Source organism: Lysinibacillus xylanilyticus, from assembly GCF_001708185.1.
In the GTDB taxonomy this organism is placed as follows: Bacteria; Bacillota; Bacilli; order Bacillales_A; family Planococcaceae; genus Lysinibacillus; species Lysinibacillus xylanilyticus_A.
On record NZ_MDDN01000002.1, the window covers coordinates 57,672 to 115,342 of the forward strand.

At 37.6% G+C, this 57,671-nt stretch carries 56 protein-coding genes (1 of these 56 only partly in view); 21 read left to right on the plus strand and 35 right to left on the minus strand.

What is annotated here, in order from left to right:
- The first annotated feature begins 468 nt into the window (after positions 1–468).
- Positions 469–1,269 carry a pyrroline-5-carboxylate reductase gene (gene proC / locus BFJ97_RS05000; protein ID WP_068983561.1) on the plus strand — a complete coding sequence of 267 codons (801 nt, stop codon included), beginning with the start codon at positions 469–471 and terminating at the stop codon, positions 1,267–1,269.
- 64 nt (positions 1,270–1,333) lie between these two features.
- Here proC and BFJ97_RS05005 read toward each other — a convergent pair whose 3' ends face one another.
- From BFJ97_RS05005 to BFJ97_RS05020, 4 genes are all read right to left on the minus strand, one after another.
- Positions 1,334–1,987, minus strand: a complete 654-nt coding sequence (locus BFJ97_RS05005) for an alpha/beta hydrolase (protein ID WP_068983562.1) — start codon at positions 1,985–1,987, stop codon at positions 1,334–1,336.
- A gap of 141 nt (positions 1,988–2,128) precedes the next feature.
- Positions 2,129–2,683: a hypothetical protein gene (locus BFJ97_RS05010; protein WP_068983563.1), complete on the minus strand. Its 555-nt coding sequence runs from the start codon at positions 2,681–2,683 to the stop codon at positions 2,129–2,131.
- 272 nt (positions 2,684–2,955) lie between these two features.
- Entirely contained in the window at positions 2,956–3,657 is a 702-nt protein-coding gene (locus BFJ97_RS05015) for a tetratricopeptide repeat protein (RefSeq protein ID WP_068983564.1), read from the minus strand.
- Positions 3,658–3,834: 177 nt separating this feature from the next.
- On the minus strand, positions 3,835–4,308 hold the full coding sequence (locus BFJ97_RS05020; RefSeq protein ID WP_068983565.1) for a thioredoxin family protein: 474 nt from the start codon (positions 4,306–4,308) through the stop codon (positions 3,835–3,837).
- A 197-nt stretch (positions 4,309–4,505) separates the two neighbouring features.
- Here BFJ97_RS05020 and BFJ97_RS05025 point away from each other — a divergent pair, with 197 nt between their 5' ends.
- Together BFJ97_RS05025 and BFJ97_RS05030 are read left to right on the plus strand one after the other, a co-directional pair.
- Positions 4,506–6,815 carry a YhgE/Pip domain-containing protein gene (locus BFJ97_RS05025; RefSeq protein WP_068983566.1) on the plus strand — a complete coding sequence of 770 codons (2,310 nt, stop codon included), beginning with the start codon at positions 4,506–4,508 and terminating at the stop codon, positions 6,813–6,815.
- Positions 6,816–6,895: 80 nt separating this feature from the next.
- Positions 6,896–7,405: a PCYCGC motif-containing (lipo)protein gene (locus BFJ97_RS05030; protein ID WP_068983567.1), complete on the plus strand. Its 510-nt coding sequence runs from the start codon at positions 6,896–6,898 to the stop codon at positions 7,403–7,405.
- Positions 7,406–7,438: 33 nt separating this feature from the next.
- Here the strand turns inward: BFJ97_RS05030 and BFJ97_RS05035 are convergent, their stop codons facing one another.
- Positions 7,439–7,975, minus strand: coding sequence for a hydrolase (locus tag BFJ97_RS05035; RefSeq protein ID WP_068983568.1), 537 nt, complete (start codon positions 7,973–7,975; stop codon positions 7,439–7,441).
- Between the two features lie 1,024 nt (positions 7,976–8,999).
- Here BFJ97_RS05035 and serC point away from each other — a divergent pair.
- Entirely contained in the window at positions 9,000–10,088 is a 1,089-nt protein-coding gene (gene serC, locus BFJ97_RS05040; RefSeq protein WP_068983569.1) for a 3-phosphoserine/phosphohydroxythreonine transaminase, read from the plus strand.
- Positions 10,089–10,164: 76 nt separating this feature from the next.
- On the opposite strand, the gene BFJ97_RS05045 is transcribed toward serC, so the two are convergent.
- The 3 genes from BFJ97_RS05045 to BFJ97_RS05055 are packed head-to-tail and all read right to left on the minus strand — an operon-like array spanning position 10,165 to position 12,208.
- On the minus strand, positions 10,165–10,587 hold the full coding sequence (locus BFJ97_RS05045; protein WP_068983570.1) for a Fur family transcriptional regulator: 423 nt from the start codon (positions 10,585–10,587) through the stop codon (positions 10,165–10,167).
- Positions 10,584–11,447 (minus strand): metal ABC transporter permease, encoded by an 864-nt coding sequence (locus BFJ97_RS05050; protein WP_068983571.1) that lies wholly within the window; start codon positions 11,445–11,447, stop codon positions 10,584–10,586. Before BFJ97_RS05050 ends, BFJ97_RS05045 begins: the two co-directional genes overlap by 4 nt.
- Positions 11,448–11,461: 14 nt before the next feature.
- Complete coding sequence (locus BFJ97_RS05055) at positions 11,462–12,208, minus strand: metal ABC transporter ATP-binding protein (RefSeq protein WP_068983572.1); 747 nt, start codon at positions 12,206–12,208, stop codon at positions 11,462–11,464.
- A 308-nt stretch (positions 12,209–12,516) separates the two neighbouring features.
- On the opposite strand from BFJ97_RS05055, the gene BFJ97_RS05060 reads away from it, so the two are divergent.
- The gene (locus BFJ97_RS05060) at positions 12,517–12,753 is read left to right on the plus strand and encodes a Nif11 family protein (protein WP_068983573.1); all 237 of its coding nucleotides are present in this window, start codon (positions 12,517–12,519) and stop codon (positions 12,751–12,753) included.
- A 56-nt stretch (positions 12,754–12,809) separates the two neighbouring features.
- On the opposite strand, the gene BFJ97_RS05065 is transcribed toward BFJ97_RS05060, so the two are convergent.
- Both BFJ97_RS05065 and BFJ97_RS05070 read right to left on the minus strand, forming a co-directional pair.
- Positions 12,810–13,703, minus strand: a complete 894-nt coding sequence (locus tag BFJ97_RS05065) for a deoxyribonuclease IV (protein ID WP_068983574.1) — start codon at positions 13,701–13,703, stop codon at positions 12,810–12,812.
- 12 nt (positions 13,704–13,715) lie between these two features.
- On the minus strand, positions 13,716–15,017 hold the full coding sequence (locus BFJ97_RS05070) for a DEAD/DEAH box helicase (protein WP_068983575.1): 1,302 nt from the start codon (positions 15,015–15,017) through the stop codon (positions 13,716–13,718).
- A gap of 291 nt (positions 15,018–15,308) precedes the next feature.
- Here BFJ97_RS05070 and BFJ97_RS05075 point away from each other — a divergent pair, with 291 nt between their 5' ends.
- Positions 15,309–16,364, plus strand: coding sequence for a 2,3-butanediol dehydrogenase (locus BFJ97_RS05075; protein ID WP_068983576.1), 1,056 nt, complete (start codon positions 15,309–15,311; stop codon positions 16,362–16,364).
- Between the two features lie 111 nt (positions 16,365–16,475).
- Here BFJ97_RS05075 and kdpC read toward each other — a convergent pair whose 3' ends face one another.
- The 3 genes from kdpC to kdpA all read right to left on the minus strand — a co-directional run bounded on the left by kdpC (position 16,476) and on the right by kdpA (position 21,287).
- Entirely contained in the window at positions 16,476–17,126 is a 651-nt protein-coding gene (kdpC, locus tag BFJ97_RS05080) for a potassium-transporting ATPase subunit KdpC (RefSeq protein ID WP_068983577.1), read from the minus strand.
- An 11-nt stretch (positions 17,127–17,137) separates the two neighbouring features.
- The gene (kdpB, locus tag BFJ97_RS05085) at positions 17,138–19,201 is read right to left on the minus strand and encodes a potassium-transporting ATPase subunit KdpB (protein ID WP_068983578.1); all 2,064 of its coding nucleotides are present in this window, start codon (positions 19,199–19,201) and stop codon (positions 17,138–17,140) included.
- A 382-nt stretch (positions 19,202–19,583) separates the two neighbouring features.
- Entirely contained in the window at positions 19,584–21,287 is a 1,704-nt protein-coding gene (gene kdpA / locus BFJ97_RS05090) for a potassium-transporting ATPase subunit KdpA (RefSeq protein WP_068983579.1), read from the minus strand.
- 374 nt (positions 21,288–21,661) lie between these two features.
- Here kdpA and BFJ97_RS05095 point away from each other — a divergent pair, with 374 nt between their 5' ends.
- From BFJ97_RS05095 to BFJ97_RS05125, 8 genes are all read left to right on the plus strand, one after another.
- A complete protein-coding gene (locus BFJ97_RS05095) occupies positions 21,662–24,379 on the plus strand; it encodes a sensor histidine kinase (RefSeq protein ID WP_068983580.1) in 2,718 nt (905 codons plus the stop codon).
- 93 nt (positions 24,380–24,472) lie between these two features.
- Positions 24,473–24,610 (plus strand): hypothetical protein, encoded by a 138-nt coding sequence (locus BFJ97_RS24525; protein WP_175401685.1) that lies wholly within the window; start codon positions 24,473–24,475, stop codon positions 24,608–24,610.
- Positions 24,607–25,311: a response regulator transcription factor gene (locus BFJ97_RS05105; RefSeq protein ID WP_068983582.1), complete on the plus strand. Its 705-nt coding sequence runs from the start codon at positions 24,607–24,609 to the stop codon at positions 25,309–25,311. The genes BFJ97_RS24525 and BFJ97_RS05105 overlap by 4 nt, the downstream gene beginning before the upstream one ends.
- A 151-nt stretch (positions 25,312–25,462) precedes the next feature.
- Positions 25,463–25,690, plus strand: coding sequence for a FeoA family protein (locus BFJ97_RS05110; RefSeq protein WP_068983583.1), 228 nt, complete (start codon positions 25,463–25,465; stop codon positions 25,688–25,690).
- The gene (gene feoB, locus BFJ97_RS05115) at positions 25,687–27,666 is read left to right on the plus strand and encodes a ferrous iron transport protein B (RefSeq protein WP_068983584.1); all 1,980 of its coding nucleotides are present in this window, start codon (positions 25,687–25,689) and stop codon (positions 27,664–27,666) included. Before BFJ97_RS05110 ends, feoB begins: the two co-directional genes overlap by 4 nt.
- A 10-nt stretch (positions 27,667–27,676) precedes the next feature.
- On the plus strand, positions 27,677–27,856 hold the full coding sequence (locus tag BFJ97_RS23435; protein ID WP_083226914.1) for a FeoB-associated Cys-rich membrane protein: 180 nt from the start codon (positions 27,677–27,679) through the stop codon (positions 27,854–27,856).
- A 278-nt stretch (positions 27,857–28,134) separates the two neighbouring features.
- The gene (gene vrrA / locus BFJ97_RS05120; protein ID WP_068983585.1) at positions 28,135–28,674 is read left to right on the plus strand and encodes a VrrA/YqfQ family protein; all 540 of its coding nucleotides are present in this window, start codon (positions 28,135–28,137) and stop codon (positions 28,672–28,674) included.
- 73 nt (positions 28,675–28,747) lie between these two features.
- A complete protein-coding gene (locus BFJ97_RS05125) occupies positions 28,748–29,716 on the plus strand; it encodes a 4-hydroxy-3-methylbut-2-enyl diphosphate reductase (protein WP_068983586.1) in 969 nt (322 codons plus the stop codon).
- A gap of 44 nt (positions 29,717–29,760) precedes the next feature.
- Here the strand turns inward: BFJ97_RS05125 and BFJ97_RS05130 are convergent, their stop codons facing one another.
- Both BFJ97_RS05130 and BFJ97_RS05135 read right to left on the minus strand, forming a co-directional pair.
- On the minus strand, positions 29,761–30,462 hold the full coding sequence (locus BFJ97_RS05130) for a response regulator (RefSeq protein ID WP_083226915.1): 702 nt from the start codon (positions 30,460–30,462) through the stop codon (positions 29,761–29,763).
- Positions 30,463–30,744: 282 nt separating this feature from the next.
- Entirely contained in the window at positions 30,745–32,328 is a 1,584-nt protein-coding gene (locus BFJ97_RS05135; RefSeq protein WP_068984059.1) for an ATP-binding protein, read from the minus strand.
- Between the two features lie 112 nt (positions 32,329–32,440).
- On the opposite strand from BFJ97_RS05135, the gene BFJ97_RS05140 reads away from it, so the two are divergent.
- The 5 genes from BFJ97_RS05140 (at position 32,441) to BFJ97_RS05160 (ending at position 36,515) form a co-directional block, all read left to right on the plus strand.
- Positions 32,441–33,490 (plus strand): TRAP transporter substrate-binding protein, encoded by a 1,050-nt coding sequence (locus BFJ97_RS05140; RefSeq protein ID WP_068983587.1) that lies wholly within the window; start codon positions 32,441–32,443, stop codon positions 33,488–33,490.
- A gap of 404 nt (positions 33,491–33,894) precedes the next feature.
- A complete protein-coding gene (locus tag BFJ97_RS05145; protein WP_068983588.1) occupies positions 33,895–35,157 on the plus strand; it encodes a dicarboxylate/amino acid:cation symporter in 1,263 nt (420 codons plus the stop codon).
- A 122-nt stretch (positions 35,158–35,279) separates the two neighbouring features.
- Positions 35,280–35,819, plus strand: a complete 540-nt coding sequence (locus tag BFJ97_RS05150; RefSeq protein ID WP_068983589.1) for a tubby C-terminal domain-like protein — start codon at positions 35,280–35,282, stop codon at positions 35,817–35,819.
- Positions 35,820–35,834: 15 nt separating this feature from the next.
- Entirely contained in the window at positions 35,835–36,095 is a 261-nt protein-coding gene (locus tag BFJ97_RS05155) for a hypothetical protein (RefSeq protein ID WP_068983590.1), read from the plus strand.
- A gap of 240 nt (positions 36,096–36,335) precedes the next feature.
- Entirely contained in the window at positions 36,336–36,515 is a 180-nt protein-coding gene (locus tag BFJ97_RS05160; RefSeq protein ID WP_049663817.1) for a hypothetical protein, read from the plus strand.
- A gap of 68 nt (positions 36,516–36,583) precedes the next feature.
- Here the strand turns inward: BFJ97_RS05160 and BFJ97_RS05165 are convergent, their stop codons facing one another.
- From BFJ97_RS05165 to BFJ97_RS05225, 14 genes are all read right to left on the minus strand, one after another.
- Complete coding sequence (locus BFJ97_RS05165) at positions 36,584–37,477, minus strand: PhzF family phenazine biosynthesis isomerase (protein WP_068983591.1); 894 nt, start codon at positions 37,475–37,477, stop codon at positions 36,584–36,586.
- A 39-nt stretch (positions 37,478–37,516) separates the two neighbouring features.
- Complete coding sequence (gene lepB / locus BFJ97_RS05170) at positions 37,517–38,083, minus strand: signal peptidase I (RefSeq protein WP_068983592.1); 567 nt, start codon at positions 38,081–38,083, stop codon at positions 37,517–37,519.
- Between the two features lie 221 nt (positions 38,084–38,304).
- Entirely contained in the window at positions 38,305–38,838 is a 534-nt protein-coding gene (locus BFJ97_RS05175) for an NADPH-dependent FMN reductase (RefSeq protein WP_068983593.1), read from the minus strand.
- Positions 38,839–39,178: 340 nt separating this feature from the next.
- A complete protein-coding gene (locus BFJ97_RS05180) occupies positions 39,179–39,427 on the minus strand; it encodes a DUF2164 domain-containing protein (RefSeq protein WP_068983594.1) in 249 nt (82 codons plus the stop codon).
- A gap of 161 nt (positions 39,428–39,588) precedes the next feature.
- Complete coding sequence (locus BFJ97_RS24530) at positions 39,589–39,732, minus strand: hypothetical protein (protein WP_175401686.1); 144 nt, start codon at positions 39,730–39,732, stop codon at positions 39,589–39,591.
- Between the two features lie 513 nt (positions 39,733–40,245).
- Entirely contained in the window at positions 40,246–40,470 is a 225-nt protein-coding gene (locus BFJ97_RS05185; RefSeq protein ID WP_068983595.1) for a hypothetical protein, read from the minus strand.
- Positions 40,471–40,485: 15 nt separating this feature from the next.
- A complete protein-coding gene (locus BFJ97_RS05190; RefSeq protein WP_068983596.1) occupies positions 40,486–41,607 on the minus strand; it encodes a Nif3-like dinuclear metal center hexameric protein in 1,122 nt (373 codons plus the stop codon).
- A 1-nt stretch (position 41,608) separates the two neighbouring features.
- On the minus strand, positions 41,609–42,301 hold the full coding sequence (locus BFJ97_RS05195; RefSeq protein ID WP_068983597.1) for a tRNA (adenine(22)-N(1))-methyltransferase: 693 nt from the start codon (positions 42,299–42,301) through the stop codon (positions 41,609–41,611).
- 231 nt (positions 42,302–42,532) lie between these two features.
- Positions 42,533–42,883 carry a c-type cytochrome gene (locus BFJ97_RS05200; RefSeq protein ID WP_068983598.1) on the minus strand — a complete coding sequence of 117 codons (351 nt, stop codon included), beginning with the start codon at positions 42,881–42,883 and terminating at the stop codon, positions 42,533–42,535.
- Between the two features lie 476 nt (positions 42,884–43,359).
- Complete coding sequence (locus tag BFJ97_RS05205) at positions 43,360–43,923, minus strand: hypothetical protein (RefSeq protein ID WP_068983599.1); 564 nt, start codon at positions 43,921–43,923, stop codon at positions 43,360–43,362.
- A 285-nt stretch (positions 43,924–44,208) separates the two neighbouring features.
- Complete coding sequence (gene rpoD, locus BFJ97_RS05210) at positions 44,209–45,336, minus strand: RNA polymerase sigma factor RpoD (RefSeq protein ID WP_068983600.1); 1,128 nt, start codon at positions 45,334–45,336, stop codon at positions 44,209–44,211.
- A 32-nt stretch (positions 45,337–45,368) separates the two neighbouring features.
- Positions 45,369–47,189 carry a DNA primase gene (gene dnaG, locus BFJ97_RS05215; RefSeq protein ID WP_068983601.1) on the minus strand — a complete coding sequence of 607 codons (1,821 nt, stop codon included), beginning with the start codon at positions 47,187–47,189 and terminating at the stop codon, positions 45,369–45,371.
- 218 nt (positions 47,190–47,407) lie between these two features.
- Positions 47,408–48,220, minus strand: a complete 813-nt coding sequence (locus BFJ97_RS05220) for a pyruvate, water dikinase regulatory protein (protein ID WP_068983602.1) — start codon at positions 48,218–48,220, stop codon at positions 47,408–47,410.
- A gap of 19 nt (positions 48,221–48,239) precedes the next feature.
- Positions 48,240–48,872: a helix-turn-helix transcriptional regulator gene (locus BFJ97_RS05225; protein WP_068983603.1), complete on the minus strand. Its 633-nt coding sequence runs from the start codon at positions 48,870–48,872 to the stop codon at positions 48,240–48,242.
- Between the two features lie 465 nt (positions 48,873–49,337).
- On the opposite strand from BFJ97_RS05225, the gene BFJ97_RS05230 reads away from it, so the two are divergent.
- The gene (locus tag BFJ97_RS05230) at positions 49,338–50,723 is read left to right on the plus strand and encodes a glycine--tRNA ligase (protein ID WP_068983604.1); all 1,386 of its coding nucleotides are present in this window, start codon (positions 49,338–49,340) and stop codon (positions 50,721–50,723) included.
- A 543-nt stretch (positions 50,724–51,266) separates the two neighbouring features.
- The gene (locus BFJ97_RS05235) at positions 51,267–52,679 is read left to right on the plus strand and encodes an S-layer homology domain-containing protein (RefSeq protein WP_068983605.1); all 1,413 of its coding nucleotides are present in this window, start codon (positions 51,267–51,269) and stop codon (positions 52,677–52,679) included.
- A 23-nt stretch (positions 52,680–52,702) separates the two neighbouring features.
- Here the strand turns inward: BFJ97_RS05235 and recO are convergent, their stop codons facing one another.
- The 6 genes from recO to BFJ97_RS05265 form a co-directional block, all read right to left on the minus strand.
- Positions 52,703–53,497, minus strand: coding sequence for a DNA repair protein RecO (gene recO, locus BFJ97_RS05240; RefSeq protein WP_068983606.1), 795 nt, complete (start codon positions 53,495–53,497; stop codon positions 52,703–52,705).
- A 131-nt stretch (positions 53,498–53,628) separates the two neighbouring features.
- The gene (gene era / locus BFJ97_RS05245; protein ID WP_068983607.1) at positions 53,629–54,546 is read right to left on the minus strand and encodes a GTPase Era; all 918 of its coding nucleotides are present in this window, start codon (positions 54,544–54,546) and stop codon (positions 53,629–53,631) included.
- The gene (locus tag BFJ97_RS05250; protein ID WP_083226917.1) at positions 54,533–54,946 is read right to left on the minus strand and encodes a cytidine deaminase; all 414 of its coding nucleotides are present in this window, start codon (positions 54,944–54,946) and stop codon (positions 54,533–54,535) included. Before BFJ97_RS05250 ends, era begins: the two co-directional genes overlap by 14 nt.
- Before the next feature lie 333 nt (positions 54,947–55,279).
- Complete coding sequence (locus BFJ97_RS05255; RefSeq protein WP_068983608.1) at positions 55,280–55,630, minus strand: diacylglycerol kinase family protein; 351 nt, start codon at positions 55,628–55,630, stop codon at positions 55,280–55,282.
- A complete protein-coding gene (gene ybeY, locus BFJ97_RS05260; RefSeq protein ID WP_068983609.1) occupies positions 55,631–56,104 on the minus strand; it encodes an rRNA maturation RNase YbeY in 474 nt (157 codons plus the stop codon).
- An 8-nt stretch (positions 56,105–56,112) separates the two neighbouring features.
- On the minus strand, positions 56,113–57,671 hold the 3' portion of the coding sequence (locus BFJ97_RS05265) for an HD family phosphohydrolase (RefSeq protein WP_068983610.1). The gene runs 562 nt beyond the window's last position; 1,559 of the gene's 2,121 nt are visible here — the last part of the coding sequence; its start codon lies off the right edge, out of view; the stop codon is at positions 56,113–56,115.

Consider the following 57,671-nt stretch of genomic DNA (forward strand, 5'->3'; position numbering starts at 1 on the left):
CGCCGGAGGCTTTGGGCCAACGTGATGTTGGTCACTCAGTCGTTGCCACAGGACGTGGCGTTCTTAGACTGAGTTCCTCTATTTCAGTGGGTGTTTGAACACCCGCTGAAAGAAGTTAAACGTATCAAATTTTAATTTTACCTCTTTTAGATAGAGTCTGTCTCTATGTTCACATAAAGTACATGATTTTCTTTTCTGATGTATAAAAATCAATTACGCTTTGGTGTATTTACCACTTTCGTTTGAAGACCCACTGCATGGGAGGTACAATTGCATTCATCTCACCAATTGGTCTTCTACTGAATGAAAATAAAGATACACGTCCCATTCACAACATCTTCTATGATACCACCGACTGACGTGAATTTGAACCTAATTAGCTTGATTCTTAGCATATTACTATTCAAGTAAAACAATCTACTCTATACTAATGTGTATGTTTTAACTTTATGAAGGAGTGTCTACCACGTGAAATACGGATTTATCGGCCTTGGAAATATGACTACAGCTATTATTAAAGGAATGTGCAAAAGCGGAGATTTTGATTCCACTTTTATTTATGGCTATAATCGTACCAAAGCAAAAACAACAAAATTAGCAACCTCTTTCGGTATTCAAGCCGCAAGCTCTATTGAAGATATTATGTCAAATTGTGACGTCATTATCCTTGGTGTTAAACCCCAAATGTTACCTGATGTTTTACCTGAGGTGAAAAAGCATTTACAAGACAACCATGTCATTGTATCCATTGCTGCTGGTAAAAATATTACATACTTCCAAGGTTATCTATCTGAAGTTACCCCTATTATTCGTGTAATGCCAAATATCAATGCGCTTATCGGTGCCTCTACAAGCTGCTATACAACAAGTGAGCAAGTATCAGATATACAGCTTCAACATGTCATTTCACTGTTTGAAACAGTTGGAACAATTATCGAGATCCCTGAACACCTATTTTCGATATTTACAACGATTGGTGGTGCTTCACCAGCATTTACTTATATGTATATTGACGCTTTAGCACGTGCTGCTGTACGTGAAGGGATGCCAAAAAGCATGGCTCTTGATATTGCAGCAAATGCAGTACTCGGTAGTGCAAAAATGATTTTACAATCACAGGAACACCCATGGGCACTTGTAGACCAGGTATGTTCACCAGGCGGGACAACAATTCAAGGTGTATCCTCATTACAAAGTAATCATTTTGAAACAACCATTCACGATGCAGTAGCTGCCGTGACTGACAAGGATCGCAGCTTATCGAAATAGCTCTTAATTGATCTACTAAAGAATAAAAGTGAAACCGAGACATCCTACATGCCTCGGTTTCACTTTATTGAATATTATCTTGTAATTCCTGCGCTAAAAATGCAGTTAGATCACGTAAATTTTCTGGTGTAACACCGTGGCCATCTGGATACTGTTTAAATGTCACAGTAGCACCAAATTGCTCAAAGATTTCTTTACTTTCAGCGCCCCATTGCGACGGGATAATATAATCATAATCACCATGAGAAATAAATGCATGTAAATGATTAACTGGTCGAATTGCATATTCCTCTGTAACGAATTTTGGCGTGTAGCCACTTAACGCTACAATTCCCGTAATTAAATTCCCCATTGCAAAAGCAAGTGATTGTGCCAAAACAGCTCCTTGACTGAATCCAAGCACGTACACTTTATGTAGATCAACTTGATATTCTTCAATTGCCTCTAATATAAATCGTTGTAATGCCACTAACACTTTATCAAAAATTTCACGGTCTGGGTTTCCGACCTCTTGGATCGTGAAAAAAGCATAGCCCGGCTTTTGCGTAATAGGTCCACGTAAACTAAAAATATGGCATTGTTCTTTAAAATCCTGTACTAATTGTGGTAAATCATCTTCATTACTACCCATTCCATGCAATAAAAAGATTGCCGGGTATTTTTTATTCGGGTCCATATTCGTAGGTTGTGTATGTTTAAATGTAAATGGTGTATTCATTGAAAAAATTCCTTTCTGATGTCCTTACTATCTCCTTATTATACTGCATAAGGTAATTAGACAAGAACAGGATTGCCTCATTATCATTTTAATAAATGACATGCAAAATTTTAGTTATGAGTATAAATACTGCCCTACCGATTAAAGTTTAACTTTATTAATAATCCCATCGGTGTGATACGCAATATAGCCGTTAATAATACGAATTGTTTCTTGTGGATCTGCGTTAAAAAGTACTTTTGATTGCTCAGGTGTTGAGACAAGCACTGTTAATAAATCTATGCGCATTGAATGTCCAGCAGAGCTATAAGCATAATCGTAGACAATATCTTCCTCTGTCATACCTTCTGTCTCATATTGCTTATGGAACAATTCTTTAGCGGCATCCATTTGTTCCGCTACCTGCTGACGAATACGCATTTGATGCATCAAAAGCTCTTCTTCTAACACAGTAGTCTTTAACCACTCTTTCTTGTCGAGCATTCCCAAAAATTCTTTTTCCCAAACTTGCTCATTTTCAGTAAAATACAACATATTGACCATCAGCCTATCCCAAAAATCAATTTGTGTTGCTGCCGATTTACGGTATATTGCAATTGTCTCTTTAAAGTGCTCCTCAACTTTCGTAATATTCATATTGCGCACTAAATGATTACAGACATCTTCAATAAATTTATTTGCCACTTCTTGTGCCATCCAAAAACCCGTCCTTTATCTTACAAATCATTTCCCCACTATCATACCATGATTGGAGAATATAAAGAAACGGGCAACGTATACCGCCTTCCATGTAGGCTGTTGAAATAGTTTTCATCATTGACATAGCTTCAGAAACAAAAAGGAACATCTTCGCCATATAAATGAAACGAAGATGTTCTCGATTGTCACTTTATTCATTTCGCCTTGGCATAATTGTAGCTGTCGCTTCGCTTTCGCTACAGATAAACAATACGTCCGGAGGCTTTATCTTATGAAAACACATAGCTATCCATATTATCTATTGTATTTTGAATAGCATCCTTTAATGATCGCTGATGCTCGCCGCAAACAGCCAGCGCCTGCTCTAATGTCATCGCTGCATTTGCCATAAACGGCGCCATCTGTAAATCCTTCGCTAATTGAATCAGAACAAGTGCTTTATTCCATAGCCAACGCGCATTTTTTGCATCTAAATTAATCGCTTGCTCCAAGTAGCCTAGGGCGTCGAATGGCATCCAACCGAAGCGGTGCATCGTTTGCCCTGTAATCCCCCAGTATAAAGCTTTATTAGGGTTTTCTTTTACAGCTTGTTTAAAACAATGGACACTCTCATTGTAGTGATGTGCAAACAAAAACAGTTCACCCTGCGTAAAGAATGATTGTGCCTTTTCATTTGGAGTACCTGTTTTCGCTACATCCTCTAGCTCCTTAATACGCTGAGAAAACTGTGCTTCATCTTTTATCGCACGAATTTCCACGACGACATCCGATTCAGGATAGCTTTCATCTGTTCGTTCTTCATGCTGAGTTTCCACAAACAACGTAGCCTTTGGATAGCTAGCAAAATCATACTCTTCCAATAATTTAATATATTGATCAGCTAACGCTTTCTCGCTGTCATCTGTAACTTGCTTAGCTACCTCATAGCATTTCATTAGCTCGCCATTATAAAAATAATCATCCATTGTCATTCAATATTCCTCCAATGTACAGCTCGTCAGTATATTCAGTATACACTACAAAAATCAATTTCGCCTTGGGCTAATTACCTTAAGATTTCGAATTGTTCTCAGGTATGTACAAGCATTTACTGAATGAAGATAAAAAAAGACTGCTCAAAATAACTTTTGAGACAGTCGTAGCCTTCCTTATTTTTTTAATACTTCTAAATAAGCACGTAACTCTTCTTCTGGTAATGCACCGACAAAGCGGTCAACCTCTTTACCATCTTCAAAGTGAATGAATGTTGGCGTCGCTTTAAAATTGTATTGATCAAATAAATCCCCGTATTCATAAGTGTTTAATTGAACAATATCAACACCCAGCTCCTTAGCAATCGGCATTAATACTGGTGTGAAGGCTTGACAATGTACACATGTCGGACTGAAGAAATAAGCATTGACATCTTCACCAGCTTTTATTTTTTTCTCAAGTTCTTCAGGTAACATTATGTTTTGGTAATTTTCATCATCTAATTGATCAATTGTTTCTTGTTTTAGTACTTTGTCGCCATAAGGATTCTTTGCACTTGTTAACTTACTTTCGTTCGATACTTTTGTTAGCATAACAATTGCTATAAATAACACAACAATAACTGACCCAATAATTAGTAGTTTTTTCACTAGAATGTGTTCCTCCTTTTCTACACTAAAAAATCCTAGTTTTAGTGTATTCGCGATTGATTATAAAGTTTTTTTAAACCCTAGTAAACTAATTTGTCTTTTAAAAATAAGTTTTTCTACAATCCAAACATAATTCCGCCCATTTTTGGGACCATAAATAGTACAAAGCTTAATATAAAGGTGGAGTGGTTAATAATATGAAACACACTATCCAACAAGTTTTTCAAATATATAAAAGTGATATCCATAATATCTTAACAAACTGGGTAGTTGCTGTCATTATTGGTGGACTTATCTTTTTACCTTCTCTTTATGCGTGGCTCAATATTTATGCCTCTATGGATCCTTATGCCCATACAGCCAATATGAAAATTGCTATTGTCAACGAAGACACAGGAGCGAATGTTAGAGGAGAAGATATACATGTCGGTAACGATGTAATCGCTAATTTAAGCACAAATACAAGCTTTTCTTGGCAATTTACAACTCGTGAAAAAGCCATGGATCGTTTAAAAAACGGTGACTATTTTGCGGTTATCGTAATCCCTAGTGACTTTTCACAAAAACTAACCTCCATACTGTCAAATCAGCCTACTAAAGCGCATATCGATTATTATGTAAATGAAAAAATAAATGCAGTCTCACCCAAAATTACAATTAAAGGTGCTAGTGGCCTAACTCAACAAGTTTCTAGTGAATTTATCTCAACTGTCAATGGAACACTTTTCGCTATTTTTAATACGATCGGTGTTGAGATGGAACGGGAAATTCCAAACTTAAGAACGTTTGAAAATTATATTTTTACAATTGAACAACATCTTCCTGGTATTGAGACCTTTTTAGCACAAACCGCTAAAGGTGGCAAAGAAGCTGAGACATTACTGAACCACACGATGACCCAAGTTCCTGAGGTTGAAAAATTAACGAATGAAGGTCTTACAACTATTCAACAAGGTTTAAAATTGATTAATGAAGCTGACACACTGTTCACCGAGCTATCCCCTATCATTAAAAAGGATTTAGAAGCTGTCCAAAATATTGCGCAACGATTTACAGAGCTAGTAGGGAAGCTAGAAAATGCTAATGTGGATACAGCAACCATTGCCCAAACAAAGGATGCGATTAAGAAACAGCTGGATGCATCTCACGAAAAAATAAATTCTAGCATACAAACACTTGAAGCACTGCAAAAATTAACACAAGCTGATGCTTCAACTCGTAAACAGCTTGAAAACAAAGTACAAAACATCCTGACAGCACTACAGCAAAGCAATTCTGAAGAGGTTAAAACTTTACTTAATAAAAAAATCATTGAACAACTTGAAGCTATACGCGGAGATTTACAGGCAAATCCTAGTTTAACTGATTATTCATTAAGCTCTCTAACAGCATTAAATCAGCTAAATACGTTACTAACTGACGTCTCAAATAAAGTTCAGCAGTTAAATAATATTGATGGAGAAAAGATCAAAAAAGATCTCGCTGATGTTCAAAGTGTTGCGCAAAATGCTTCGAACAATCTGAATCAATTCCTTACTCATTATAACGATCATCTAGAACCACAAATTCGCACGACCCTGACTTCTGCGAAAAATACATTAACAAATGCATCATCCATGTTAACGGATGTAAAAAGTTTTCTTCCTCAAGTATCAGATCGTTTAACAAATGCAAAAAATACGTTAGCGACAGCTAATAAAACAATTGCTACAGTACAATCGAATTTCCCTGCTTTAAGTACAAAAATTAAGAATTTAGCGGAGAAGCTAAGAACATTAGAAAGCGAAGCAGATATTTCTGAAATTGTTCAATTATTGAAAAACGATGTCAATGCCGAGCGGGATTTCTTTGAGGAGCCTATTAAGCTTCAGGAACATAGGATGTTTCCGATTGCTAATTACGGAACAGCTATGACACCATTTTACACTGTACTTTCCATCTGGGTTGGCTGTTTATTATTAATTTCACTTTTATCTGTTGATATTCACGATAATCATCAATACAGTATTCGAGAAATATACTTTGGACGTTTATTAACATTTGCGACTTTTTCATTTATCCAAACGCTCATTATTACAATAGGAGATATCGTTCTTTTAGATGGATCCATTAGTGCGCCTTATTACTTTATACCATTTGGGCTATTGATTAGCTTAGTGTTTGTTACAGTTGTCTATACACTAGTTTCGGTATTCGGAAATGTTGGGAAAGCGTTAGCCATTGTCATGTTAGTGTTACAAATTGCAGGTTCTGGCGGCACATATCCAGTAGAATTATTACCAAAGTTTTTCCAAATAATAAACCCATTTTTACCTTTTACTTATGCAATTGAAATGATGCGAGAGGCTGTTGGTGGTATTATTTGGTCCAAGGTATTGGTGGATCTCGCCTTTTTATCTTGCTTCTGGCTCATTTTTATTCTATTTGGTTTCTTCATGAAAAAATTATTGAGTGAGAAAATGGAACTTTTAATGAACAAAACACGTGGATTAGATATTTTTCATTGATTTTCACCTGCGCTTCCTGTCAATGTTTAAGCGAACGATGGTATAATGGCAGTATTGTAAACATGTGGGAGGCGCTTTTATTGAAAAAACTACTATCTATTTTTGCTATATCGTTATTAGTGTTAAGTGCTTGTGGTGAGGAGAAAAAAGTTGCTGAAAAAAATCAAAACGAAACGCCAAAAGAAGCTTCACACGAAGAACATGCACATGCTACTGGAGATATTCAGGAGGAAACTGCATCTGCAGAAGTGCTACCATCCTTTTTAAATAATCAAACTGAAAATATTCGCTTAGTGTATCAAATTGCTGGTCAGTCTACAGAAATTCTAGAATGGATGCCATGCTATTGTGGATGTGGCGATTCAGTTGGACATAAAAGCAATCTAAACTGCTTTATTCAAGAAAAACGCGAGGATGGAACAATTGTCTGGGATGATCACGGTACGCGTTGTAACGTTTGCCTAGAAATCGCTGTACAGTCTGCAAAAATGCATAAAGATGGCATGAGTCTCAAAGAAATTCGTCAAACAATTGATGACACATATAAAGAAGGCTACGCAAAACCAACACCGACGGACATGCCTGCTTAATAAAAAAACTCATCGTTATGATGAGTTTTTTTATTATTTAACTAGCTGTAGCACCGTTTTAAAATGTGGATGATCAGCACGTTGTAGTAGCTCATATAAAATCATTTCTGTGCTTGTGGGTAAAATTCCAAGTGCCTTCATCTTCTCTAGCCCTAACTCTTTATTGGCCTTTGTACGAGAGGACACGGCATCTACAACAACTTCGACCTCAAACCCTTGCTCTTTTAGCTGTCTTGCTGTTTGGTAGACACAAATATGTGTTTCGATCCCTGTCACGATAAATTGAGTACGACCACTTGCCTTCAATGCATCGACAAATTCTTGCTCCTGGCAAGCACTGAATGCCATTTTAGCAATAGCTTGCCCTTGAAGATGCTGAGCAATATTTAATGCAGTCCCACCTAAACGACTAGGATTTTGTTCAAGCCATAAAATAGGTACTTCCAATGCCTTCATAGCTTGTACCAGCTTTGACACATTGTCAATCACCGCTTCACTTTCATCAACAATTGTCGCTAACTTACCTTGTACATCAACGACAACTAAACACGCTTCCTCTATTGTAAACATTTAAAACACCCCTTACTTCATTTTCACAGTTCATTATACCGAAAGATACTTGGTTTATGGAGAAAGTTAAAAAAATTTCCGTCCATCCTATATTAACGGCAAATATCATCAATATTACACCTTAACCTCCATCGAACCAGTGCATATAACGGTAATATGGGCAACTTAGGCATATCTAAACAAGATGCTTAATATCATGCACTTCTATGGGCTCTTGTTGTCATAGAAGAATTTCACTAAATGAAGGCTAAAACAATTACCATAAAACTTCTTTTTTCAAACCCGAACATTTTATAACACCAATGATTAACCAATGCGCAAATCACGAAATATAATCTCATATATGCACATCTAAATTTTCATTTGTTCGTATTTAAAGAAAAATACTTTTAAGAATTTATCTCAATTGTGTACATTTTGTTGCAAGCCTGTCGCAATTTTGCTCGAATAGTGAGAATTTTATTTTTTCTCTTGAAAATTGAGTTATAATCCAGTAAAGTGCTTTTATCCCGCTTTAACGGTCAGTACAATACTTTACATTGTATATGAAAGAGATGACTTTGAACTGACCGTAAAAGCCCGATTGGTTCAACTAACAACCAGCAGAGGATGAAAACCCCTGCTGATTGAAGTTTCACTTTATCCCGCTTTAACGGTCAGTACTATGCTCTACATTTATATGAAATAGATGACTTTGAACTGACCGTAAAAGCCCGATTGGTTCAACTAACAACCAGCAGAGGATGAAAACCCCTGCTGATTGAAGTTTCACTTTATCCCGCTTTAACGGTCAGTACAATACTTTACATTGTATATGAAATAGATGACTTTGAACTGACCGTAAAAGCCCGATTGGTTCAACTAACAACCAGCAGAGGATGAAAACCCCTGCTGATTGAAGTTTCACTTTATCTCGCTTTAACGGTCAGTACAATACTTTACATTGTATATGAAATAGATGACTTTGAACTGACCTTAAAAGCCCGAAATTCACCTTATTAAACAACACAAGGAGTGTACCACATTGACACAACGTGCATACAATTTTAACGCAGGCCCATCTGCACTACCAGTAGAAGTATTAGAAAAAGCCCAACAGCAATTAGTAAACTTCCGTGAGTCAGGTATGTCAATTATGGAAATGAGCCATCGTAGCGCCATTTTCGATGAAGTACATAATGAGGCAATTGCTTTATTGAAAAAGCTTTATGCTATCCCAGAAAACTATGAAGTCCTTTTCCTACAAGGTGGAGCTAGTCTTCAATTTACGATGATTCCAATGAACTTCCTACAGGCCGATCAAAAGGCAAGCTATGTTTTATCAGGCTCATGGTCTGAAAAAGCATTCAAAGAAGCGAAATTTTTTGGTATGCCTGTTGAAGCTGCTAGCACAAAGGAAAATCAATATCGCAATATCCCAGCTTTAGCAGACATTCAATTCAATGCGGATGATGCATATGTGCATATCACTTCAAACAATACAATTTACGGCACACAATGGACGGAATTCCCTGAAACAGGAAATGTACCGTTAGTTGCAGATATGTCTAGTGATATTCTTTCTAAGCCAGTTGATGTAAGTAAATTTGGTCTAATCTATGCAGGGGCTCAAAAAAATCTTGGTCCTTCTGGTGTAACAGTAGTTATTATTCGCAAAGATTTGCTAGAAAAAGCGAATAAAAATATTCCAACAATGCTGAAATACACAACGCATGCTGACAGCAACTCTTTATACAATACACCACCAACTTTTGGCATCTATATGCTAGGTGAAGTATTAAAATGGGTTGAATCTAAAGGTGGCGTTGCTGAAATTGCGAAGCATAATGAGTTAAAAGCGAAAGTAATTTATGATGCCATTGACAATAGCAATGGATTCTATAAAGGTCATGCAACACCTGAAAGCCGTTCTTTAATGAACATTACTTTCCGTGTTGCTGATGAAGAGCTTGAAAAACAATTCCTTGCTGAAGCAAAAGCAGCAGGATTTGTTGGACTAAATGGACACCGTTCTGTAGGTGGCTGCCGTGCTTCTACTTATAATGCTGTCCCATTAGAAGCTTGTGAAGCATTACGTGACTTTATGGTAGCTTTCCAACAAAAACACCAATAATCATAAACGACGAATAAATACTATAAATTTAAAGGGGTAGCGCCAAGTGATGTTTCACTTGGCGCTACCCCTTTTTTTACACAGTTTCATGCTTACAATCCGGACACTTACCATAGATCTCAAATTTATGATTTTCAATTTCGTAGTTTGGTAGTTTCTCTCCAAGCATTTCCATAGGACAAAGATTTAACTCCTTGACATTGCCACAATCCAAACAAATAAAATGGTGGTGATGATGTTCAGACTCACAATGCATGCGGAAATTTCGCTCCCCAGATAGCTCAGTTTCTTCCAGTATTCCAAGCTTCACAAATGTTGCTAAGTTACGATAAATTGTATCAAAACTCATACCTGGAAAATCTTTTTTTAAAACATCCAATAAGTCACGAGCTGTTAGATATTTATCTGTTGCTGCAAACATATCTAATATTAACTCCCGCTTATCTGTTTTTTTATAGCCGTTCTCTTTTAAAATTTCCCACGCTCTAGAAACATTCACTGTGCTACCTCCTCTTGTTTTGCAGCCATCTTAAATACTACTTTCTTCGCTAGAATAACTAGTAACAAAATGAAGATGGAAGTGACAACAATTGTACCACCAGGCGCTAGATCCAAATAAAAAGCACTGACAAGGCCGATTAACACAGCTGCTTCCCCAAAGACAATCGAGTAGATGATCGTTTGCTTAAAGCCCTTTGCTAAACGCATTGCAGCAGCCACTGGTAATGTCATAAGTGATGACACAAGCAAAATACCGACTATGCGCATACTTGCAGCAATAACTAGTGCTGTCACAATCATAAATAACAGATGAATCCAACGAGCAGGTAGACCACTAGCTTTTGCATATTCCTCGTCAAAAGATAAAACAAAAAGCTCCTTAAAAAATAACAACAAAAAGATAATAACAACGACAGCGATTCCCACCACTACCCATAAATCCTGACGTGAAACAGCTGATACTGAACCAAATAAATAGCTCATTAAATCTGTGCTAAAGCCACTGGCAAGGGAGATGAAAATAGCACTAATCCCTATCCCACCTGACATAATAATAGGAATGGCAAGCTCCTCATAGTGCTTATATAAACGTCTTAGTCGCTCAATTAAAATTGAACCGCTAACAGAGGCAAGTATACCGAGATAAATTGGATTTAGCATAGCCAAGGCTGGAACAGATTGACTGAGATATAAGCTTCCTGCTATACCTGCAAGTGTCACATGTGACAAGGCATCTGCAATAAGCGACAGCCTGCGAACAACAATAAAAACACCTAGCAGCGGTGCCAATATGCCAATTAATATCCCCGAGAAAAAGGCATTTTGTAAAAATTCATAGTTAAAAATTGCTTCAATCATTGAGCCTTCTCCTTCTAGTGAATCTTTCTCACAGAATGACCATACCAAGCTTCAAGCGCATCCTGAGAAATTGTATCAAATTCATTTTTGTAACCATGGAAGTGGATAGTTTGATTTAAACATGCTACATGGCTGATACGGTTCGACACTGTATCGACATCATGAGTGACAAGAATCATTGTAATTCCCTGTTCCCGATTCAATTTGACCAGCATATCATAAAATGACTGTACATTCTCATGATCAATGCCGACAGTTGGTTCATCTAATATTAGTAGTCTCGGTTCGCTAACTAAGGCTCGTGCAATAAAGACACGCTGCTGTTGCCCACCGGATAATTCACCAATATTACGATTCATAAAAGCTTCCATTCCAACAGCTTTTAATGCTTCTAGTACTTTTTCTTTTGCATCTCGTCCAGGTCTTTTAAATAGCCCTAATTTTTTTGTTAATCCGCTTTTTACTACCTCTTGGACGGTTGCTGGAAATCCTGAATTGAAGGCATTGGATTTTTGTGACACATATCCTATCCATTCACGATGCTTAAAAGTTGCACTTGGTTCACCAAATAACTTTATTTCTCCAGTCATTGGTTTTAATAATCCTAAAATAATTTTTAATAATGTCGATTTCCCAGAACCATTTGGACCGAGAAGTGCTAAAAAATCTCCCTCTTCTACACGGAAAGAGATATTTTTTAATACTTGTGTATAGTCATATTGAAATGACAAGTTTTCAATATCAATAAGTGATTTTTTCATGCATGACCGCTTCTTTCTAATTCAAAATCATTACGATTTACAAATTGTAAGTATAAATGAAATCACTGTTTTTGTAAAGGAAATTAGTTTACTAATAGGCTGTCTCATGTTGTCGAAAAAAGTTTAAATACATTTAGATGTCACTTTTCGCTTTAACAAAGACTTTTTTACTTGAATCACGCTCAAATTACGTTGTAATAGGCATTGATTCTAAAACTTTTAAAGTAAGGGTTTTCAGAGTTGGCACGTCGTTCACAAGAAGGATTTCGTTTCAAAGAAACTAAAAAACTTTAAAAGGGGGATTGGCTTTGAGTATTCAATTTTTACAGCAATTAGCACAAAGTAGTGATAAAGAAGTCGTTGCCATTGCTCGTGCTGAAGGGTTTGAAATTACAACTTCTGAAGTAAAAAAACTACGACCTTATTTGGAGCAATTCTCATTTACTTGGCTCTTTTTAGGTATTCCGAAAGATATACTTGTAGAGGTTGAAGCTGTTTTAGGTAGAAAGCGTTCTAGACAGCTGATCGCACTATTTACAAAATAATAGAAAATAGCCCGAAAATCAGGACTTATGCTAGCTGATTTCGGGCTATTTATTTTCTATCCTCTTAGAGCATCGATTAACTCAGGTTTAAACTCTCCACTACGTAACATCTCAATTTCATGTTTATATGGAGCCGATTTTGATTTGGCATCACTATTTAATGCGACAAAAGGTGTTTCTAAGATTTTAGGAATCTCTTTTAATTGTGGGTGATGTACAACATAATTTAATGCGTCAAAGCCAATATGACCAAAGCCAATATTTTCGTGACGGTCTTTTCCAGCACCGCGAACATTTTTTGAATCATTAATATGCAAGACTTTAATACGATCTACACCTATTAATTTATCAAACTCATTTAATACGCCATCAAAATCCTCGACAATATTGTAACCGGCGTCATGTGTATGGCAAGTATCAAAGCACACTGACAGACGCTCATTATGTGTCACACCATCAATAATTTTGGCAAGCTCTTCAAAGGAACGACCACATTCAGTTCCCTTCCCTGCCATCGTTTCTAATGCGATTTGTACAGGATAATCCTGTGCTAATACTTCATTTAAGCCCTCAATAATTTTAGCAATCCCTGCATCAGCACCAGCGCCTACATGGGCACCAGGATGCAACACAATCTGTGTAGCTTCCAAAGCAGCTGTACGTTCAATCTCAGTCTGTAAGAAATCTACACCAAGACGGAAAGTTTCAGGCTTTTCTGTGTTTGCAATATTGATAATGTATGGAGCATGTACAACAATATTTGTCATGCCATGCTCTTTCATGTGTAGTAAACCGTTCATAATATTAAGGTCAGCAATTGCCTTACGACGAGTATTTTGAGGTGCTCCTGTATAAATCATAAAGGTATTTGCCCCATATGAAAGAGCTTCTTTACTTGACCCGAGGAGCATTTCTTTTCCACTCATTGAAACATGTGATCCAAGTAGCATTTGAATACCTCCTTATTTTTTCCCGCGAGCTTTTATGCGACGTTCACGTTTTTTAATTTTTTCCATTTCCCATTTCATATTACGTTTGTAGCCTGGTTTTACTTTTTTCGGCTTACGTACTAATGCTTTAGCTTTCGCATCGATTTCATTTTCTTGCTTCACACGATTTTTACGTGCATGGCGCTCTTTTAGTTCAGACCATTCGCCATCTTTTACATCTTTTTGAACAAATGGAATGCCCATTTTTTCAACACGTACTACTGCATCCTCATCTGATGGCTCAAACAACGTGATAGCCGTTCCTTTATTCCCTGCACGTGCTGTACGTCCCACACGATGAATAAAGAACTCTAAGTCCTCTGGAATTTCGTAGTTAATGACATGTGAAATTCCTTGAATATCGATACCACGTGCTGCAAGGTCTGTTGCAACGATATATTGATAGTCCAATTCTCGAATTTGCTTCATCATCTTCTTACGATCACGCGGACTTAAGTCACCATGAATTTGACCACAGCGAATCCCATTTTCATTTAAGTAGCCAGCAACGTGCTCTGCTGTTTTACGTGTGTTAGTGAAAATTACCGCTAAAAATGGATTGATTCCTTCAATAACTTCCAACAAACGTTTGTTACGAGATTTAGAACGCACTGGGACAAGCACAAAGTCAATTCCTTCTGCGACCGGGCGTTTATCGTTCATATGGATATGAACAGGTGCTTCCATATATTTTTTCAAGAAAGGCTGAAGCTTTTCTGGAATTGTCGCTGAGAATACAAACATTTCCAGGTTATCTGGCATTTGAGAAGCAAAGCCGTCAATCTCCTCTATAAAGCCCATATCGAATGCTAAATCTGCCTCGTCGACAACTAACATTGGCGCCGTATGCACAAATAACGCTTGCTCTGAAACGAGATCACGAATACGTCCTGGCGTTCCAACAACAATTTGTGGTTGCGTTTTTAACTTATCAATGGAGCGTTGTTTGTCCGTACCCCCAATAAATAGTTTCGCTTGAATAGTTGTTCCTTCTATTAATTGATTTAACGCATCAAAAATCTGTTGAGCAAGCTCACGTGTAGGTGACGTAATAACAGCTTGTACTTCCTGCTTGTCGGGATTAATGCGTTGCACAATCGGAATTAAAAAACTATGTGTTTTTCCCGTCCCTGTATGTGCTTGTCCGATTGCACTCTTCCCTTTTAGTATTAGCGGAATAATTTCCTTTTGAATCGGCGTTGGTTCTGTGAAGCCAAGTTCTGCAATTGCGTCCTGCAAAAATGGCTGAAAATTATAATCAGTATATTTTGACATAATTCGTTCCTCCTAACATCTTTCCCATTGTATCATGATTCAACTTTTAGGTATATTAACGTCCTATTATCTTAAGCATGAACATTATTTTCTACTTTAATCATAGCTGTAGAGAAGCCCTTATCAAAGTTACTCGAAATGCTGTTAATATGCAATAAAAAAAGCACTGAACTGCTGTTGAAAAAAGCTAAGAATTAGTATATTTTATGTCAATTTATTGATAACTAATGATTTGAAGAATTACCATATGCTACGATAAAAATGTAAGATATTAGAGGAGGTTGACTTATCATGAAAGCAGCAAGATGGTATAAAGCAAAAGACATCCGAGTAGAAAACATTGAAGAACCAGTAATTGCATCTGGAAAAGTAAAGATCAAAGTACATTGGACAGGAATTTGTGGAAGTGATTTACATGAATACGCAGCTGGCCCAATCTTCATTCCAGTGGAACAACCTCACTATGTAAGTAAAGATATTGCGCCAATTGTTATGGGACATGAGTTCTCTGGTGAAGTAGTAGAAGTTGGTGAAGGTGTTACAAAAGTACAAGTTGGTGATCCCGTAGTTGTAGAACCTATTCTTGCATGTGGCGAATGTGCTGCTTGTAAAAAAGGTAAATATAATATTTGTAAGCATCTAGGTTTCCACGGTCTTTCTGGCGGGGGCGGAGGATTCTCTGAATATACAATGGTAGATGAAAAAATGGTACATAAAATGCCAGAAGGGCTTTCCTATGAACAAGGTGCACTAGTTGAACCAGCAGCAGTAGCATTACATTCAGTTCGTCAAAGTAAATTAAAAGCTGGTGATAAAGCAGCAGTCTTTGGTACAGGTCCAATCGGTCTTCTTGTGATCGAAGCATTGCGTGCTGCTGGAGCAGCTGAAATATACGCAGTAGAACTTTCAGCAGAGCGTGCTGCCAAGGCTTTAGAGTTAGGCGCAACAGCAGTTATTAATCCTAAAGATGAGGATGCAGTAGCCCGCCTTCATGAATTAACTAATGGTGGTGTAGATGTTGCATTTGAAGTAACAGGTGTCCCTGTAGTATTACAACAAGCAATTGATTCCACAACATTCGAAGGTGAAACAATTATCGTTTCCATTTGGGAATCTGCGGCTTCCATTCAGCCTAACAATATCGTTCTAACAGAGCGTTCTGTTAAAGGTATTATTGCTTATCGCGATATTTTCCCATCAGTTATGGAATTAATGAAACAAGGTTACTTCCCTGCTGAAAAACTTGTGACGAAACGAATTGCTCTTGATGAAGTCGTAACAGAAGGCTTCGAAGCCCTAATGAAAGAGCGAAACCATATTAAAATCCTTGTAAATTCACAAGCATAAAATAGAGTCAGGTAGAGAAAATAAAGAAACTTTTCTCTACCTGTTTTTGCATATCACCATAACGCGGGGTTGATTTTCGTTCCGACTGGGCGACTCCACTCCAAGCAACTTTTAGTGATGAGCCTCATTTCCCTTCATTTTTTTCATAATATCTAGATTGGCCATTAGGAAGTTCACCTTATTTTCTCCAAAAACCCCAAATGACCGTTTTTCCGTATTTGCCTCTATAATTTTTTCAATCTCTTCCTCAGATAGCCCACTTGCTTGGGCAATACGTTCAACTTGTATTTGTGCAGCTTTTACACTGATATGGGGATCTAACCCTGAACCTGAAGCAGTCATTAAATCAGCAGGTATGTCTTGTCGTTTTACGGTTGGGTTTGCTAGTAAAAACTTCTCGATATCTGCTTCTATTCGCTTCTTCAATTCTGGATTAGATGGTGCATAGTTAAAAGTTCCAGAGCTAACGCCGCTATAATTCACCTGGCCATTTTCATCTGATATCGTATCCTCTTCCGTATAAACATTGTAATTGACGGATGAAACACGTCCCCAGAAGTACTCAGGTGCTGTAAAAGCTTGACCTATTAATTCTGAGCCAACAACTTCACCGTCCATTTCGATTAAACTGCCATTTGCTTTATGAGGAAATAACCCTTGCGCTAATGCAGTCACAGCAAACGGGTATATAAAACCACATAGAACGAACATCGTCATTGTGATCAATAATGCTTGCTTTGAGTTCTCAAAAATTTTTCGCATGTATCTTCCTCCTATAACCCAAACGTATGGAATAGTGGTCCAACTAGTAAATCAATCAACTTAATGCCAATAAAAGGAGCTATAATTCCGCCTACGCCATAAACAAGTAAGTTTCTATTTAATAATTTTGCAGCACTCATCGGCTTATATTTTACGCCTTTCATTGCAATTGGAATTAACAATGGAATGATGACCGCATTAAAAATTAAGGCAGAAATAATCGCACTTGAAGGTGAATTGAGATTCATAATGTTTAGTGCGCTCATCTCAGGTACAGCGACCATTAGCATAGCTGGGATAATGGCAAAATACTTTGCAATATCATTGGCAATACTGAAGGTCGTTAGTGCACCCCGAGTCATTAGCAATTGTTTCCCAATCTCTACAACTTCAATAATTTTAGTTGGATTTGAATCTAAATCGACCATGTTAGCAGCTTCCTTCGCTGCATTCGTACCTGAATTCATAGCAAGCCCTACATTTGCCTGTGCCAGTGCTGGCGCATCATTCGTTCCATCACCAGTCATAGCTACCACTTTCCCTTGTGCCTGCTCATCTTTAATGACTTGAATTTTGTCTTCCGGCTTACTTTCTGCAATAAAGCTATCCACTCCAGCTTCCTTTGCGATAGATGCTGCAGTAAGTGGGTTATCTCCTGTACACATGATCGTTTTAATGCCCATTGCACGAAGTTGTTCAAAGCGTTCCTTAAGTCCGGCCTTTACAACATCCTTTAAGTAAATAACACCTAAAATTTTATCGTTTAACGTTACTACAAGCGGTGTCCCACCAACAGAAGATACTTGATGAATCAGCTGTTCTAAATTTGCAGGAATGTTATAACCTGCTTTCATACTTTCATTTTTTATCGTATCATAGGCTCCTTTTCGAATTTTTGTGCCATCCTTCATATCCAACCCGCTCATTCGTGTCTGTGCAGTAAATGGAATATGTTCACTTGACTTGATAATATTTTCTTCACCGTCTGTTTTTACTCCTAATTCGCAAGCAAGTGACAAAATAGACTTTCCTTCAGGTGTATCATCTGTTAAGGAACTAAGCCATGCAGCTCGGATTAAATCTTTACTTTCCACACCTGTTACTGGCAGAAATTCGGCAGCCATACGATTTCCATAAGTAATCGTTCCTGTTTTATCTAAGATTAATGTATCCACGTCTCCACATGCCTCTACAGCTCTTCCAGACATTGCAATAACATTAAACTGTGTAACCCTATCCATTCCTGCAATTCCAATCGCCGACAATAATCCACCAATCGTTGTAGGAATTAAACAAACTGTCAGGGCAATTAATGTTGCGATAGAAATCGGCACATTTAAATAAGCCGTCATTGGATAGAGTGTCACAACAACTAATAAGAAAATAATTGTTAAACTTACTAAAAGTGTATTGAGCGCTACTTCATTTGGCGTTTTTTTACGACTAGCTCCTTCGATGAGCGATATCATTTTATCTAAAAATGATTCACCAGGCATCGAGGTAATTTCGATCATCAGCCAATCACTCGTAACTGTCGTGCCACCTGTAACTGATGAAAAATCACCACCCCGCTCCTTTATAACTGGTGCGGATTCACCAGTGATTGCCGATTCATCTACAGTAGCAATTCCATCAATGACTTCTCCATCATTTGGAATAACCTCTCCTGCCTGAACTAAAACGATATCGCCCTTTTTTAACTCATGTGCCTGTTTAACTATTTCAGAGCCATCACTAAGCAGAACACGAGCCTGTGTCACTGTTTTCGTCTTTTTTAACGTTTGAACCTGTGCCTTCCCTCGCCCCTCAGCAATCGACTCTGCAAAATTAGCAAATAGAATGGTAACAAAAAGAATAACGGCGACGATCGCATTATACAATCGGTCATGTTCTCCTACTTCGTTACCAAATATATTCGGAAAAAGGGTTAATAACAGGACAAACATAAACCCTATCTCTACTACAAACATAACTGGATTTTTCACCATATATACTGGACTAAACTTCTTTAAAGCGTCTATCATCGAGCTTTTAAACATTTTGCCCGTAATAAAACTTTTTCTTGCAGTTTCCATAAGTGTCTCTCCTTACTAAAATCAATTTCGCCTTGGCGTAATTGCCGCTGACGCTTCGCTTTCGCGCAGAATACATTTGTAGCTGTCGCTGCGTTTTCGCTACAGATAAACAATGCGTCCGGATTTTGAATTGTGCCCAGGCCTGTACGAGGGCCGACACGATGTCAGTCATTTCGGTAATGCCACAGGACGTGGCATTTTTACCGATGCAGGTCAGTTAGCCGTTTTCGCAGGATGCGAAGGTTTTAGGCTAACATCCTTTCATTCATTCCTTTCAAAATCCGTGACATCCGCCGGAGGCTCTTCATTCAATAGGTATTTGGATACCCACTAAAAAGGAATCACATCCGCATTCACCTCATCACATTAAAAGGTGGGCGTCTTAAGCTGAATGAAAATAAAGTTGTAAGTGCTCTGTGATTGGTCCAAGAGCTAATGCTGGTAAAAATGTAAGAGCACCAATCATTAAAACAATCGCAACAAGTAACAATGTAAAAACAGTATTATCCGTTTTCAATGTTCCCACCGAATCGCTGTAAAACATTTTTTTAGCAAGTAGAGACGCTATAGCTAGTTGAATAATAATCGTCAAATAACGTCCAAAGAACATGGCAAGCCCTGTCGTTACATTCCAAAATGTTGAATTGTCAGCTAACCCTTCAAAACCCGAGCCGTTGTTAGCAGAGGCAGATGCAAATTCATATAAAACCTGCGATAAACCATGTGCACCCGGATTCGTTATGCCCGCTACCCCTGCTGTTGTTGCAACTGCAAGTGCTGAAAATAGTAGAATAATAGCAGGATGAATCAAAATACAAAGAGCGATCAGTTTCATTTCCTTCTCTTCAATTTTCTTGCCTAAAAACTGAGGTGTTCGACCAATCATTAAACAGGCGATGAATATCGTTAGCAACACATACATCATCATGTTCATTAGGCCGACTCCCTTGCCTCCAAACACAACATTTAGCATCATATTAAACATCGGTACAAGACCACCAAGCGGCGTCAATGTATCGTGCATATTGTTAACAGATCCCGTTGTAAAAGCAGTAGTCACTGTTGTAAATAGTGCTGATTGTGCTACCCCAAAGCGCATCTCTTTTCCTTCCATACTGCCAAGCTCCTGCGAAATTCCGAGCTCACTAATAATTGGATTACCCGCTTTCTCCGCTACATACACAGTTACAAGTCCAACTAGGAACAGCATACTCATTGCCGCAAAAATGGATAGCCCTTGTTTCCCAAATATAGTTTTCTTTTTTCTATATGCGACCATTAAACTAAATGCAACTACACAAGCACCTGGTAATAACATCATAGATAGCATTTCCACAATATTAGAAATGACCGTTGGATTTTCAAATGGTGTCGTTGAATTCGCTCCATTAAAACCACCACCATTAGTACCTATATGCTTGATGGATTCAAGAGAAGCTACAGGTCCAAGGGCAATATCTTGTAATTTACCTTCTATTGTTTGGACAGTTTTATTCGCACTAAAGGTTTGCGGAGAACCTTGTGCTACTAAAATCATGGCAACAACAATAGATAAAGGCATTAACACACGTGTAATAACACGAACGAAATCCACAAAGAAATTCCCTATAGTGTCAGTTTTAGCAACTAGACGACGGCAGAACGCCATACAAGCTGCATAACCAGTAGCTGCAGATGTAAACATCATAAAGATAATGACTAGCATTTGTGATAAATAACTGAGTCCTGATTCGCCACTATAATGTTGAAGATTCGTATTCGTCATAAATGAAATAATGGTATTAAATGAAAGTGTTGATTCCATATTGTCAATATCGTTTGGGTTTAAAAACAGCATCGCTTGAATGCGTAAAAGAACGTATCCAATAAACACCATAAAGGCGTTCGACAAAATTAACGAAAGCACATACTGTTTACCCGTCATATCGCCTTGTTTAATGCCGCATAATTTATAAATAACAGCATCAAATCTATCCATAATTGGATCAAGCCATGTTTTTTGGTGCATTGTCACCCGAAATAGATAGTGCCCAGTTAAAATCACGAGCGGTAAATAAATGATTAATACAATGGCGATTTGCCACATACTGTAGTACCTCCTACAAGCCTATTAATAGTTTTCAGGATATAGTAATGCATGCCCTAGATAACCGAAAAGGAACACAAGTACAATCCCCATAAAGATCCACATTTTCATTCCTCCTTACTTCTCTTCCACTAGCATGAAGCACCAAGCGGTTAACGCATAAAGACATGCAAAGCTTATAATTAGTAAGCCAATCATATAAAAGTCCATCAATCGAAACACCCCTCCTCCAATTAGGATGCTCTCATCATACTGACTTTCAAATTAATGTAGTGTTAGGAAATCACTTTTTCCATTAAGAAACTATAAAGAGCGAAAATCTTAATACTTTCTTAATGGCAGATAACGCTATAATACAAATGAGGTGAAAGAGGATGGAAAATGCACGTCCAACTCCAGAGACGTTTTTAGCGAGGCTTCAGCAAGAGGAACAACTCGTAGGAAAGCTCAAAATTTTTCTTGGTTATGCTGCTGGAGTCGGTAAAACTTATGCCATGCTGGATGCAGCACATCAGGCAAAAAAACTAGGTAAAGATGTGGTAATTGGTTATGTAGAGCCACATCCTCGTCCAGAGACGTTAGCTCTACTCGAAGGGCTTGAGCAAATCCCTACGAAAAAAATAAATTACAAAGGGAAAACTTTTCAGGAATTAGATATTGATGCGGTACTGCAGCGCAAGCCGGAAATTGTCCTTATTGATGAATTGGCACACACTAATGTTCCAACGATGCGGCACAAGAAACGTTTTGGAGATGTAGAGGAATTACTTGCAAAGGGTATTCATGTCTATACAACTGTAAATATTCAACATATTGAAAGTCTTCATGATTTAGTAGAAGAAATAACTGGCATTAAGGTACGAGAACGTATTCCAGATTATTTAATTGATCAAGCGGCACAAATAAAGATTGTCGATATTGAACCAGACGAGTTAATCCAACGCCTACAAGAAGGCAAAATCTATGTAAAACAACAAGTAGAAAAAGCACTGCAATCTTTTTTTCGCAAACAAAATTTAGTATCCCTGCGAGAAATTGCACTACGGAGAGCTGCAGATACGATAAACTATAAGCAGTTAAACAGCAACGAATCTTCAAAACATCATGTACAAATCGAAGAGCATTTACTTGTTGGTATTAGTAGTTCTCCTACGAATGCCAAAGTTATTCGAACTACCGCAAGACTTGCACAAGCATTACATGGCAAATTTACAGCTCTTTACGTACAAAACGTACAGGAGCATGATCGAAATAACGCAAATTCAGAACGACTTCAGCAGCATATAAAGCTTGTTGAACAGCTAGGTGGGCATGTCGTAATAGTTCAAGAAGACGATGTAGCCGCTGCCCTTGCCAACTATGCACAAATTAGTGGCGTCACTAAATTAGTCATCGGTAGAACGAGCATGAGAAAAAAATGGTGGCGACCAAGCTCAAAAATCAGCGATCGACTCAACGAATTTGTACCGAATTTAGCCATACACATAGTGCCAGATCAAGAAAATGAACAATTCTACTTTCCTAATGTAAAAAATAAGCTGTCATTTGAATGGCTTGATTTATTTAAAATGGTCATCGTGTTTGGCATAGTTTCAATTGTCGGGCTCTCTTTCTACACAATTGGTGTAAGTGAATCGAACATCATTACGATCTATATTTTAGGCGTTTTAATTCTTGCCATTTGGTCATCAGGGTGGATGATGAGCATCATTAGCTCCACCATAGCAGTACTCCTGTTTAATTATTTATTTACAGAACCACGTTTTTCTTTTGAAGCCTATCATCGCGACTATCCGATGACCTTTATGATCATGTTTCTTTCAGGAGTAATTACAAGTAGCTTAACAAAAAAAATAAAGGAGCAAACCATTGTAGCAGTTCGTAAATCTTATCGAATGGAGGTGCTCCTTGATACAAATCGTAGGCTTCAACATGCCAAATCTATAGAAGAAATTATTACTGAAGGCATGTCACAAATCGTTAAGTTAGTAGAAAAACCAGTACAATTCTTTGAAATTGAAAATAATTTAATTGTGAAAACTACTTTTTTCCGTGCAGAGGGCATGACTAGCCTTGAAAATAATAAGATTGCATCCCTTTTTGACAATCCAAATGAGCATGGTGTAGTAAGTTGGGTCATAAATAATAAACATGTAGCAGGAGTGTCCACTGATATATTTCCTGAAGTGAACGCCTACTATTTACCAGTTATATCTAACGGGAGTGTTAAGGGCGTGATTGGCATTGCACTGTCAAAGCAATCACTATTACCTGCATTTGAGCGTAATATTCTGCATGCCATTATCAATGATTTTTCATTCGCACTTGATAAGTGGTATTTACAGAAACTCAATGAAGAAGTGGCCAGAGAAGCCGAACTGGAACAGATGCGAGCTAACCTTTTACGTGCAATCTCTCATGATTTAAGAACACCGCTTACTGCTATTTCCGGAAATGCAGATATATTACTGACCAACGCATCGCAAATTCGGGATGATGAAAAAAATAAAATATATGAGGATATTTATAAAAATTCTAAATGGCTTGTACAAATGGTAGAAAACTTACTTGCCGTTTCTAAGTTAGAAGATGGACACCTTGCTTTAGAGATGCAATTAGAGCTTGTAGAGGATATTATTCAAGAGGCATTAACCCATGTCGTTCGTCTAAACAATACACACACAATATCCTATCATATTGAACCAGAATTTTTATTCGCTTTAATGGATGCACGACTTATTATTCAAGTACTGATTAATATGATCGATAATGCACTGACTTACACACCATCAGGTAGTGCTATTACTATAATGGTTAAAGAAGCTGATGGCTTAGCACAATTTAGCATTTCTGATGATGGACCTGGTATCGATGATGCAATCAAATGCAATCTTTTCGAGCCATTTACAACCGGAAAAGTACAACGTAGCGATAGTCGAAGAGGCCTAGGATTAGGCTTAGCGCTCTGTCAAACTATTTTAAAATTACATGACAGTGAAATAACTGTTTCAGACAATAAACCTAAAGGAACGATTTTTAACTTTTCACTGAAAAAAAGTCCATTACCAAAAGTGAGGGATGACATTTATTAAAAATATGTCGTGTATATAAGTTGATTGGAGTGGAGAATGGGCGACTCCTTGGGGATCAGCGTCACAGATGAGACCCTGGAGCGAGCAACGCGAGTGAAGCGGCTCATCGGACGCCCCCAGGAAGCTCTGCTCTGCGCGAAAGCGAAGCGTCAGCGGCAAAGCGCCCAGTCGGAACGGAAATCAACCTCACGTTATGGTGATGCGTCAAAAAGGAGAAATGACATTCGATGAATAAACGAATTCTAGTAGTAGAAGATGACGTAGCCATTGGCAATCTAATTAAAATGACATTAGCTACGCAACAATATGAATTCGAAATTGTAAGAGATGGTAACAGCGCACTACAAAAGGCTCTTGCCATGAAACCAGATGTTTTTATATTGGATTTAGGACTACCTGACATAGACGGTGTAGAGCTAATAACGAAAATTAGAAGCTGGACTCAAACACCGATTATCGTTGTTAGTGCACGTGGAGAAGAACACGATAAAATCAATGCATTAGATGCTGGCGCGGACGATTATGTCACAAAGCCTTTCAGTGTTGAAGAACTATTAGCCCGTATTCGAGTAGCCTTAAGAAGATTGACGTATGAGCATCAGCTAGAAAATGAACCCTCTGTCTTTGTCAATGGTCATTTACAAATAAACTATTTGGCAAATACGGTGTTTGTGAATGAAAAAGAAGTTCATTTGACACCTATTGAGTATAAGCTATTGGTTATTTTATCAAAGCATGTCGGTAAAGTTTTAACGCATAACTTTATTTTAAAGGAAATTTGGCACAACGTACTTCAGTCGGATGTTCCAAGTCTTAGAGTTTTCATGGCCACGCTTCGAAAGAAAATAGAGGACAATCCAGCTAATCCAAAATTAATCCAGACACATGTCCGCGTTGGGTACAGAATGCTTCGTTGTCATGACGAAGAATAAGGGTCAGATCATGCTTCAACTTCCTAATATGCTATAGTTTTCCTAAACTTTAAACTGCAAGCTTTTTATTGATAGAGTTGATAAAAAATGATACTATACTATAGTATTTATTTGATAATGATTATCACTCACAAGGAAGTAGGTAGATTTTATGAACCTTCATTCGGTTCAATTGGGTGAACTAGTTAAAGTGAAAGATCTTCAGCAAATTGACTCTCTTTTATCTAAACGTTTAAATGCTTTTGGCATTAAGGAAGGCTGCCGAATTTGTATGATTCAAAAAGGATGGTTTTCTGGAGCATGTATATTGGAATGCCAGGGGCAGAAAATCGGGCTTAGAAAAAAAGATTTAATGAATATAAAGGTTGAGCAATTATGAGTAGATTAGCTTTAATAGGAAACCCAAATATCGGTAAAACATCATTATTCAATACGTTGACAAATTCATATGAATATGTTGGCAATTGGAGTGGTGTAACCGTTGAAAAAAAAGTAGGACAAGTAAAAAAACTTCAAAAGGAAATTATTGATCTACCAGGTGTCTATACGCTGAACCCGATTTCAAGAGATGAAAGCGTTGTTACTGCATTTTTACTTGAAGATCAGGTAGATGGAATTTTAAATATTATCGATGCCTCTAATTTCGAACGAAATATGCAATTAACAATAGATATACTTGAACTTAGGAAGTCTGTTTTTATCTGTTTAAATATGATTGACGTAGCGAAAAAGAAAGGCATTTCAATTGATGTCGAAAAATTACAGCGTTTTTTAGGAGTACCTGTTATTCCAATAAGCGCTCGTACCGGTAAAGGTGTCGAAGGCATTTATGCTGCTATCCAAGACTCCGATCGTACTCAACAACGTTTTACATTAACCTATGATGACTTAATTGAAGAAGGCATCTCAAAAATTGAAGCCTTATTACAGCATGTTCCTGAAGAACAAAGAAGATGGTGTACGATTCAATTTTTATTAGGAAATGAAGCCGTTGACGCTTATTTGAAGGAAAAGGAATACTTTGAAAAGCTAGTTGCAATGCGAGATGCTTTAGAGATGAAAATTGGTGAACCAGTAAATAAAGCTATTGCTAAAAAACGTGATTTATACATTTCTAACATCTACAGCGAAGTAATTATACAAGAGAAAAGTGAAACACAATTGTCTGATAAAGTTGATAAAATTCTAACACATCCAATTTTAGGTGTTCCGATTTTCTTAGCGCTTATGTTTTTAATGTTTCAAGCAACATTTGCATGGATTGGTACCCCACTTTCGGATTTACTGGATGGCTTTGTAAGTGGAACACTTACAGAGACAGTTACAAATGGCTTAAAAGCTATTGGTGCTGCCCCTTTTATTATTAATTTAATATGTGATGGGATCATTGCAGGTGTTGGCGGTGTCTTAGTTTTCATTCCGCAAATCTTTGTTCTATTTTTCTTTATTTCACTATTAGAAGATTCCGGTTATATGGCGAGAATTGCTGTTGTCATGGATCGTCTTATGGAATTTTTCGGCTTAAACGGCAAAGCCTTTATTCCGATGATTGTAAGTTTCGGATGTAATGTTCCTGGTGTAATGGCTGCAAGAACAATTGAACAGCCAAGAGAGAGGCTATTAACTATTCTAGTAGCTCCGTTTATGAGCTGTTCAGCAAGGTTACCTGTGTATGCTTTGTTTGGAGCAGCATTCTTTACTGAACATCAATCTTTAGTAGTATTCTCCTTATATATAATGGGAATCGTGATTGCGCTTATTGTAACAAAAATTTTATCTATGACGATTTTGAAAAATGAAACTTCAGTTTTTATTGTTGAATTACCAGCCTATCATGTACCACAGCTTAAAACACTTTGGCGTTCCACTTGGGAAAAAGGAAAAGGATTTTTCCGTAAAGCTGGTACTATTATCTTTGCTGGTTCCGTTATCATTTGGCTCCTTTCTTATCTAGGACCACATGGCGCTAATGTCAACATGGACGAAAGTTTCTTAGCCATGATCGGAGGCGCTTTTGGCGTATTGTTTATCCCGCTTGGTTTTGGAACGTGGCAAGCTGGGGCATCCCTTATCGCTGGATTCCTGGCGAAAGAAGTAATTGTTTCGACAATGGCGATTATTTATGGCGTGAGTGAGGGTGTCTTATCCTCTACAATGACAACTCATTTTACCGCTTTAAGTGCCTATACATTCTTGGCCTTTGTTTTACTTTATATGCCTTGTTTAGCAACAGTAGGTGCAATAAAAAGGGAGACACAGTCTGTAAAATGGACTTTATTTGCAACACTTTATCCATTTGTTGTTGCTTATATTATTGCTCTTATCATTTATGGTATTGGGAATTTATTGATGTGAGGTGCTAAGAATGACTTTATTGGTTAATATCTTGATCGGTAGTATTATCTTTGGCTATGCTGGTATTACCTTATATAAGAGCATTAAGAAGCAGAAGAAAGGTAAATGCGCCGCATGCTCATTACAGAAGAGTTGTTCTACTAACACTTGTGCACCTCCTTCTAAATTGAAAGATTTTACTCAAAAATAATACAGTGAGGTAGTTCCAAATTGTTAACTTCTTTGGAGACTACCTCACTTTTTTTGTATGCTTCAGAAAGCTCAAGTATTTAAAAACGTACTAGCTAAGAGTAAAAATTTCCCCTATTGATTGACACTACATATTTAATAAGTAAAATTCTGTGGTTTTTAGAGGGTTCATGCAATATTGCCCTAGTTATTTATTGTGTATGTCGAACGCTAACATCCCCCACTGCATATCATATTTATAATCAGGTATGTCATCAATGTTAAAGAAAGGAGATCGTTATGGTATTTAGACCACCTTATCAGTTTCCAATGTATCCTGGTGGCATGAGGATGCCCATGCAAATGCCGATGCCCATGCAAATGCAAATGCCTATGCAAATGCCAACACCAATGTCACCGCAGTCCTTTTTCACGCCTGGAGGCTTCCCAAACCAACCACGAATTCCAGGTGGCTTTCCAATGTCTAGTGGAATAGGTACATTCGGAGGACAAATGCCAATGCCACCAGTGCAGGATGCTTCAAAAATCGGTTCATTTTTACAAAATGCGAATAACATATTCAACACTGCTAAAACATATACACCTTACATTCAGCAAGCAATGCCGATGGTAAAAAATCTCCCATCACTTTTAAAATTGTATAAAGGATTTCAAGGTCTACCTTCTCTAGGAACTAAAGCAGGGGCTGGAGCAACGGATGCTGCGGCAAGTAATGAAACAGGTTCTACTAAAAGTCGAAGTGCGTCACGGCAAAATGCATCATTTACCCCTCCTGACCCACTTCCATCCAAGCCGCGTATTTTTCAGCCACCTATGTAAATGAACGTTTCTTTGTATTCACCGTCTCTGTCCGTTATAATGTAGATAGGTAAGCTTGAAAGGAGTCACAACCATGCAAGTATTAAAAATTAATCCACGTGGCTATTGCTACGGTGTTGTTGATGCGATGGTCATCGCTCGAAACGCCGCACTCGATAAATCATTACCAAGACCTATCTACATTTTAGGTATGATTGTGCATAATAAACATGTCACAGATGCCTTTGAAGAGGATGGTATCATCACATTAGATGGAGATAATCGTTTAGAAATTATTCAACAAGTTGAAACTGGCACTGTTATTTTCACAGCGCATGGTGTTTCACCTGAAATTCGTGAAATTGCGAAGCGCAAAGGCTTAGTATCCATTGATGCTACATGTCCTGACGTTACAGTTACACACGATTTAATTCGTGAAAAATCAGCAGATGGCTATGATATTATTTATATCGGTAAAAAAGGCCATCCCGAGCCAGAGGGAGCAATTGGGGTTGCACCAGATCACGTGCATTTAGTGCAATCATCTACTGATATTGACACATTAAATTTAACAAATGATAAATTACTAGTAACGAATCAAACGACGATGAGTCAATGGGATGTCGCTCATTTAATGGATAGTTTAAAAGAGAAATTCCCACATATTGAAGTGCATAAAGAGATTTGTTTGGCAACTCAGGTACGTCAAGAGGCAGTTGCTCAGCAAGCTGGGGAAGCCGAATTACTTATTGTTGTTGGTGACCCTAAATCCAATAACTCGAATCGTTTAACGCAAGTGTCTGTTGAAATAGCAGGGACACCATCCTATCGAATCGCAGACGTTTCCGAGCTGAAAATTGAATGGTTAAAAGGAATTAATTCCGTTGCTGTCACTGCAGGTGCTTCCACACCAACGCCTATTGTAAAAGAGGTTATTTCATTCCTCGAGCAATTTGATGAGAATGATGAATCAACACATATTATTAAACGTACCGTTACATTAGATAAAATTTTACCTAAAATTAAAACACCAAAGCCTGTCGAAAAAATTATGCCTTACTAACATAAAAAAATCCTGATTGCCTATTTGACAATCAGGATTTTTCGTTATTTGCTAAAATAATAATTGACTGGACGGCCAATACCACCATAATGCACATCCATCGTAATTTCCTCTTGTTTCTCTAAATAATCTAAGTATCGCCTTGCTGTTACGCGCGCAATACCAACACCACTCGCAACTTCTTCCGCCGATGCTCCTTCTACTGATTGCAAATAATGCACAACTTTCTCAAGTGTTGCACGATTAAAGCCCTTAGGTAAACTTTTTTCTGACCGTAAGACATTCGATTGCTGAACCTCATTATGCCCACCATGATAATGGAATAACTGATCAAGCTCCCCTTGCGTTAGCTCACGCTCTGTTTGCATTTGCTTTTTAAAGCGCAAATAATTTTCAAGTGTTCCTTGCACTCGTTCAAATGAAAAAGGCTTCATAATATAATCAAAGACGCCAAGATGCAGGACCTGTTTTACCGTTTCCATATCATTAGCAGCAGTTACCGTAATGACATCTACAGGTAATTTGAGTTCACGAATTTTTCGTAAGCTTGTCACTCCATCCTGCTCCGGCATGAAAATATCCATAAATACTAGTTCTGGTTTAAGTTTGTGAATTTGCGCAATCCCCTCAACTCCATTTGAGGCTTGTCCAATTACTTCGAATCCAGCTATCTTTTCAATAAATTGGCGATTAACCTCTCGCACCATTGGATCATCCTCTATTAATAAAACCCTCATCTGTGTCACTGTCAGTCCTCCATACACTCTGTTCTATCTCTATATGTGTAAAATTTCACCTAAGGAAGCAAACTAAAGGAGCGCGTCACACTGTTCCTATAGAATTTCTCGCTTCTACTTCAAAATCAACTCAGGTGTGTCGATTAACCGTTTTAAACCATTCGAATTAATTCGAAGAGCTGTTTTCCGCTACAGGCTACTCGCTTTCCTGTGGGCGAGCTTCGAGCCGTATCCTCCGCTACGCTAAACCTATTTTTTCCTAATTAACACACCTGAAATCAACTACGACTATTAAGTATGGTAAAAAGTTATTAAAAAGCTTGTTCCCTTATTTGGTTCACTTATGACCTCTACTTCACCTTGCCCTTTTTGCACAATTTCATTTATTAAATAAAGTCCAATACCTCGACCCTTTTTCTCTTTTGTTGAATAGCCATTATCAAAAATATGTGCCTTTACTTCATCTGACATACCTATACCATTATCTGTTACTAAGATTGCCAGTACATCCTCATCCTCATCAACAGAGACATGGATAATTTTTTCGTCCATTTGTACATCCCTCAATGCATCGAAAGCATTTTCTATTAAGTTACCAAATAAAATGACGAAATCATGATGATCTAAATTTTTCGGAAAAATTGTCAAACGACTTTCCCGATCAATCTCCAAGCGAATTCCCTGTTCTTTTGCATAGGAAATTTTACTAAGTAATAGCCCAGAAATATTTTCATTTTTAATCCGTTCATTTAAAAAATTTGTAATTTCATCATGTTCTTCCTTTACTTGTGTTAAATAAGAAAGTGCTTGTTCATGATGTCCAAGCTGTAAAAGACCAGCAATAGTATGCAATTTATTTTTATGTTCATGTGTTTGAACACGTAATGCCTGTACAAATGCCTTAACACCCGTTAATTCCTCTGCAAGCTTTTTCACTTCTGTACGATCCTTAAACATTGCCACAGCTCCAACCGTTTTTCCGTTTACTTGTATAGGAATTCGATTACTCATAATATTGTGTCCATTAATATAGAGCTCACGATTGAAAATAGGTTGATCTAACTCCAAAATCTCTGGTAATCGTGTATCAGGTAACACGTCAAAGATTTTCTTTCCTATTAATGTTGACGGTTGTTTGTGAACATCTAATATTTCACATGCTTTTTCATTAAATATAGTGATTGTCAATTTGTTATCGATCGCAATAATCCCTTCATGCATGGCGTTAAAGGTTTCTGTTCGTTCTACATACATTTTAGCAATTTCATGAGGCTCTAGACCAAACATTTGCTTTTTCATATGCAGCCCCAAAGTATGTGCACCCCATGCACTAAAGAGAAGTGATATTAAAATTGTAATAATGAGTTCTGTTTGAATAGATTGTAGTAACTCCGCAACAGTTAAAACACTATAACCTACTACTACTACACCTATTTGCTTTCCTTCATTACTCATGACCGGGACGAATGCTCGTACCATATCTCCATGTTCGCCATGTGCAACGGATGTATAATAATGCTCAGCAAACGCCGCGTTTAGATCTGCTGACTGCGAAACTTGACCAATCTCTTTTGTATTTGGATGTGAGTATTTGCGCCTATTCATATCAAGTACAACAATATACTGTGCACCATTTATATCACGTATTTCTTCCACTATAGGATTAATGTGTTGAGTAGCCTCGGTAAAATCATTATTATTTGAAATGTAGGTTTTAAGTTCAGGAAGCTGTGATACGGTTTTTGCCACAAGCAAAGCCTGATTTTCGAGCTTATCCTTCTGCTCATTCATGACAAACCCTAGCAAAAATGTACCACCTATACTAAAGGAGAGCATGAGAATAAAAAAAGTCAAAGACATGATTTTTCTCTTCATCGATAATTTTTGAAATTTCAAGATGTTCGCCTCCCTCTTACTATATTTTAGCGTACTCCATATGTTAGAATAACAAAAACATCAGAAAATACGAATTAATTGGGTGTAATAGATGAAAAAATTTATTATTGGAACAATCGTAACTGTTTTACTGTTAACAATCGCAATAGGCGTCCAACAAGGTTTACTATTTGCAAAGCCACTTCCCTATGATGATGAGCAAAAAGGCTTGGACACACAAATCACAATTCATTTAAGTCACGTTGTAGCTGAAAATACGCCAAAAGGACAGGCCGCAAGCAAATTCGCAGAGCTTGTGGAGGAAAAAACAAATGGCGAAGTGAAGGTACACGTCTACCCGAACTCCTCCTTGTTTAATGATGAAAATGAGTTTCAGGCTTTGCAAAATGGAGAAGTAGAAATGATTATCCCTACATTTTCAAAGATGACATCCTATCTACCAAATTGGCAGGTTCTTGATCTACCTTACCTTTTTAATACGGATGATGAAGTTCATGAGGTTCTTACTGGATCGATTGGTGAACAATTGTTAAGTGAGCTTGATCCTTTTAAAATAAAGGGGCTGGGCTTTTGGCATAATGGCTTTAAACATTTAACCTCTGTCGATCACCCTATTCATACATTCGAGGATTTGAAAAACTTGCGTGTTCGGACAATGCCAAGTAAAACGCTTGAAAAGCAATTCGAGGCTGTTGGAGCAACACCCATCCCGATTTCCTTTAGCGAGGTTTTTACTGACTTAGAATCGCACGCCATTGATGCGCAGGAAAATACTGCATCAAATATTTATTCTAAAGGTTTTTACAAAGTACAGAAGCATATGACATTAACAAAGCATGGGATTTTAGGATACGCTGTTTTAATTAACGAGAATTTTTGGAATTCCTTACCTCCTAAAATTCAAAAGCAAATTATGGCCGCTATGAAAGAAACAACAGACTGGCAGTTTGAGCAAGCTGTACAAATGAATGAAAAAGATTTGCAAAAACTAGCGCAACAAGATAACTTTGAAATTTATACGATGAGTGATCAGGAACGCCAACGTTTTAAAGAAAAGCTAGCACCTGTCTATGACTTTTATAGAAACAATGTACAAAATAATGATGTTTTATCGGAAATTGAAGAAATTGTTTCCCCGTAAGTATTTTGGGATCATCACCATAACGTGTGATTGATCCGTTCTGACTGGGCGCTTTCCAGGGGGCATCCAGCCTTCACTCCAATCAACTTATATACAAAGCATACGTCTTTAAAAATGTCATCCACCATTTTTGGTGATGAGCCGTATTTTTGTTCATTTATGATAAATCCTCACATTACATGGGGATTTTTTTTTGTATTATAATAGATTTTAAAATCACAAAATTACTATAAAACAGCTTAAGCCCTTGCTATCACTACGTTTAATCACCCTTCCACTAAAAATGACCAAAATGAACAATAGAAACATTACGGTCATAAAAACTATTTTCGGAAAATTTCAGCTATGATAACGTCATGAAAGCGTTCACAAAATTTTCATTAATAGTGTAAGGGGAGAACTTTATGCGTATAAATTTTAAAAACTTAACTGTACAAGTACTGATTGCTATTGTACTAGGTATCATTGTCGGTGCTTTGTTCCCTGAGTTCGGGGCGAAGTTAAAAATATTAGCTGATATTTTTATTAAATTAATTAAAATGTTAATAGCTCCTATCATCTTCTTAACGGTTGTTATTGGCATTGGTAGCATGGGCGATGTAAAAAAAGTTGGTAAAATTGGCGGGAAGGCATTACTTTATTTTGAAATCGTCTCTACTTTCGCACTAGCGATTGGCTTAATCGTTGTCAATATTGTACAGCCAGGTAAAGGCTTTAATACAGAGGCTGCAAACGGTGCAGATGTTTCTCAATATACACAGGCTGCTGCTCAAACAGAGCATGGTTTTGGCGCATTTATTATGAATATCATTCCTGAAAATGTTGTCGGAGCACTTGCCAACGGAGAGTTATTACCTGTTTTATTCTCAGCTGTGTTATTTGGGATAGCGGCTGCTGCTATTGGTGAACCAGCTAAACCAGTTATTACATTTTTCGAACAAGTAGCGGATATATTCTTTAAAATTGTTAATATGGTCATGAAGGTTTCCCCGATTGGTGCATTTGGTGCAATGAGCTACACAATCGGAAATTTCGGTCTTAAATCACTTGGAAACTTAGGATTTTTAATGCTATCCGTTTATGTTACAATGTTTATTTTTATCGCAGTCATCCTTGGCCTAATTACGCGTTACTTTGGGTTCAATATCTTTAAGTTCATTAAATATATGAAAGATGAAATTTTTATTGTGATCGGGACATCATCATCAGAATCTGCACTCCCTTCGATGATGCGCAAATTAGAAAACTATGGTTGCTCTAAACAGGTGGTTGGTCTTGTAGTCCCTACAGGATACTCCTTCAACTTAGATGGTACGTCTATTTACTTATCCATGGCAGCTATGTTTATCGCACAAGCTTATGGGGTTGATTTAGATATTTGGCATCAAATTACATTACTTGCTATTCTAATGCTGACATCCAAAGGAGCTGCAGGTGTTACAGGCTCAGGCTTTATTACACTCGCGGCAACACTAGCGGCATTCCCTATGATTCCAGTAGAGGGAATCGCACTTTTAATTGGTGTCGACCGATTTATGTCAGAGGCTCGCGCCGTTACAAACTTAATTGGTAATGGTGTCGCAACGGTTGTCGTTTCAAAAATGGAAAAAGAATTCGATCCAGAGCAGGAAAAACGTGCTCTTGCAGGAGAAGCTATCATCAAATAATAAAATGAAAGGCTGTCCGAAAGTGAAATCTTCACATGATCGGTCAGCCTTTTATTTTCCCTTTTCAATATGAAACCTCATGTACCACTTACCCGTATAGTAAGTAAATTGGAGGTTTACATATGACTACATTTACTCTTACCTACCCAAAAGCATTCGAAAGCTTTTCAAATATTCCTATTGTGAATGAACAAAATGAGACAGTTTGTGTGCTGCAAAAAGTTGAGCGTTCATCCGTTGGAAAAGTATTGAACGCTGTTATGCTAGTTGCTGCACAGCAATCATTACCACATCGCTATGAAACACGTTCTACTTTAGGTGCACCACTTTTTCAGGTGCAATCTACACTATTAACAAAGGGTGTCAGCCATCAGCTTATTATGCCAGATGGATACATTTTACCAATACAACGAAAGACGGTTCAATTACTTGAATCCTCCTACTCTTTTACAATGGATGGACTCGCGTTTCGCTTTGAAAAAGATTTTACATCTACCGCCTATTTATATTGCAATGATGAAAAAATAGCAAGTGCTAGTAATATCGAAACTGAACTCGTGCTTACTGGTATATCTTTTAAGCTTTTTAACTCCGATGATACGCTTTTTATAGCCTTGCTAGCAACTTTGTATCAGGCATTATTTTCAATGAGTAATAAGTAGGTTCATCACCATAACGTGGAGTTGATTTACATTCCGGCGAAGTGGACGGAAAAAGCAGTTCTGACGGCGGAGTGGACGGCTTTAGCGGCGGAAAAAGCCGTTTTAGCGGCGAAGCGGACGGCTCTAGCGGCGGAAAAAGCCGTTTTAGCGGCGAAGCGGACGGCTTTAGCGGCGGAAAAAGCCGTTTTAGCGGCGAAGCGGACGGCTCTAGCAACGGAAATCAAAGTTCTATCAACGGTGAGTAAGCTTAACATAAATACACACCGGTTTAAATAGATAATTAAAAAAAACTCCTATTGTTAGGAGTTTTTTGATAGAAATTATTAATTACTTTATTACATTTACAATTATTTGTCGCTAATTTCTAGCTATTACTTGTCTTCCACTACTGCTAGAATCATTCAATATATTCCGGGACACGAAATAAATTCGCTTTGTTTTGACCATTATACGCCGTTCTTCTAAAAAAGGAGTACACTAAAGAGGTAGAAATACTATACTTTGGAGGCATTTAAAATGGATACAAAAGCAGCAGATATTAAAAATTTAATGACGTTAGATTTACTTGTTCAAATTTTAGAAGAACGTGGTATTATGACAGATCGAGAATTAAAAGAACGTCTTACAAATAACGTTAAGCTTTCATCTATGGATGCAGATTTAAAAGAAAAAGTTATTGAAGAAATTAAACATTAATGGAATGAAATCGCATTTTAAAAAGGGGCCGCTTCCTAGTTAAAAAAATACTATAAGCGGCTTCCTTTTTATATTTGCACCTTTAGTTCCTTCACATGCACAGCAGTTCCTGTAATTGAAATATTCAATTTCCCCTCATCATTTTTTACATGAACATGCACACGACCATCTTTCCCAAGTTCCTGACCTTGTTCAACGATTAGCGTTTTTGGCAATTGTACTTGTCGATCAATATACTCTGCAAAATAAGCTCCCATAACACCTGAGGCAGTGCCTGTAGCAATATCTTCAATTGTTCCAGAGTATGGAGATGAAAAATGCCTTGCGTGCATATCAGCATTCTTATCAATTGCCTCTAAACAAAAAGGATGTAGGGATGCTTTTGGCATTTCTTCTAGGATGGCTGGAAAATCTGCAGATTGCGGCGTCATTTTTTCAAAGTATGTTAAATTTTTAATTGGTATGAGCAATGTCCAAATTCCTGTACTTCCATAAACTATAGGTAATTCAGGATGTATCGCTTCCTCTAGTAGGCCAATTGATTGGGCAAGTTTAGATTTTGAACCGTTAAAGGCTTCAAACTGAGGCGTTGCATGTTGCATAGTAATGTAAATTTGTCCTGCTTGTTGTTCTTTGATCTCAATTGGAAGAATTCCTGCTTTCGTCTCAATAGTTAGTTGTGACTTATCTTCTAGTAAACCTTTTGTTTTTAGTGCATATAGCGTCGCCATCGTAGCATGTCCACATAAATTCACCTCATGGCCTGGCGTGAAATAACGAATACGTAAATCGGCTTTATCCGATTTTAGCGCAAAGGCTGTTTCATTAAAGCTTAATTGCTTAGCAATATCCTGCATTTCTACTTCACTATATTGGTCTCCCTCTACTACGACACCTGCTGGGTTCCCCTTATTTGGTATCGTGCTAAACGCTTCATAATGATGCACAGTAACAATTTTCATATGCTTTTCCTTTCCCTTTATACTTAAAGTCTACTTCAACTAGCGTGTACTACCAAGTCTTTCAAATGGCCACAATACAAAGTCTGCCGTTCCTAAAATTTGATCCTGCGAAACAAAACCGACTTCCGACTTTCGGCTATCTATGCTTCTACGACGATTATCTCCAAGAACGAAAAAATGCCCCTCTGGTACAGTCATTTCACCTAATTGTTCCTCAAGAGTGAAATCATAAGTAAAATCACCTTTATCATGTAATGCTTCTTTATATTCAGTTAAATAGGGCTCATCATAAGCTTTTCCGTTTATATATAAAACATCATCTTTATAGGCTATATGATCACCTGGTAAACCAATGATTCTTTTAATAAAATTCTCATCATCTTTTGCCTCAAAAACAATAATATCGAAGCGGTCATAATTTGAAATTCGTGGCCCGACTTTATTAACAATTACTTTATCTCCATTTTCAAAAGTTGGCTCCATTGAAGCACCTTGTACAGCTACAGGAGATAAAATAAAATAACGTACGCACATTGTGAAAATGATTGCTAGTCCAATCGCTTTAAACCATGCCCAAAATTCATTCTTAGTTTGTTTTTGTGTCACACTTTACACTCCAATTCTTCTATATTATCCAATTTACTTACATTAATGGATACGAACTCTCCACTAAAAAGTTTCATAAATTTCTAAGCTTTGAAAGCGGAGGCTGTGCACGTAAAAAAACCTAAGGATTCTAAACATTTTCCTTTTAAAAGTGAAAGAGGGGGTGTGTTTCCGCATAAAAAAGCAATATGTACTTGTACTGTACATACTGCTTAAGGATATTATCGAATTGTTTTTAATGCTGTTGCCCAAGGAATAAGTTGATCTAACATTTGATTGACTGAATCTGTTTGTACATCCTTTGGTTTAATCGTACCGTTTTCGAAGTCTGTAAATAAGGATAAAGCAGGATGTACGCGAACATCTGCTACTAATAATTCACCAAGAATACCCCGTAAATGTTCAGCTGCTCTTGCACCACCAACAGAACCGTAAGAAACAATACCTGCTGCTTTATTATTCCATTCGTTACGTAAATAATCTAACGCATTTTTTAATGCCCCCGTAATGGAATGGTTATATTCTGCAGCGATAAATACAAAACCATCACAGGCAGCGACTTTTTCTGACCAAGCAGCTACTCCTGAAGTATCTCCTCCTGGCTCACCTAGAAATGGTAATTTAAAATCAGCGATATCAATTATTTCATATGCTGCATCACCGCGTTTTTCAGCTACTCCCTGTACCCATTCTCCAACTTGTGGACTTACACGACCTTCACGTGTACTACCTAAAATAATCCCAATTTTCAACATACTACTCCTCCTTCATTCATCCCTCAAATTGTGACCGAAGCATTCATTTGAATTTAAAAACGGTTCTCCTAGCCATGTTGTACAGGAATCCATCTCTTTATTCAATGCACAGGTAATTACTTAAACCACTTTTTACTTCGAATCAAATTATCTTCAATTCAAAATAAAAATATCATAAATTTATAAAAATTGCCAATTGTTTGATTCCGTGACATCCACCAGAGGCTTTAGGCCAACAGATGTTTTTTGCGCGAAAGCGTAGTGCTAACGCAGCGGCAGCAGCACGATGTTGGTCACTCAGGCATTTTCACAGGATGTGGAGTTCTTAGCCTGAGTTCCTTTATTTTATCTTAATTGGTCTTTCTAATGCTGCAAGCTCATCTTCAATCGATGCGTATTGTCTTTCTACAACATATTTTGCATCCGAAATAGCCGCATTATAAATATGTGGAGCTATATTTTCCTTAATAAAGTCCAATACTCGCTCTGCTTCAAATTCTGTAATATCCTCATCTCGATTATTATAAAAAAATCGTTGAATATCAGCTATGATCGTTTCCTGTTGTTCTTTTGTAAAACGAATATACAAACCAAATCTCCCCTTTCATTCCAAAGTATACTTACCTATCATAACACTGTGAAATTCATCTATGCATACACAAAAAGACTGAATTATACTAATTCAGCCTTCACGATGTTGAAACTATTATGTCAATGAATTTAAGGAAAGCCTATAAATTAAGTATGGTTCTAGCAAAAAGAGAGGTTGATTTCCGTTCCGACTGAGCGCTTTGTTGCTGTCGCTTCGCTTTCGCACAGATAAAACATTTGCCGCTGACGCTTCGCTTTCGCGCAGAGCAGAGCTTCCTGGGGGCGTCCGATGAGCCGCTTCACTCGCGAAGCTCGCTCCAGGGTCTCGGGCCTACACGATGTAGGTCACGAAGGCGTTATCACAGGACGTGACGCTCTTAGCCTTCGTTCCTCTATCGCTGATCCCCAAGGAGTCGCTCAGTCTCCACTTCAATCAACCATTTTACATAGCATGTATCTTCTAGCATGTTACTCTAATTTATAGTGATAATATTTGAAAACATAGGCGAAAACAACTGTTTTATATGCAAAAACGCAGCGTCAGCAGATGTACAATTAGCGAATGTTATAAGTCTATTCAGTTCGATTATGGTATGTAGGCATAGCCTTCACTTTTGAATGCATAAAACATTTAAAATTTTTACACTATTGTTGATTGGAGTGGAAGCCTACATGACGCTCGCCCACAGGAAAGCGAATAGTCTGGAATCAAAATCTCCCTCATTAAACAGCATTCACAAAATTACCTTGACCTTTTTGTTTTTATCACTATGAAGACTGAATTATAGTAACTTCTATAATTCAGTCTTGTTATTATTACTGGTTACATTTAAATGAATAGTTTGTTGATAAAAACTTCTTTTCCTTTGAGACAATGGCTTCTCCGCCGTCTTTTTCACACTGCTCTGTCATGGCGTCAATTTTTTGGGCATTTATCTTATTTGTCATAAATGTCATACCTAGCCCAAACACAGCAATCATTAAACCAATTATAAGCCATAACTTACCGGCTTTATTGCCAGCAGGTCTTTCACTCGCCACATCTATTCCCCTCTCTTACACGAATAAAAACGGTTCTGTATGAATAGTAGATTGTACAAATTCAACCGTATATTTTTTATCCTCACTCATTTTTGCCATCTTTTTAGCTACACCTGCAATCATCACTTTTTCAACATGATGACCCGGATCCACGATTTGTAGACCAATTGCTTGTGCGTCCTGTGCAGTATGGAAATACATATCTCCTGTTAAAAATACATCTGCTCCTGCACGCTTTGCAGAATAGATATATTTATTGCCGTCGCCACCGACAAGCGCAATTTTTTTCACCTTCGATTGTAAATCGCCAACAACTCGGACAGCCGGTACATCTAGCTGCTGCTTTACAAATTGAGTAAATTCATGAAGAGTCATTTCTTGTGGTAAGAAACCAACACGTCCTAAGCCCATTACATTGGTTTGCTGATCTAAACGAATGATATCATAGGCAGGTTCTTCATATGGATGTGCAAGTAACATTGCCTTTAATATACGGTTTCGAATAGACTCCGGAAATACTACTTCTACCTTCACTTCTTCTTCAACATGTAATTCACCAATAGAACCTACATGTGGATTTGCACCTGCTAGTGCACGGAAACGTCCTTCACCTAATGTAGTATAGCTACACGCTTCGTAATCGCCGATACGACCTGCTCCCGCCTTTGCTAATGCCTCACGTAAATCATTGGCATTTGCAGTTGGTATAAAAACAGCCAACTTCAACATATTTTCCGCATATGTTTCTTCTAAAATAGAACGATTTTCAAGCTGTAGAGCATCTGCCAGTAAATCGTTGACACCACCTTCAGCCACATCTAAATTTGTATGTGCTGCATAAACGGCAATATCATTTTTTATAAGCTTTTCATATAAGCGTCCAGCTGGATTATCAGTACGAATATTCGCTAACCGTCTGAAGATTGGTGGATGATGTGCGATTATTAGCTCGCAGCCTTGCTGTATTGCCTCTTCTGCTACCGCTTCATTAACATCTAATGTGACTAATACTTTACTTACAGGCTTGTTTAATGTGCCAATAGCAAGCCCAATTGGATCATTTTCCATACAGGCAATCTTTTTGGGTGACCATGATTCGAATAATTGGATAATTTCCTGACCGTTTACTGTCTTCATCTCACAAAACTCCTTCCACTAAATCGAGTAGTGCTCCTAACTCTGCACGTTTTTCTTCAATTTCAGGTGTTTGATCTGCAACTTCAATGGACTTTAACACACGTTGCCAATTTTCTTTTTCACGTAACCATTTTTCTATAAATGCTGGTGATTTTCGCAGCATTAATTTTGGTCCAAATAAAATTTCTGATTCCGTTAACGTCATTGGACCTCTTTGTAATACAAGAATTTCGTAAATTTTTTCATCTTCCTCTAATATCTCTTCGTCGAGAATAGCCCAATTATGTGCTAAAGCCCACTCACGAATCACTTTTGCATGAATATTCGGTTGTAAAACAAGTCGTGTTACCCCTTGCAGTTTTTCTGGATGCTTTTCTAAAATTGATACAATAAGAGGTCCACCCATCCCCGCAATCGTAACCGTATCTACGTGATCATCTGCTTCTACTGCCGCTAAACCACTTGCAAGTCGTACCGTAATTTTTTCTGTTAAACCTTCTTTTTTCACTTGTCCAACTGCTGATTCAAAAGGTCCTTTCACAACTTCCCCTGCTATCGCATAAGAAGCAATGCCTTTATGAATTAAGTAGCATGGTAAATATGCATGGTCACTGCCAATATCAGCTACAACTGCACCTGAGGGAACAAATTTTGCTACTGTTTCTAATCGCTTTGATAATTTTTGTGCGTTCATTTTTTTACCGCCTACCTTATATAGAGTCCATTATTAGTATGTATGATGTCGTGAAAAAAAACAAATGGAGTTGCCTCAAATTTTGAGCAACTCCATTTTCCATTAAATAAATGAAGATAAATAAATTATAGCTGTACCAATCACGCTTAAACGCTTTCAGTACAGCTACTTTTGCCTTGGCATAATTGAGTCTGGAACCGAATGTTTAGACATCCGATGAAAGAAGTTAAACTATTTCAGAGTAGCAATGTACTCAGCGATTGCTTTTGCTTCCGCTTCAGTTTTCATTCCAGGTTGCATTGGAGTTCCTTCGATACCATTAGTTAAAACGTCAACGATACGAGCTTCATCCAAGCCATGTAAGTTTGGTCCTACAGCACCAGTTAAGTCAGCAGCGTGACAGCCAATACAAGATTGTACTAAAGCTGAACCGTCATCAGTAGCTTCTGTTTTTTCACCGCCGCCTTCTTTTTCAGCAGCAATTTCTTTTTTGTCTCCTGCACCTGTTAAAGACATGAAGAAAATAAGTCCAATACCAAATGCCAGAATTAAGATGTAAGGAACGACTGGATTGTTTTTCATATGTTTTCCCTCCTCATTGTAAATCTACTTCTATTATAATATAGAATCAGTCAACACCTAATATTGTACTTCATTAACCATGAAACGAAAAGCCCTATTCGCTAAGTTTTCCTTTGTTTGTAACAATTTCGACATTTCTGTATCTATTGGATAAAATATGTCTTGTTTTCTCCAATATTTGGACTATCTATTACCTTTTAGCAATTTGAAACTAACTTTTCACACGCAGTTATCTTTCCATTATTTACGCTTTCGTATACCATGAAAATCAAAAATTTCTTATAACCCTATTGCAAACAATTAATTAGCTAAATAAGTTATCCTAATATCTTAAATCTGTATTTTCAAAAACTCATTCTGTAAATGTTTCCTAAAAATCATACTACTTTTGCAGAAAAAATAAATTTTGATGATACAAAAAAAGAATCTGTAAGCTAGTTGAAAGCAAACAGATTCCTGATAGACAAAGTGGGTTCTTAAGATAAGTTTATGATATAGTAGCCAATCAGTGCTAGTAATCCTAGAACACCTGAGATCGTGAAATAAAATAACTTCATTTTTATACCTGACCAAAGCCAAACCCCACAATTTGCTGCAATCAAGCAAAACAATGCAATATTATCTCCATTAAAATATGTAGTGTAAATTCGAATAGTCATACTGAACAATAAAACTGCAGCTAATAAATGAAAAATAGGAGCTAATAAATCATTTCTCCGTGCCACTCGAAACGCTGTAATAAATAATGTTAGTGCGGCTATTCCAACGATTACCGTTAAAATTAACATTAAAGAGGTTATTGTAAAATACACAAACAGAAGAGCAATCATAGCGATACATATACCTACTATTAAAAATACCAACTTTCTCTTTTCAGAAGGTAATATAGCTTGCTTATGATGTACTGGGTTCAACTCTTCAAGATCAGCTCCTTCTGCGTAAAGAGTCGCTAAAAAATCACAGTAGTGCTCTGGTAATAGCTTATTCTGCTTCCAAAACAATATCTCATTTAAGATTATTTTTTTTCGAGGATTTGTCATAGTAGTTACTCCAAACATTGCTTGATAATGGTTGTTATTACAATTTTATCTCAAAATCTTCAAAAACACATCTGTATAAAGTAGCAAAAATAGCAAAATTGTCTCATTCTAATTACTCGATATCAGTATTTTTCGAAACAATATTTAAAGTTGATGTAAGTAATTAGTCACTTCTCTTTCGCAGTTATTCTCTCGGGGCGCGGATATTTCCTTCTCTTCCCCGGATATTAAAAAAGGGCTATCCGATTAGTCATTACTAATCCAAATAGCCCAACTTGATTTATTCTATTCTAAGAAATCTTTTAAACGTTTGCTGCGAGAAGGGTGGCGTAGTTTTCTAAGCGCCTTCGCTTCAATTTGGCGAATACGTTCACGTGTAACACCAAATACTTTTCCTACTTCTTCTAATGTACGTGTGCGACCATCATCTAAACCAAAACGTAGGCGAAGGACATTTTCTTCACGGTCAGTTAATGTATCTAACACGTCTTCTAATTGTTCTTTTAACAATTCATATGCTGCATGGTCAGATGGAGATTGAGCTTCAGAATCCTCGATAAAGTCTCCTAAATGTGAATCATCTTCTTCTCCAATTGGTGTTTCAAGAGATACTGGTTCTTGTGCAATTTTTAAAATTTCACGTACTTTTTCTGGTGTTAAATCCATTTCTTCACCAATTTCTTCTGGAGATGGCTCGCGGCCTAAGTCCTGTAATAATTGGCGCTGTACACGAATTAATTTATTAATGGTTTCTACCATATGCACCGGAATACGGATTGTACGTGCTTGGTCCGCAATTGCACGTGTAATTGCTTGGCGAATCCACCATGTTGCATAAGTGGAAAATTTAAAGCCTTTACGGTAGTCAAATTTCTCAACAGCCTTGATAAGCCCCATATTCCCCTCTTGAATTAAATCAAGGAATAGCATCCCACGACCAACATATCGCTTCGCAATCGATACAACAAGACGTAAATTTGCTTCTGCTAGACGTTTACGTGCTTCCTCGTCACCTTGCTCAATACGTTCCGCTAATGCGATTTCTTGGTTGGCAGAAAGTAAGTCAACTCGACCAATTTCTTTTAAATACATGCGTACAGGGTCATTTATTTTTACACCTGGTGGTACACTCAAATCATTTAAATCGAACGTCTCTTCGCTTGCTTCTTCTTTCATTAAGCTCTCTTCTTCAAATTCTTCTTTTCCGATGATTTGAATGTCTTTATTCTTTTCAAGATCCTCAGCAAAGTGGAAAATCTCTTCATTCTCCAATTCATAAGGCGCTAATTTCTCTGAAATTTCTTTCATCGAAATTTCACCTTCTGTTTTTGCTTTTTCTTGTAGTATTTTTTTTGCTTCATCTAATGTAATTTCAACTTCTACCTCTTTTGAACGTTCTGACTTGTCCGCCATAAACCTTCCTCCTTCTAAACAACCGAATCGGGTTAAATCGCCGATAACGATTTTCTTAAATGAATAATCTGTTGGGCGATTTCAAGTGCACGCGCATACTCATGCATCTTCTCCGCTTCCTTTGACTCATGCATCTTTTGTTGAATTTCTTGCTCAATTCTATATTTTTGCAGCTGTCGTATTGAGTCTGTGACCTCCGCCTCTGCTTGGTCGGGATCTCGCTCTGCTAAAGCCGCTTCCATAACAATCTTTCGTAATTCCGAGTCATCTAATATCTCAACAAAACGCTGATAATCAGGATGACCATATTCCTCATAAAATCCTACTAAGCGAACAAAAACTGCCATATAGGCATCTCGTACAAATGGCTCTTTTTGCTCACTACGTAATACCTTGTCCACTACATCTATATTATGAAGCATATGAGCCAGTAATAAACGTTCGGCACGTTCAGCTGCGTCCATAGGCTTATTTTGTTGAGTGACCGGCATCGAAGGCGTCTGAACAGGCATTTCTACTTTTGCAGAACGCACCTGATTTGCCTCTAGCTTTCGGAATTGAGCATAAATCGCTTCTTCCGAGATATTGGTTTCATTCGATAGCTGTCTTATATACAAATCTCGTTCAACAGGTGAGGATCTACCTACCAGTTGTTCAAGAACCTCTTGAATATATTGAAGCGTATCATTTTCAAATTGAAAGTTTTTATTTCGTCTAGCATGCATCATCATAAAAGCAATATACGCATGAGGGTTTTCCAAAATTTGTTCTTTAAATGCTTGTCCACCTAAACTACGAATGTATTCATCAGGATCTAGCTTATCTGGTAACACCGCAATATTGACTTTCATACGTTCTGTTTGAAGTAATTGTGCCGCTCTTTTTGCCGCATCGAAACCAGCATTATCACCGTCATAGCAAATCGTAATCTGCTCTACTAAGCGCTTTAGCTTCGTGATATGCTGATTCGTAAGCGAAGTACCCATTGTTGCTACGGCATTCGTTACACCAACAGAAGTTGCTGCTAAAACATCCATAAATCCTTCCACCAATACTACTTGACGATTTTTTCTAATTGAGGTTCGTGCTTTATCTAGGTTATATAGCACTTCACTCTTTTGAAATATTGGTGATTCTGGACTATTTAAATATTTTGCCTCTTCACCAGTTGATGAAAGGATTCGTCCTGAGAATGCAATAATCTTACCGTTCTCATCACGAATAGGAAACATAATACGCCCTCTAAAACGGTCAAAATAGCGCTCTTCCCCTTCTCGCTTGATGATTAAACCACTTTCTGCGATTTCTTGTAAGTTATAACCTTTTCTTTCAAGCAATATTGTTAATGCATCAAAGCTTGGAAGAGACCATCCAATGCTATTAGATTCTATAAGTTCCCTTGTAAATCCTCTTTCTAGTAAATAATTTAAAGGTTCTTCACCATCTTCCGTATTTAACAGTAAATGATGAAAAAAATCTGCTGCAAAAGCGTGTGCTTCTTTCATCCTTTCTTCTGCTTTAGATACCTTTTTCGTTACTTCAGGTAAACTAGGTCCAACATCTAATTGTATGCCAACACGTTCACCAAGTTTCACAACTGCGTCAGGAAAAGAAACACCTTCTATATCCATGACAAAAGTAATAGCGTTACCACCTGCACCACAACCAAAGCAATGAAAAATTTGTTTGTCTGTTGACACAGAAAAAGATGGCGTTTGTTCTCCATGAAATGGACAGAGACCAAACCAATTGCGTCCACGCTTTGTAAGCTGCATATATTCGCTTATGACATCAACAATATCCGATTGTGTACGAATCTGTTCAATCACTTCTTCTGGAATTTTCCCTGCCAAATCATCACCATCTTTAAATTACGTTCTAAAACACAATTCGCTATCCGATTTAAAAATCCTTTATTTCTCGACAAAAAAATAGGATTTTTCTCTTTAGCAATATTTTTACCACAATTTTATTATTATAAAACAAAAATTAGTTTTTATCTATACTATTTTCAAAACCTACTCAAAAAAACCGCCTCTTACAACCGAGGTGGTTTATCGAAATTCGTTTCTTATTTACAGGTCGAGATATGCTCAATAATGACATTTGCTGTTTCTTCTACAGCTTTATTTGTCACATCAATAACTTTACAACCAATTTTACCGACAATTTTTTCAAAATGCTGAATTTCTTCTAATATACGCTTATGTTGCGCGTAGATAGCATCATCATTCAATCCAAGAGTCATTAATCTTTCTTTTCTAATTGAGTTTAATTTATCAGGAGAAATAATTAAACCAAAACATTTTTTTGGATCAATCATAAATAGTTCTTCAGGTGGCTCCACTTCTGGTACTAAAGGGACATTCGCCACCTTATAGCGTTTATGTGCTAAGTACTGTGATAATGGTGTTTTAGAAGTACGTGAAACACCAACAAGTACGATATCAGCCTGCAATAGACCACGTGGATCTCTTCCATCATCATATTTTACTGCAAATTCAATAGCCTCAATTTTTTTAAAGTAATCATCATCTAGCTTATGAACGATTCCTGGTGCTTCTAATGGGATCTCTTCCATAAATGTTGCCATTGTTTTTAAAGCAGGTCCTAAAATATCGATTGCATATACTTTTTCTTGTTCACACAGTTCATGTAATAACGATCGCATCTCCTGCCGAACAAGCGTGTACACAATAAATGCCTGCTGTTTCGCTGCAAGGCAAACAATTTTTCGGATGAGCTCCTCTGACTGAATATGAGGAAAACGCCGAATCACCGTGTTTTCCAAACCAGGTCGAAACTGGCTAATAACTGCTTTCGCTACTTGATCACCAGTTTCCCCGACTGAATCAGATATAACAAAAACACGTAGTCTTTTCATGCTGTTCTCCTTCAAATATTTAGACATTCTGTACAAGCGATAAGAAAGCTCGTGTAATCGTCGTTTTTGTAAGACGACCGACGATTGTCAATCCGCCTTCCTGTGGCTCTACTACTGGTAACGAATCAACTTCTCGTTCAATTAGTTTATTTGCTGCGACAACTAAAGAATCTGATCTCTCACAATACGAAATGTTTGGCATGCGTGTCATAATGATATGTACAGGGATTTTATTTAAATCCTGAGTACCAATACTTGTACGTAGTAAATCCTTGCGAGAAAGTACTCCTGTCAAAAACTCATTCTTATCCACGACAAAGAGTGTTCCAACATCCTCAGAAAACATGAAGCAAATCGCATCATATACAGTCATTGTTTCTGGTACTACAACCGGTCCCGAATGAAAATCTTTCACCTTTAAATTGTGAATACTATCCGTCAATGTAACGGATGTTTTTTTACCTGAATAGAAATAGCCAACACGAGGTCTAGCATCTAAAAAGCCCGCCATTGTGAGTATAGCTAAATCTGGTCTTAAAGTCGCTCTTGTCAGATTGAGACGTTCTGCAATATGTTCGCCTGTAATTGGGCCGTTTTCTTTCACAATTTGTAAAATGTCTTCCTGACGTTTATTGAGTTCGATTGGACTCACCGCCTCAAATCTAATAGTGTTATACTTATGCTCAATTATTATATACTATTTTAATAATTATTGCGAAGAAAAGAACTACATGCTACAATATTGACACATACGCTTGCTCTAAATGTATTTTCGAGCGATTTGCGTTATACAGGCGATGATAGGAAAAGAGTATCTGTTCCATTTTAAAGCGAGTAGAAGATGGTGAAAGTCTACATAGTAACAGAGAAAAGGCACTCCTTGAGCTAACTTTTTAAAAAGAGGTTTTAAACATCACGTTTAAAACAATCAGGGTGGAACCGCGGGTTTTAGCACTCGTCCCTGGGCATTTAATGTGCCCGGAGACGGGTGCTATTTTTAATTTAGTTCTTAACTAAATTGAAAAATTTCTTTTGCGAATTTGTAGATCCGTTTTATAAATTCGCTAAAACAAAATTACTGTTCACTCTGTGAAAACTATGAAGGAGGCTATTTTTTATGGCTAACAAATCAATGGAAACAATCGTATCATTAGCGAAGCATCGCGGCTTTGTCTTCCCTGGTTCTGAAATCTACGGAGGCTTAGCAAACACATGGGATTATGGTCCACTAGGTGTTGAATTAAAAAACAATGTTAAAAAAGCATGGTGGCAAAAATTTGTTCAAGAGTCAGAGCACAACGTTGGGCTAGACGCTGCAATTTTAATGAATCCAAAAGCTTGGGTGGCTTCTGGTCACGTTGGTAACTTTAATGACCCAATGATTGATTGTAAGGCATGTAAAGCGCGCCATCGTGCTGATAAAATCATCGAAGACGCTGCACTAGCTAAAGGCGATGAAATTATTGTCGATGGTATGACATTTGACCAAATGAAAGAAACGATGGTTAAGTATGACGTAGTGTGCCCAGATTGCGGTAAGGCTGATTTCACAGATATCCGTCAATTCAATTTAATGTTCAAGACATTCCAAGGTGTAACAGAATCTTCTACTAACGAAATTTATTTACGCCCAGAAACAGCACAAGGTATTTTCGTAAACTTTAAAAACGTTCAACGTTCTATGCGTAAACGTACACCATTCGGTATTGCACAAATTGGTAAATCATTCCGTAACGAAATTACACCAGGTAACTTCACATTCCGCACACGTGAATTCGAACAAATGGAGCTTGAGTTTTTCTGCAAGCCAGGTGAAGATCTTGAATGGCACGCATACTGGAGAGAATTTTGTAAAAACTGGTTGTTAAACTTAGGAATGAATGAAGAGTCTATGCGTCTTCGCGATCACGAAGAAGATGAATTGTCTCACTACTCAAATGCTACAACTGATATCGAATTCAAATTCCCATTCGGCTGGGGCGAGCTTTGGGGCGTAGCGGATCGTACAGATTACGATCTAAAACAACATATGGAACATTCTGGTGAAGATTTTACTTACATCGACCCAGTTACAAACGAACGCTATGTTCCATATTGTATCGAGCCTTCTTTAGGTGCAGACCGTGTAACATTAGCATTCTTATGCGATGCTTATGATGAAGAAGAGCTTGAAGGCGATGATAAGCGTACAGTTTTACGCTTCCACCCTGCTCTAGCACCATTTAAAGCTGCAGTCTTACCACTTTCTAAAAAGCTTTCGGATGAGGCTACTACTGTTTGGGCAGAGCTTCGCAAAGCATTCCCAGTTGACTTTGACGAGTCACAATCAATCGGTAAACGTTATCGTCGACAAGATGAAATCGGTACACCATTCTGTATTACTTACGACTTCGACTCACAAGAGGATGGTCAAGTAACAGTGCGTCATCGTGATTCAATGTCTCAAGTTCGTATGCCAATTACAGATGTTAAAGCATACATTGAAAAACACCTTCAATTCTAATTTAAGACGTATATAAAGAGGGAGTCGCATGATCAGCGACTCCTTTTTATATGCATGACGCTCAGCTTTCACACTTTTGCTCCAACCGACTCATCGGATGTGCCCAGTCGAAACAGAGATCAACTCCACATTACGGCGATAGACAAATTTATACATGTATTCAATAGTTTTTCAGGATATAATTCCCTCTATTATCCCCTTCATCATTTTGATATAAATAAAGTATTATAGTTACTCTTTAAATAACAACAATTCACTACAATCCCAATCTATTAAGATTCAATCTCCCGGGATCAATACTAAAAGCTTGTACATATGAAGCAGAGGGAGACGAGTACTCATGTTTTTGAGACACTACAGGCGTGAATTATGCATGACAAGGATGCTTAGACCACACCCACAGAGAGCGCCCTCCAGCAATAAAAAGTGCAGGCAAGTACATATTTTGGTGAAGAGTCTTCATCCTGAAGGTTGAAATTGTGGGAGGATTCTAGCAAAAGGCAACACTATAAAATTTTTTTGAATTACTTTGGAGGAAATAATTTGAAGACTAATCGTTTTTATCAAATCGCAATGGCCTCGGCATTAGCAACAAGTGCTATTGTCATTACACCCTCGGCACATGCCGCATCGGTATTCCCCGATATAAATGCGTCAACAGAGGAAGGCAAAGCAATTATTAACTTAGCCGAACGAGGCATTATTTCAGGCTACCCAGATGGCACATTTAAACCCGCGAACCCAATTACTCGTACACAAGCAGCAAAAATTTTAGCTGGTATTTTAAAGCTCGATACGGTTCATGTAAAAAACCCCAATTTTAAGGATGTAAAACCTGGCGATGAGAATTATGGTGCTATCGCAGCATTAGCAAACGCTGGCATTATTAGTGGCTCAAATGGCTATTTCAACCCAACAAAAAATATTACTCGTGGACAAATGTCAAAAATGATTGTGAAAGGCTTTAATTTAACGATTACAAACGATATTGACATTCCTTTCAACGATGTCAAGGCGGGCAGTGAATACGAACCATATATAAAAACACTATTTGCCAACAGCATAACAAAAGGTACAACCCCTACTACCTTTGGGCCTCAAAGCAATGTAAAACGCTCGCAATTAGCGTCTTTCGTTGTACGCGCGGAAAATGTTCAAGGCAATGTTACTGTTTACGCTAGTCAATTCAATCAGGACTATATCTTTGCTTCATATGGCGGTATTAACCCAGCTGAAGATATTTTCACATGGGACGAAGAAGAAGATATGACGGAATCGATCACCCTTAAGCCGCTAAAAGAGGGCACAGGCAAATTAGTGCTTACGGGCTTTAACGAAGAAACTGAAGAATTTAAGGATATCTTTTATGTAGTTCATGTGAAAAATGTAGATGGAAAGCTGCAAACAACTCTTCAAGAAGTAAATGAGGCGGATCACGTAGAAAACTTACCGCTCAACTTATTGGAAACTGATTTGAAATTTATCCCTACAGAAGTGAGTATTCAAACAGCAGATGGTCAAGCCTTATCTCCTGAATTATATAGTTTTACATCAACTAATAATACAGCTACACTTGCTATCTATAAAAACGGGCAATATATGCTGACATTCTCCAATGGTACACAACAACAAATGATGGCTGCAGATGTCGATACGTATGATTTCGTGCGCAGTATTGACATGTATCAGATTACAGATGAGTTAGCGTTTTCTAGTGATGATCTATCGTTCGAGCCAACAAGTGTTGCTTTAGAACAGTTAAATTATGAGCCAGCAGCTGTGAAAGCTTCAATAAAGGAAAACAAAGTAAATGTTACACCACTAGCAGAAGGCACTTCTATTTTGCATATTACAGGTAAAAATGGTGAAACTGCTTATTTATATATTGAATTTCTAAAAATCGCTAATAAATGGGCTACTAATTACGAATTCATGGATGATCAAGAAGAAATTTAAAGTAAAATGCCAGAAGATCAATATTATTGGTCTTCTGGCGTTTTTTCTTGATCAGCATTTGTTCTTAGCTTTAATTCAGGCGTTCGCTCAAGCTGCTCAATAAATTTTTTAGTCTTAAAACGAATTCCTGTTTGCTCCTCATAAATTGTTGAAATTATTTTTTTGATAAAATATTTAGTTTCTTTTTTTAATTCTAATTTCCCAATCTGGTCAATCGGTACAGTATAAAACATTCGAATAAGCTTAAGCTGGGTCGGTGTTAATCGAATGATATAAGGATCATGATGATAGCAGCGATGACATAAAAAGCCTCCCTGCGCAAAGGAGAATGCAAATTCACCATCAACTGAACCACAAGCAGCACACGTATGTAAAATAGGCTGCACACCTGTATAGGGTAGCATTTTCCATTCTACGAATAACGTAATAGCCTCTGGATCATAGCCTTCCTCAATTGCCTGTAATGCTTGTAGGAGCACATCGAATGCAAATGGCTCAGCTTTTCCTTCTTCTACTACACGCTCGACAAGTTCCATTATATAACTTGCATATGCCGTTGCCATTATATCCTCACGAATATGGCGCATTGAATTAAGATGCTCACCTTGTTGCATTGTCCCCATACCCGTATGATGCTGCACCATAAACATGCCATACGTGAATGGCTGTGTCACAGATGCTAATCTACTAGAAGGCTTCTTGGCACCTCGAGCCATCGTAGCAACCTTTCCAGCTTCTCTTGTTAGTAAGGTGACAATTTTATTTGATTCTCCATAGGCTCGTACCTTTAGAACAATCCCTTCCCATTTATAAAGCACTAGTCCTCCTCCTTTCTACAAGCTTCGCATGAAAATAGAGCTCTCCAAAAGACTTTTGGACAGCTCCATTCAAATTTTAGACATACATAGTAATGCTGTAGAATTATTTCACAATTTCACAACAGGATTTATTAATATTCATCTTCACGGAAACCGAAGTCGCGTAAATGTGTTGATTTATTTCGCCAATCCTTCTGCACTTTTACCCAAAGCTCTAAGTACACTTTTGACCCAAGAAGCATCTCAATATCTTTTCGTGCACGTGTCCCCACTTCTTTTAATAGCGCCCCACGTTTACCAATCACAATCCCTTTTTGAGAATCTCTTTCCACCATAATTGTCGCTGCTACACGAATTTTACCTTCATTTTCTTCATCTCGGCGAATTTTATCAATGACAACTGCGATGGAATGAGGGATTTCTTCACGCGTTAAATGTAACACTTTTTCACGAATCAACTCTGAAATAATAAATCGCTCTGGATGATCCGTAACTTGGTCTGCTGGATAGTATTGCGGACCTTCCGGTAAGTATTTCGTTACTGTCTCCAATAGATTTTCAACGTTATTCCCTTGTAAAGCTGAAATAGGCACTATTTCAGCAAAATCATAACGCTCTTTGTAGCTTTCAATTATTCCGATTAATTCGTCAGGATGAATTTGGTCGATTTTATTGATGACAAGGAATACAGGGGTTGGATTACCCGCCAACATTTCAAGGATGAATTCGTCACCCTTTCCAAGCTTCTGCTCTGCATTTACCATGAACATAATAATATCCACTTCACGCAATGTATTTTTGGAAACCTTGAGCATAAAATCCCCTAGCTTATGTTTCGGCTTGTGGATTCCAGGTGTATCAATAAAAATCATTTGGCTATCATTTGTTGTAAGTACACCTTGTACTTTATTTCGTGTTGTTTGTGGTTTATCACTCATAATCGCGATTTTCTGACCAATGACACGGTTTAAAAATGTTGATTTCCCTACATTCGGTCGACCGATTATGGAGATAAAGCCTGACTTGTAGCCATTGTTAGTTTCCAGCATTCTCTAAATCCTCCGTTGTAAATGCAAACGGTAGTAATTCGCCTACAGACGTTACCGTGACATCACCTTTTAAATTTGTTAAATATACAGGCATAGATGGCGCACAAAATTCCATCATCACTTGACGACAAGCTCCGCATGGCGCACAAGGTCCTTCTGTATCAGCTACAATAGCGATCGCCTCAAAGTCATAAATGCCCTCGGACACAGCTTTGAAAAATGCTGTACGCTCAGCACAATTGGTCATACTATAGCCAGCATTTTCAACGTTACAGCCATGAATAACTTCTCCATCTTTCGTTAAAAGCGCCGCACCAACTTTAAATTTTGAATAAGGTACATAAGCCTTTTCACGCGCTTTTTTTGATTCTTCTAGTAATGCATGCATATCAATTGTCATTAATGTTCACCTCTAAATAATAAATAGCTCATCACCATAATGTGGGTTGATTTCCATTCCAGCTGTGCGTTTCCTTGGGGCGTTCGATGAGCCGCTTGGGCCAAAAGGATGTTGTTCACGAACGCGCTATCATAGGACAGGATGCTCTTAGCCTTCGCTCCTCTATCGCTAATCCCTAAGAAGTCACCTAGCCTCCACTCCAATCAACTTATATAAATGGTATACATTTTAACAAATGTCATACCAAACTTTTGGTGATGAGTCTAATACATCATAAATTCTCCAGCACAATTGCTACTACTTCATGACCGATTAATAATAGTTTTAGTAATGTTAAAACCATTTCGGTATAAAGATGAGTAATCCGATTATAGCACTGAATATCGCAAATACAAGCACTGCACCCGCTGCAAGATCTTTAGCCTGCTTAGCGAGTGGGTGCATTTTTGGTGAAACTAGATCCACTACTCGTTCAATAGCAGTATTAACTATTTCAAGTGCAAACATTAGTGCTATTAATATTAGCACTATATACCATTCCACACGTGATAAACCTGTAAAATAGCCAGCAATTAAAACAATTCCTGCACTTAGCAAGTGAGACTTAAAGTTTTGCTCTTTACAGGCTGTAACGATACCTTCAAAGGCATAACCAAAAGATCGGATATATTTGCGAACATTCATTTAATCTCGCCCTAAGCCAAAAGATTGTAAAATTTCATCCTGCTTACCGAACATAACCTTTTCATCTTCTGGTACCATATGATCGTAACCAAGAAGATGTAAAAAACCATGAACCGCTAAAAAACCTAATTCTCGTTCAAAAGTATGGCCATATTCATCCGCTTGTTCTTTCGTGCGATCCGTTGAAATAATAATATCGCCTAAAATGCGGGGCATCCCTTCGAATGTTACTTCCATTTCTCCCTCGCCTAATTCCTCCAAGGCAAACGAGATAACATCTGTAGGTTGGTCCTTATCACGATATTCTCGGTTTATTTCTTGAATCGCTTCATTTGTCACAAACGTCACTGACACTTCTGTTTCCGGCTCAATATTCTCTACCTTCGCAGCATGCTGTAAAAGCTTTTCAACAAGCTCCATATGCTCTGCAGCTACTTCATTTGTTTCATCTGTAAAATCAATTGTTAAAATCATAGATCCTCCTACTTATCTGCCTTTGGGTATTCAATACGTGAGTGGAAAATTCCATTCAACGTTCCACAAAGTACTCGCTCTATACATTTTAACTCTTTTATTGAAATATCGCATTCATCAAACTGATTGTCTTGTACTCGATCATCAATAATTGAGCGTACCAACTTTTGAATTTTCTCTGCATTCGGTTCTTTCATCGACCGAACCGCTGCCTCCACACTGTCAGCAACACTAATAACTGCCGCTTCCTTTGTTTGTGGTTTTGGTCCTGGATATCTGTACTTTGTTTCATCAATACATTTTCCTTCTTCCTTCGCTTTAAAGTAGAAGTATTTCAACAGACTAGTCCCATGATGTTGCAAGGCAATATCAATAATTTCCTGTGGCATCTTATAACGATTTAGCATTTCAGCCCCATCAGTTGTATGTGCGATTATAATTTCCGCACTTGTTTCCGGGGACAATGAATCATGCGGATTTATACCAGACATCTGATTCTCGATGAAAAAGGCAGGACGTTTCGTTTTGCCAATATCATGATAATAGCATCCTACACGTGCCAGTAATCCATCTGCTCCAATTTCCTCACATGCTGCCTCTGCTAAGTTCGCCACCATTACACTATGATGATATGTTCCTGGAGACTCCATTAGTAATTTTTTCAGCAATGGATGGTTTGGGTTAGAAAGTTCAATTAAACGCAACGATGACAACAAACTAAATGCTGATTCAAAGAATGGTAAGAGACCCATTGTAAGAGCCCCTGATAGAAGGGCCGATACCAATGCAGCGATAAAGTAAAACAGCCACTCTGGCAAACCATAGGAAGACTGTGTCATCAGTAAATAAAATGCGATAAACGACATATTTACTAGCCCTATGACCCCAACTGCATGTAGAATATGCGATCGCTTTTCCATACTACTTAAAAAGAATAAGCTCGCAAAGCCTCCAAAAATTATATACAGTGTAATTTCCATCTGCATGACAGATGAATAACCCTCTTGAAAAATAACACCAGCAGATGCCGCTGTCATTACTGTAATAAGAACGGCAGCACGATCATTCACTAATAGCCGTACAAGCATCGTTGTCAACGCTGTTGGGAAAAGGAATGCAACAGTAACATCGAAGCCCCCTGCGACCAGGCTAATAAATTTCATTAGCAGGATGGATAAACTATAAACAATTACTGTCACCAATAAAGCCTTACGTTTCTTGTTTTCATCCTCAACCGAACGTTCAAATAAAATAAATATGAACACCATTTGTAAAAGTATTAAAATGATAAGACCTGCAATCGGCTTCATCGATACTTTATTACTCACCATACCTAGAAGCTCTAATTGACGAAACGCCTCATTATCAATAATTTGACCTTCCTGTACGATGATTTGACCTTGAAGAATTCGAGTGGGTTCAACCGATTCCTTTGCCTGCTCTTTTCGAATTTTCGTTTGTTCATCGTTAATCGTTTCGTTTTCGATAATACTTGTACGTCCAATTAAAACTACCGTATTAAATATTTTATCTGGATAGCCTCGTTGTCCGCGAATTTTTGTTTCAA

Excerpts from the sequence above, each read along its gene's own strand:
- BFJ97_RS05230 (WP_068983604.1), top strand. The coding sequence starts at position 49,338 with ATGGCTAACAAATCAATGGAAACAATCGTATCATTAGCGAAGCATCGC.
- kdpB (WP_068983578.1), bottom strand. The coding sequence starts at position 19,201 with ATGGAAACTGCAAGAAAAAGTTTTATTACGGGCAAAATGTTTAAAAGC.
- kdpA (WP_068983579.1), bottom strand. The coding sequence starts at position 21,287 with ATGTGGCAAATCGCCATTGTATTAATCATTTATTTACCGCTCGTGATT.
- vrrA (WP_068983585.1), top strand. The coding sequence starts at position 28,135 with ATGGTATTTAGACCACCTTATCAGTTTCCAATGTATCCTGGTGGCATG.
- BFJ97_RS05065 (WP_068983574.1), bottom strand. The coding sequence starts at position 13,703 with ATGCTACTTGGATCACATGTTTCAATGAGTGGAAAAGAAATGCTCCTC.
- BFJ97_RS05250 (WP_083226917.1), bottom strand. The coding sequence starts at position 54,946 with ATGACAATTGATATGCATGCATTACTAGAAGAATCAAAAAAAGCGCGT.
- BFJ97_RS05200 (WP_068983598.1), bottom strand. The coding sequence starts at position 42,883 with ATGAAAAACAATCCAGTCGTTCCTTACATCTTAATTCTGGCATTTGGT.
- BFJ97_RS05145 (WP_068983588.1), top strand. The coding sequence starts at position 33,895 with ATGCGTATAAATTTTAAAAACTTAACTGTACAAGTACTGATTGCTATT.
- BFJ97_RS05190 (WP_068983596.1), bottom strand. The coding sequence starts at position 41,607 with ATGAAGACAGTAAACGGTCAGGAAATTATCCAATTATTCGAATCATGG.
- era (WP_068983607.1), bottom strand. The coding sequence starts at position 54,546 with ATGCTGGAAACTAACAATGGCTACAAGTCAGGCTTTATCTCCATAATC.
- BFJ97_RS05140 (WP_068983587.1), top strand. The coding sequence starts at position 32,441 with ATGAAAAAATTTATTATTGGAACAATCGTAACTGTTTTACTGTTAACA.
- BFJ97_RS05110 (WP_068983583.1), top strand. The coding sequence starts at position 25,463 with ATGAACCTTCATTCGGTTCAATTGGGTGAACTAGTTAAAGTGAAAGAT.
- BFJ97_RS05205 (WP_068983599.1), bottom strand. The coding sequence starts at position 43,923 with ATGACAAATCCTCGAAAAAAAATAATCTTAAATGAGATATTGTTTTGG.
- BFJ97_RS05195 (WP_068983597.1), bottom strand. The coding sequence starts at position 42,301 with ATGAACGCACAAAAATTATCAAAGCGATTAGAAACAGTAGCAAAATTT.
- BFJ97_RS05005 (WP_068983562.1), bottom strand. The coding sequence starts at position 1,987 with ATGAATACACCATTTACATTTAAACATACACAACCTACGAATATGGAC.
- BFJ97_RS05150 (WP_068983589.1), top strand. The coding sequence starts at position 35,280 with ATGACTACATTTACTCTTACCTACCCAAAAGCATTCGAAAGCTTTTCA.
- BFJ97_RS05015 (WP_068983564.1), bottom strand. The coding sequence starts at position 3,657 with ATGACAATGGATGATTATTTTTATAATGGCGAGCTAATGAAATGCTAT.
- ybeY (WP_068983609.1), bottom strand. The coding sequence starts at position 56,104 with ATGATTTTAACAATTGATTTTACAGATGAAACAAATGAAGTAGCTGCA.
- BFJ97_RS05025 (WP_068983566.1), top strand. The coding sequence starts at position 4,506 with ATGAAACACACTATCCAACAAGTTTTTCAAATATATAAAAGTGATATC.
- BFJ97_RS05175 (WP_068983593.1), bottom strand. The coding sequence starts at position 38,838 with ATGTTGAAAATTGGGATTATTTTAGGTAGTACACGTGAAGGTCGTGTA.
- BFJ97_RS05075 (WP_068983576.1), top strand. The coding sequence starts at position 15,309 with ATGAAAGCAGCAAGATGGTATAAAGCAAAAGACATCCGAGTAGAAAAC.
- BFJ97_RS05055 (WP_068983572.1), bottom strand. The coding sequence starts at position 12,208 with ATGAAAAAATCACTTATTGATATTGAAAACTTGTCATTTCAATATGAC.
- kdpC (WP_068983577.1), bottom strand. The coding sequence starts at position 17,126 with ATGCGAAAAATTTTTGAGAACTCAAAGCAAGCATTATTGATCACAATG.
- BFJ97_RS05010 (WP_068983563.1), bottom strand. The coding sequence starts at position 2,683 with ATGGCACAAGAAGTGGCAAATAAATTTATTGAAGATGTCTGTAATCAT.
- BFJ97_RS05220 (WP_068983602.1), bottom strand. The coding sequence starts at position 48,220 with ATGAAAAGACTACGTGTTTTTGTTATATCTGATTCAGTCGGGGAAACT.
- rpoD (WP_068983600.1), bottom strand. The coding sequence starts at position 45,336 with ATGGCGGACAAGTCAGAACGTTCAAAAGAGGTAGAAGTTGAAATTACA.
- feoB (WP_068983584.1), top strand. The coding sequence starts at position 25,687 with ATGAGTAGATTAGCTTTAATAGGAAACCCAAATATCGGTAAAACATCA.
- BFJ97_RS05255 (WP_068983608.1), bottom strand. The coding sequence starts at position 55,630 with ATGAATGTTCGCAAATATATCCGATCTTTTGGTTATGCCTTTGAAGGT.
- BFJ97_RS05135 (WP_068984059.1), bottom strand. The coding sequence starts at position 32,328 with ATGAAGAGAAAAATCATGTCTTTGACTTTTTTTATTCTCATGCTCTCC.
- BFJ97_RS23435 (WP_083226914.1), top strand. The coding sequence starts at position 27,677 with ATGACTTTATTGGTTAATATCTTGATCGGTAGTATTATCTTTGGCTAT.
- BFJ97_RS05105 (WP_068983582.1), top strand. The coding sequence starts at position 24,607 with ATGAATAAACGAATTCTAGTAGTAGAAGATGACGTAGCCATTGGCAAT.
- BFJ97_RS05160 (WP_049663817.1), top strand. The coding sequence starts at position 36,336 with ATGGATACAAAAGCAGCAGATATTAAAAATTTAATGACGTTAGATTTA.
- BFJ97_RS05050 (WP_068983571.1), bottom strand. The coding sequence starts at position 11,447 with ATGATTGAAGCAATTTTTAACTATGAATTTTTACAAAATGCCTTTTTC.
- BFJ97_RS05070 (WP_068983575.1), bottom strand. The coding sequence starts at position 15,017 with ATGTCAAAATATACTGATTATAATTTTCAGCCATTTTTGCAGGACGCA.
- BFJ97_RS05125 (WP_068983586.1), top strand. The coding sequence starts at position 28,748 with ATGCAAGTATTAAAAATTAATCCACGTGGCTATTGCTACGGTGTTGTT.
- BFJ97_RS05095 (WP_068983580.1), top strand. The coding sequence starts at position 21,662 with ATGGAAAATGCACGTCCAACTCCAGAGACGTTTTTAGCGAGGCTTCAG.
- BFJ97_RS05165 (WP_068983591.1), bottom strand. The coding sequence starts at position 37,477 with ATGAAAATTGTTACTGTGCATCATTATGAAGCGTTTAGCACGATACCA.
- BFJ97_RS05035 (WP_068983568.1), bottom strand. The coding sequence starts at position 7,975 with ATGTTTACAATAGAGGAAGCGTGTTTAGTTGTCGTTGATGTACAAGGT.